30 protein-coding genes, 3 pseudogenes and 1 riboswitch are annotated in these 41,111 nt (G+C 71.5%); of the genes and pseudogenes, 24 read left to right on the forward strand and 9 right to left on the reverse strand.

Going from position 1 to position 41,111, the window contains the following annotated elements; genetic code table 11:
* Positions 1-248: 248 nt before the first annotated feature.
* Entirely contained in the window at positions 249-521 is a 273-nt protein-coding gene (locus HCN08_RS33215; RefSeq protein WP_167987053.1) for a hypothetical protein, read from the reverse strand.
* A 205-nt stretch (positions 522-726) separates the two neighbouring features.
* Here HCN08_RS33215 and HCN08_RS33220 point away from each other — a divergent pair, with 205 nt between their 5' ends.
* The 3 genes from HCN08_RS33220 (at position 727) to HCN08_RS33230 (ending at position 3,690) form a co-directional block, all read left to right on the forward strand.
* Positions 727-2,259, forward strand: a complete 1,533-nt coding sequence (locus tag HCN08_RS33220) for a vanadium-dependent haloperoxidase (RefSeq protein WP_206319551.1) — start codon at positions 727-729, stop codon at positions 2,257-2,259.
* A 406-nt stretch (positions 2,260-2,665) separates the two neighbouring features.
* Positions 2,666-2,836 carry a hypothetical protein gene (locus HCN08_RS33225; protein ID WP_240970697.1) on the forward strand — a complete coding sequence of 57 codons (171 nt, stop codon included), beginning with the start codon at positions 2,666-2,668 and terminating at the stop codon, positions 2,834-2,836.
* Entirely contained in the window at positions 2,833-3,690 is an 858-nt protein-coding gene (locus HCN08_RS33230; protein ID WP_167987055.1) for an aldo/keto reductase, read from the forward strand. Before HCN08_RS33225 ends, HCN08_RS33230 begins: the two co-directional genes overlap by 4 nt.
* A gap of 86 nt (positions 3,691-3,776) precedes the next feature.
* On the opposite strand, the gene HCN08_RS33235 is transcribed toward HCN08_RS33230, so the two are convergent.
* Both HCN08_RS33235 and HCN08_RS33240 read right to left on the reverse strand, forming a co-directional pair.
* Complete coding sequence (locus tag HCN08_RS33235; RefSeq protein ID WP_167987056.1) at positions 3,777-4,490, reverse strand: ricin-type beta-trefoil lectin domain protein; 714 nt, start codon at positions 4,488-4,490, stop codon at positions 3,777-3,779.
* Positions 4,491-4,707: 217 nt separating this feature from the next.
* On the reverse strand, positions 4,708-5,451 hold the full coding sequence (locus HCN08_RS33240) for a DUF2637 domain-containing protein (protein ID WP_167987057.1): 744 nt from the start codon (positions 5,449-5,451) through the stop codon (positions 4,708-4,710).
* A gap of 322 nt (positions 5,452-5,773) precedes the next feature.
* Here HCN08_RS33240 and HCN08_RS37085 point away from each other — a divergent pair.
* From HCN08_RS37085 to HCN08_RS33265, 4 genes are all read left to right on the forward strand, one after another.
* Positions 5,774-6,837, forward strand: a protein-coding gene (locus tag HCN08_RS37085; RefSeq protein ID WP_456319016.1) for an IS630 family transposase whose coding sequence is annotated in 2 segments (ribosomal slippage) — positions 5,774-6,217 and positions 6,220-6,837 — 1,062 coding nt in all. Because the reading frame shifts where the segments join, the coding sequence is not laid out codon by codon here.
* A gap of 161 nt (positions 6,838-6,998) precedes the next feature.
* The gene (locus tag HCN08_RS33255; protein WP_167987060.1) at positions 6,999-7,583 is read left to right on the forward strand and encodes a hypothetical protein; all 585 of its coding nucleotides are present in this window, start codon (positions 6,999-7,001) and stop codon (positions 7,581-7,583) included.
* Between the two features lie 188 nt (positions 7,584-7,771).
* Complete coding sequence (locus HCN08_RS33260; protein ID WP_167987061.1) at positions 7,772-8,062, forward strand: type II toxin-antitoxin system Phd/YefM family antitoxin; 291 nt, start codon at positions 7,772-7,774, stop codon at positions 8,060-8,062.
* Entirely contained in the window at positions 8,059-8,322 is a 264-nt protein-coding gene (locus HCN08_RS33265; RefSeq protein ID WP_167987062.1) for a Txe/YoeB family addiction module toxin, read from the forward strand. Before HCN08_RS33260 ends, HCN08_RS33265 begins: the two co-directional genes overlap by 4 nt.
* A 972-nt stretch (positions 8,323-9,294) precedes the next feature.
* Here HCN08_RS33265 and HCN08_RS33270 read toward each other — a convergent pair.
* A complete protein-coding gene (locus HCN08_RS33270) occupies positions 9,295-9,834 on the reverse strand; it encodes a Chromate resistance protein ChrB (protein ID WP_206319552.1) in 540 nt (179 codons plus the stop codon).
* Positions 9,835-10,238: 404 nt separating this feature from the next.
* Here HCN08_RS33270 and HCN08_RS33275 point away from each other — a divergent pair, with 404 nt between their 5' ends.
* Together HCN08_RS33275 and HCN08_RS33280 are read left to right on the forward strand one after the other, a co-directional pair.
* Entirely contained in the window at positions 10,239-10,463 is a 225-nt protein-coding gene (locus tag HCN08_RS33275) for a hypothetical protein (protein WP_167987064.1), read from the forward strand.
* Positions 10,460-11,701 carry an MFS transporter gene (locus HCN08_RS33280; RefSeq protein ID WP_322974831.1) on the forward strand — a complete coding sequence of 414 codons (1,242 nt, stop codon included), beginning with the start codon at positions 10,460-10,462 and terminating at the stop codon, positions 11,699-11,701. Before HCN08_RS33275 ends, HCN08_RS33280 begins: the two co-directional genes overlap by 4 nt.
* A gap of 337 nt (positions 11,702-12,038) precedes the next feature.
* Here HCN08_RS33280 and HCN08_RS33285 read toward each other — a convergent pair whose 3' ends face one another.
* Entirely contained in the window at positions 12,039-13,364 is a 1,326-nt protein-coding gene (locus tag HCN08_RS33285; protein ID WP_167987082.1) for a PP2C family protein-serine/threonine phosphatase, read from the reverse strand.
* A gap of 621 nt (positions 13,365-13,985) precedes the next feature.
* Positions 13,986-14,049, forward strand: a riboswitch (Fluoride riboswitch).
* A 23-nt stretch (positions 14,050-14,072) separates the two neighbouring features.
* Here HCN08_RS33285 and ettA point away from each other — a divergent pair.
* Positions 14,073-15,742, forward strand: a pseudogene (gene ettA, locus HCN08_RS33290) (energy-dependent translational throttle protein EttA).
* On the opposite strand, the pseudogene HCN08_RS33295 reads toward ettA, so the two are convergent.
* Together HCN08_RS33295 and HCN08_RS33300 are read right to left on the reverse strand one after the other, a co-directional pair.
* Positions 15,734-16,213: pseudogene (locus HCN08_RS33295) on the reverse strand (inorganic diphosphatase); the annotation flags it as partial. The pseudogenes ettA and HCN08_RS33295 overlap by 9 nt on opposite strands.
* Before the next feature lie 96 nt (positions 16,214-16,309).
* Positions 16,310-16,570: an adenine nucleotide alpha hydrolase family protein gene (locus HCN08_RS33300; RefSeq protein WP_167987065.1), complete on the reverse strand. Its 261-nt coding sequence runs from the start codon at positions 16,568-16,570 to the stop codon at positions 16,310-16,312.
* A gap of 733 nt (positions 16,571-17,303) precedes the next feature.
* Between HCN08_RS33300 and HCN08_RS33305 the strand changes: the two genes are divergently transcribed.
* Both HCN08_RS33305 and HCN08_RS36800 read left to right on the forward strand, forming a co-directional pair.
* Positions 17,304-18,146 carry a CHAP domain-containing protein gene (locus tag HCN08_RS33305; RefSeq protein ID WP_167987066.1) on the forward strand — a complete coding sequence of 281 codons (843 nt, stop codon included), beginning with the start codon at positions 17,304-17,306 and terminating at the stop codon, positions 18,144-18,146.
* A complete protein-coding gene (locus HCN08_RS36800; RefSeq protein WP_167987067.1) occupies positions 18,143-19,213 on the forward strand; it encodes a GH25 family lysozyme in 1,071 nt (356 codons plus the stop codon). The genes HCN08_RS33305 and HCN08_RS36800 overlap by 4 nt, the downstream gene beginning before the upstream one ends.
* 65 nt (positions 19,214-19,278) lie before the next feature.
* Here the strand turns inward: HCN08_RS36800 and HCN08_RS33315 are convergent, their stop codons facing one another.
* Positions 19,279-19,995, reverse strand: coding sequence for a TetR/AcrR family transcriptional regulator (locus tag HCN08_RS33315; RefSeq protein WP_167987068.1), 717 nt, complete (start codon positions 19,993-19,995; stop codon positions 19,279-19,281).
* 126 nt (positions 19,996-20,121) lie between these two features.
* Here HCN08_RS33315 and HCN08_RS33320 point away from each other — a divergent pair, with 126 nt between their 5' ends.
* The 12 genes and pseudogenes from HCN08_RS33320 (at position 20,122) to HCN08_RS33375 (ending at position 39,423) form a co-directional block, all read left to right on the forward strand.
* Positions 20,122-21,693 (forward strand): MFS transporter, encoded by a 1,572-nt coding sequence (locus tag HCN08_RS33320; RefSeq protein ID WP_167987069.1) that lies wholly within the window; start codon positions 20,122-20,124, stop codon positions 21,691-21,693.
* 207 nt (positions 21,694-21,900) lie between these two features.
* Complete coding sequence (locus HCN08_RS33325; protein ID WP_167987070.1) at positions 21,901-22,671, forward strand: hypothetical protein; 771 nt, start codon at positions 21,901-21,903, stop codon at positions 22,669-22,671.
* Between the two features lie 138 nt (positions 22,672-22,809).
* On the forward strand, positions 22,810-27,597 hold the full coding sequence (locus HCN08_RS33330) for a TIGR03773 family transporter-associated surface protein (protein WP_167987071.1): 4,788 nt from the start codon (positions 22,810-22,812) through the stop codon (positions 27,595-27,597).
* On the forward strand, positions 27,594-29,207 hold the full coding sequence (locus tag HCN08_RS33335; RefSeq protein WP_167987072.1) for an anchored repeat ABC transporter, substrate-binding protein: 1,614 nt from the start codon (positions 27,594-27,596) through the stop codon (positions 29,205-29,207). Before HCN08_RS33330 ends, HCN08_RS33335 begins: the two co-directional genes overlap by 4 nt.
* Positions 29,208-29,283: 76 nt before the next feature.
* Positions 29,284-30,345: a choice-of-anchor M domain-containing protein gene (locus HCN08_RS33340; protein WP_167987073.1), complete on the forward strand. Its 1,062-nt coding sequence runs from the start codon at positions 29,284-29,286 to the stop codon at positions 30,343-30,345.
* Entirely contained in the window at positions 30,342-31,115 is a 774-nt protein-coding gene (locus tag HCN08_RS33345) for an anchored repeat-type ABC transporter ATP-binding subunit (protein ID WP_322974832.1), read from the forward strand. The genes HCN08_RS33340 and HCN08_RS33345 overlap by 4 nt, the downstream gene beginning before the upstream one ends.
* Positions 31,112-31,972: an anchored repeat-type ABC transporter permease subunit gene (locus HCN08_RS33350; protein WP_167987074.1), complete on the forward strand. Its 861-nt coding sequence runs from the start codon at positions 31,112-31,114 to the stop codon at positions 31,970-31,972. The genes HCN08_RS33345 and HCN08_RS33350 overlap by 4 nt, the downstream gene beginning before the upstream one ends.
* A gap of 387 nt (positions 31,973-32,359) precedes the next feature.
* The gene (locus tag HCN08_RS33355) at positions 32,360-33,262 is read left to right on the forward strand and encodes a glycoside hydrolase family 5 protein (RefSeq protein WP_206319553.1); all 903 of its coding nucleotides are present in this window, start codon (positions 32,360-32,362) and stop codon (positions 33,260-33,262) included.
* A 146-nt stretch (positions 33,263-33,408) separates the two neighbouring features.
* Positions 33,409-34,446, forward strand: a pseudogene (locus tag HCN08_RS33360) (arabinofuranosidase catalytic domain-containing protein); the annotation flags it as partial.
* Positions 34,447-34,768: 322 nt separating this feature from the next.
* Positions 34,769-36,220: a dihydrolipoyl dehydrogenase family protein gene (locus HCN08_RS33365; protein WP_206319554.1), complete on the forward strand. Its 1,452-nt coding sequence runs from the start codon at positions 34,769-34,771 to the stop codon at positions 36,218-36,220.
* 153 nt (positions 36,221-36,373) lie between these two features.
* Positions 36,374-37,129, forward strand: coding sequence for a hypothetical protein (locus HCN08_RS33370; RefSeq protein ID WP_167987078.1), 756 nt, complete (start codon positions 36,374-36,376; stop codon positions 37,127-37,129).
* A 290-nt stretch (positions 37,130-37,419) separates the two neighbouring features.
* Positions 37,420-39,423: a tetratricopeptide repeat protein gene (locus tag HCN08_RS33375; RefSeq protein ID WP_167987079.1), complete on the forward strand. Its 2,004-nt coding sequence runs from the start codon at positions 37,420-37,422 to the stop codon at positions 39,421-39,423.
* Here HCN08_RS33375 and HCN08_RS33380 read toward each other — a convergent pair.
* A complete protein-coding gene (locus HCN08_RS33380) occupies positions 39,420-41,015 on the reverse strand; it encodes a translation initiation factor 2 (protein WP_206319555.1) in 1,596 nt (531 codons plus the stop codon). The genes HCN08_RS33375 and HCN08_RS33380 overlap by 4 nt on opposite strands.
* Positions 41,016-41,111: the final 96 nt, after the last annotated feature.

Raw genomic sequence — 41,111 nt, forward strand, 5'->3', positions numbered from 1 at the left:
CAGCACCGTCCGGCAGGCCACCGAGCGCCGCCGCGCCGAGATCGCCCGGATCGTCGCGGCCATGCCGCAGGGCCAGCGAGCCGGGCTGATCAGGGCGCTGCGGGCCTTCAGCGAAGCCGGCGGCGAACCTCCGGCCCACCGCAAGGCGGGAGCCGACGTCGGCTGGTGACATGCCGAGGGTGCGGCATGCGCGCCGTCGCGCGGGCCATGAAAGCGAGGCCGGACGGAATTCCCGACCGGATTTCTGGTCAGGATTCCAGAGAGATGATTTCCGGTCGGATCGTCCGCAGCCAGGGTGAAGGGAAAAACATGCACAAGCGGGTTGCGCTCTGCGCTTTTGCTAAATGATATACATCATTTGCTGTTTGTTTCCCAGGGTAATTGTATGCCATTTTCGCTACCTCCTTCATTGCGTGTTGAGCAATCCAAGAGAAGACATCTGTGTCCGCCGCCGAGGAGTATGTGACCGCCTCGTGGGCTGCTGGCTGCTCAGAAGCGGCAGGAGCGATCTTGTGCACCACTTGTCACATCCTCCACGTCGACCACGCGGATGCCCGGAGAATTCCGCTGCGGCGCGGCGGACGGGACGCTCCGGCAGGCCGCTTTGACCAAGTGAGGATGGATGGGAACAGCCTGCTCATCCGGCCGAAGGTCTCGGCCCGCGAGGTGCACTTTTTTCGGCCACGCCACATGAATCCGCATCACATGAAAGAAAGGGAACCTCTGGTGTTCGGAAATTTTGAGCAGGGAACCGCCGCGTCACGCCGTGCCGTGCTCCTGGGCCTGGCCGGGGGCGCCGGGCTGGCGCTCGCGGGCCCGTCGCTCGCGTACGCCACCGGCGGGACCGCATCGGGGCAGGGCGCCGGAACCGCCGCCGCGACGGACGACTTCGACTGGGACAACGGCAACGCCGCCTACTCCGTGGTCGCCGTCCAGGCCGACCCGGTCATGCTGAACTACTTCGCCGGCAGCGACGCCTCGCTCGTCATCCGGGTCACCACGATCCTGGAGAACGCCTGGTTCGACGCGATCGCGCCCTACCACCCCACCTGTATCGGCGTGTACTCCAACCTCGGCCGCCGGCCCGCAAGCGAGGGCGCCACCAACCGCAACAAGAACATCGCCCTCCTCTACGCCTCCTACCGCACCTTCCAGTTCCTGCTGCCCGAGGCGGACGCCCAGTGGCGCGCGATGGTCTCCAGCGTCGGCATGGACCCCGACGACGACCAGGAGAACACCACCACCCCGATCGGCATCGGCAACCTGGCGGCCAAGGGTGTGATCGCCGGCCGCTCCCACGACGGCGGCAACCAGCTGGGCGACGTGGACTGGGGCCCGTACAACCGGCAGCGCTACCGCGACTACACCGGCTTCGAGCCGGTCAACACCGCCTACGAACTGCGCGACGCCTCCAAGTGGCAGCCCAGGATCAAGACCAACGGGGCGGGCCTGTACACCGTTCAGCAGTTCGTCACCCCGCAGTTCAAGGACATGAAGCCGTACACGTACGACGACCCGTCGGTGTACCTGGTCAAGCCCCCCACCGACAGCGACCCGCACCGCAACCCCCGCGGTTACAAGCAACAGGCCGACGAGGTCCTCGCCCGGTCCGCGAACCTCGACGACCTGGTCAAGCTCAAGGCCGAGGTCTTCAACGACAAGTTCCTCGCCCTGGGCGAGTCCACCGGCATCGCGGCGGCCAACGCCGGCCTGAACCTGGACCAGTTCGTGCAGCTGCACATGGCGACCGCCATCGCGGGCTTCGACGCGACCATCGCGGTCTGGTACAACAAGTACCACTACAACGCCGTACGTCCCTTCAGTGCGATCAGGCACATCTACGGGGACCGGCATGTGACCGCGTGGGGTGGCCCGGGCAAGGGCACCGTCCACAACCTGAAGGCCAGCCAGTGGGCCGAATACATCAGCGTCGCCGACCACCCCGAATACCCGTCCGTGTCCACCACGCTGTGCGAGGCGCACGCGCAGGCCTGCCGGCGCTTCCTCGGCACCGACAACGTGGACCTCAACTTCACCTTCCCCAAGGGCTCCTCCGTGGTCGAGCCGGGCATCACACCCGCGCAGGACCTGACCGTCCACTTCGACACCTGGACGGACTTCGCCCATGCCTGCGGCCAGGCCCGCATCGACGGCGGCGTCCACTTCCCGGCCGCGGTCGAGATCGGCTACGAGATCGGCCCGCAGTTCGGTGACCTGGGCTACGACTTCGTGATGAAGCACGTCAACGGCAACGTGTAGGGGGGTTGAGGAACACCCGAACGAAGATCGGCGAGCGGTCGAGTCCTGACCGCTGAGCAGGCCGGGCCCGCCGCGCCGGCCTCGCTCCGCCGTGCCGGACAGCAGTGCCCGGCAGCCGGCGGCAGGCGGGCGTCATGGTCGGGGGTGCCGGGGGCGGCGCTGCCGGCGGTGAGGGCCGGGCCGGGCTGGGCCCATAGTTCATGGCGTCGAACTAAGCCGGACGGCGCAGACGTGGGGGTCCTGTCCGTACCTGTCGCAGCAGACCCTTCTCCGCGCTCTTGACCTGCGGTTTCTTCGATGTCGCAGACCGCTGGCGCCGTCGGCAGCCGACCGGAAGCGGGACACGGCGGCTGCCGTGGCGCCCGGCCCGGCATACCGTGGAACCAGCCGGGTGCATGATGCCTTTGTGCAGTACTTCATCGGCCAGGGCTACCTGGCTCCGCTTGCCTCGGGAAGCGTGCCCGTCAGTAACGTCTCCTCTGAGCCGGGCTGCCGCGAGGACGTCAGCAATGAATGGCTGGAGCCCGTCACCGAAGAGATGTACGGCAGGCTGCCGATGAACGGAGCGCACGCATGACCGTCCTGGACGAGACCTACACGCTGGCCGGCGGTGTCGAAATTCCCAAGCTGGGGCTGGGCACCTGGTTCATCGAGGACGACCAGGCGGCCGAGGCGGTCCGCGCGGCCGTGGAGATCGGGTACCGCAACATCGACACCGCGCAGGCGTACGGCAACGAGCGCGGCGTCGGCGAGGGCGTGCGCACCTCGGGAGTGCCCCGCGAGGAACTGTTCGTCTCGACCAAGCTTGCCGCGGAGGTCAAGGACTACGACCGGGCGGTCGCCGCGATCGACGGCTCCCTCACCACGCTGGGCCTGGACTGCGTCGACCTGATGCTGATCCACAGCCCGCAGCCGTGGGACGACTTCCGCGGCGGCGACTACACCGAAGGCAACCGCGAGGCGTGGCGCGCCCTGGAGGACGCCCACAAGGCCGGCAAGATCCGGGCCATCGGCGTGTCCAACTTCCAGCAGCACGACGTCGAGAACCTCCTCCAGGACGCGACCGTCGTCCCGCACGTGAACCAGCTGCTCGTTCACGCCGGCAACACCCCCTCCGAGCTGCTGGCCTACTGCGAGGACAAGCAGATCCTCGTCGAGGCGTACTCTCCGATCGCGCACGGGGCGATCATGGACAACGCCGAGGTCAAGGCGATGGCCGAGAAGTACGGCGTGTCCGTCCCGCAGCTGTGCATCCGCTACACCCTCCAGCTGGGCACGGTGTCGCTGCCCAAGACGGCCAACCCCGACCACATGCGCTCCAACGCCGCAGTCGACTTCGAGATCGCCGGTGACGACATGGACGTCCTGCGCGGCCTGCGGGACGTGGACTACGGCGAGCACAGCGCCTTCCCCGTCTACAGCGGCAGGTGACGCCGGGGAGCGGGCGGGCCCGTAGGCCGGGCGTTCCCGGCCTACGGGCGAAACGGCTTCTGCCGGACTTCCGGACGGGAGCGGGGTCAGGGAGTCAGTGCCCACTTCTGGTTGGCGTGACCGTTGCAGTCGTAGATCTGCAGCCACGTCTTGTTGGCGGTGCTGGAGTTGGGGTCGTCCAGGCACTTGCCGGTGAGTGTGTTCCGCAGGGAACCGTCGGACTGCTGGGTCCACTGTTCGCTCTGCCAGCCCTGGACACAGGTGTAGCTCTCGACGTGCGTGCCGTTCGCAGCGGACCCCTGCGCCACGTTCAGGCACATGCCCAGCGCGCGGACGGTCCCGTCGGTGGCCATGGTCCACCACTGGGCCGCGGTGCCGTTGCAGTCGTAGATCTGGACATGGGTCGCCGGCTTCGTGGACGCGCCCGCGACGTCGACGCACTTGCCGCCGTATCCCACCAGCCGCCCCTGGGGTCCGGCCACGGACAGCGTGTTGACCTGGACGTTGTTCGTCGCGTAGTCGCCCGCGTCGCAGTAGATGTTCGACGTGCCGTTCCCGGTCACCACGGTGCCGTAACGCCGGTAGTCGATCGGCTGGCCGTCGATCACATAGAAGCAGTAGTCGTTGGCCTGCCACGTCGTCCCGGCAGGCACGCCGGTACAGGTGGCCGAGGCCACGGGACCGCCGTAGCTCGTCGTGCACTGGCCGGGCGCCGCTGCCTGCGCCGCTGTCGGCACTGCGGCCATGGCGACGACGGAGAGGAAGACAGTGGCTAAAGCGGCGGTGATCCGTCGGATCATGTAGGCCCCCAGGGAGGAGTGTCGAAGTGGGCGGGCCGGCCAGGTGAGTCGCACCGTGGGCGGGCCCGCGCCAGGCTTCCCCAGGCAGCACAGACTGTCAACTGGGGTGAAGAAACACCCGCGTTGTATTTATCTCAGCTTGTGCGAGGCGGTCGGCGTGGCGAGCCGTACCTGCGGGCCACCCGCGTGGCAGATGGCCCTCACGTCCGGGCGGGGGTCAAGTGGGGAGGCGGCCGGTGCGGCGCCATTGGGCGAGGACTGCGCGGCCGTAGTTGTTGGTGCCTACGGCTCGGTCAAGTTCTGCGCCTGTCGGTATGCGACCCTTCGCGCGTTCTTGCTGGAAGTAGGTCCACATTGCGTCTTCTGCGTTCGCGCTGGTTCTCGGTCGGGGTGTCGCGGTGCGGCGAGACTCGTTCGGCTGTCGTGTCTCGCCAGGCTGCGAGACCTTGGAGGCTTGCTCTCGCTCGCTCTCGGGGCGCGGCGGGGCGCTTCTCGCGCGCGGCGCAGCACTTTCGGCGCGCTCTCGCGGCGCGGGGCCTGTCGCGAGGAGCTCGACCGCGAGGAGGAGTGCCACGGGGGGCCAGCCTGCGACGAGTATCGGTTGCCAGGCCGGGTGTGGGGCTGCCGCCACGTTTGCCGCGAGGGAGACCGCGATGCCTGCGGTGAAGGCCGAGCGGACTGCGTAGCGGGTGCGGCGGCGGGCGGGGACGTGGGGTTTTAGTAGCCCGATAGTCGCCAGGACCAGCAGGCCGTCGACTGACAGGGGCCACAGCGATGCCCCGGCCGGATCGGCGCCGCCGCGGAGCGCGAAGGTCCGCTGGTGCTCGTAGGAGGCGTAGGCGGCGACCGCCGCCACCACGATTGCACAGGCCCGTCGCAGCCACTGCTCCGAGGAGGGACCTGCCGGGCCGGCGGGCTGCTCGGTGATCTGGATGGCCGGCTGTGGCTTTGTCCCGCTCATTTCGGGTCGCTCTCCGAGCCGCGGGATGTCCGGCGCCGTCGAGGCAGGTCGACAGTCGCGGATAGGATCAGTTCACGGGATGACGGAGGTGCAGGGTTCTGCGGAATCCCGTTGGGGGCACCCAAGTATTGTCCTCTGACCTGCGGAAACGCGGCCAGGGGGTAATTTTTTGGTGCTGGCGTGTCAGCACGCCGGTGCCGACGGGTGGCGTCGAGTCCCTGGTCGCCGGACCCCTTCTTCCGTGCCGTTCCCGTGCTACTGACCTTCAAAGGATGGTGTCGTGGGGGCTGACGTCTCTTGATCCTCGCGGTATGCCGGTTGCATGAGGTATGCGCAGGGAGGCGGGCTGACCGATGAGCGGCGTGTCTTCCGGGAGAAGTTGAGGATGGGGGCGGCCGAGCGGTTCGCCCGGGGCGAGGAGAACGCGGTCATCGCGCGTGATCTGCGGGTCAGCGTCCGGTCGGTGCAGCGGTGGCGCAAGACGTGGTCGCAGGGCGGGCCGAGGGCACTGGCCTCGAAGGGGCCGGCGTCGTTGCCGCTGCTGAGCGACGAGCTGTTCGCCGTGCTGGAGCTGGAGCTGGTCAAAGGGCCGGTGGCGCACGGCTGGCCTGACCAGACGTGGACCTTGTCGCGGATCAAGACGCTGATCGGGCGCCGGTTCCACAAGAGTTACACCGTCCAGGGTGTTGCCGCGCTGCTGAATCGGCACGGCTGGAGCTGTCAGGTGCCCGCCCGCCGGGCGGTCGAGCGCGACGACGCGGCGGTAGCCGGGTGGGTGAAGGAGACCTGGCCGGACGTGGAATGACCGCGGCGGCGCTCGGGGCATGGCTGGTCTTCGAGGACGAGGCCGGCTTCTCGATGACGCCGCCGACCACCCGCACCTGGTCCCGCCGCGGCCGCACACCGATCGTGCGCGTACGAGGCCGTTCCCGTCGCTGGTTATCGGTGGCCGCCTTGGTCTGCTACAAGGCCGGTGAGCGCTCGCGGCTGATCTACCGGCCGTCCCCGGACGTGCGGCCCGACGGCCGCAAGAGCTTCTCCTGGAAGGACTACCGCGACCTGATCCAGACCGCCCACCAGCAGCTCGGCGGCCCGATAGTCCTGGTCTGGGACAACCTCAACACCCACCTGACGGCCGGGATGCGCCGCTACATCGCCGAACGGGACTGGCTCACCGTCTACCAGCTCCCGCCCTATGCACCCGACCTCAACCCCGTCGAGAGCATCTGGTCGGTGCTGCGACGCACCACCACCGCCAACCGCGCGTTCGCCGACCCCCACGACCTGATCACAGCCGTCCGACGGGGCTTACGCCAGCTCCAATACCGCCACGACGTCCTCGACGGCTGCCTCACCAGCACAGGGCTCACGACCGCCCCACCATGACGACATCACCCATTGAAAGTCAGTAACGGATCAGTCGCAGTGGAACCGGGCGAAGTTCCGCTGCGCCTTCAGGCCTGGTCACCGGGCCCCTACAGAGCCTCAGCCTCGTTGTGCCTGCCCGAATCCACGCGAATCCGACGAGTGTCCGTAGCGTGGTGGAGGTGAGCGAGTACCAGTACTACCAATTCCTCGCAGTCGAGCGGCCACTGAGCCAACGTCAGCAGAACGAGCTGCGAAAGATCTCAACACGCGCCCAGATCACAGCGAGCCGGATGATCAACCACTACGAGTGGGGCGACTTCCGGGGCAACCCGGTCACGCTGGTCGAACAGTACTTTGACGCCCATTTGTACTTCGCCAACTGGGGCAGCCGCAGACTGCTCCTCCGGGTCCCCACCGCCCATGTCCCCCTTGATGTGGTCCTCCCCTACTGCCGCGGGGACGCCCTGTCCGCGCACCGCCACGGCGAGCACACCGTCATCGAAATGGTCAGCGATGACGACGCGGACGATGAGGACTGGTGGGTACAAGAAGCCGACTGGGACGACGAGGAGGATGACGGCATCCTGGCCGAGCTGATCGGCGTACGCGAGGAGCTCTGTCGCGGCGATCTGCGCGCGCTCGCCCTCGCACGACGGGTCGGCGGGGCTCCGGAGCCGAAGCCGCGCGAGGGCGCAGACTGCTTCCCCGGCAGTCTGTCCGCTCCCCAGCAGGCACTGGCCGCGTTTCTCCGCGTCCCAGGGTGACCCCGCTCCGCGCGGGCCCGTCACCTGCGCCGGCCGCTGCCCAGCCGTCCACGGGACGCCGTGGACCGGCACCCGTGATCCCGAACCTGGGTGGCGTACGGGTCGACGCCTGCCCGACCGCGCTGGACGGCACCGGGGTCCTGCCGCAGTCCTCCGGCGAACCCTCCCCCGCTCCTCTGTACGCTATTATGTACGCTATGAAAACGATGAGCGTCACCGAACTGCGCGCCAGCATCGCCGACGCCCTCGACGCGGTGGAGAACGACGCCGAGGAGCTGGTCATCACCCGCGCAGGCCACGAGCCGATGGTCGTCGTCTCGCTCGCCGAGTACGAGGCCCTTAAGGAGACCGACTATCTGCTGCGGTCTCCCGCAATGGCCGAGCGTCTGCGCAGGTCCATCGAGCAGGACCGGGCGGGCCGAGGAACGGTCCACGAACTGGTGGACCCCGACGACGGGGCTGGGCAGGGGGCTGCGTGAAGGTCCTCTTCCTCGACGACGCCTGGAGCGACTACCTGTGGTGGCAGGCGAACGACCGCAAGCTGCTGAAACGCATCAACCAACTGATCACCGACATCGATCGAAACGGCCACGCGGGGATCGGCAAGCCCGAACCACTGCGGAACGACCTGTCCGGCTACTGGTCGCGGCGCATCAACTCCGAGCACCGGCTCGTGTACCGCGTCGACGAGGCCGACGTCATCCACATCGTGGCTTGCCGCTTCCACTACGAACGCTGACGCAGGCACCGCATCTGCTCCGTGACCTGCATCCGGACCGGCTGCCCAACGGCCTCGCGGGCGTCGCCCTCGATCTGGCGCGTGAACGAGGTACTGAGGGGAAGAGCCCACAGCCCGATCCGGGCAAGCCTTGAGTGGCGTACACACGCGAGGGGGCGGCAGACCGGGTTGCGCATTGCTTCCGCAGGGAAGTCGGGAGCCGTGCTGACACGTCAGCACGGGAGCCGGATCGAGGCGGACCGAGACGGGGCCAGGAGGATGGAACCCGTCCCCAGTGTCCGAACCTTCCACATTCTTGCAGGTCAACTAGGTAACGATGCCGGGTTCGAATCCCGTTGGGGGCACCACAAAACCCTGCACTAGCGGTGCCTGACGCGGGGGCGTCGGGTACGGTTGCGGGCATGGTCTCTCTGATCCTTTCGGCGGCTGCCGCCAGGTCCGGCAGGATGTGGGCGGGCAAGGTGACGCTGATGGTCGCTGCGTCCGGGTCCAGGTGGAGGTTGACCCGGAGCCTGATGGTCTCGAACAGTGGGCGGAGTAGGCGCTCGGGCGCCTTGGCCAGGTTCAGTGCGAGGTAGGGCACGGCGTCCAGAAGGTCCGCGTCGGCTTGGGTGGGCCCTCGCGTTGTGGCCACCTCGGTTGCGTCAAGAGCTTCGATGTCGGCCAGGAGCCGCAACTTGTCGGCTTCGAGCCGGTTGAAGCTCTCGCGCAGGCCGGCCGCGAAGGGGCCGGCGGCGTGCGCGGTCATCGAGGAGGCGCGTATGCGAGCTGGCGAGCAGTCACCGGGACCGCGTGCGTGCGTCTCAAAACCTGCGGTCTTGACTGGTCACGGCGCCGATGCCGCCAGCCGCAGTGCCGGGGTCTCGGACGGACGTGGCGATCACGCTGCCCGGCCGTGGCGCCGGTGCCACCGCCGCCGAGAACTGGTGCAGTTCGGCATGGCCGGCTGCAAAGCCGGGGCGTGGGAGTAGGTCAGGCCCCGTCGGTGTCGGCGGCGTATACGGCGTCGGCGAAGGCGTCGAGGGAGGTGGCGCAGTCGTCGAGGATCTTGGCGGCGGCCTCGCGGCCGGAGGCGTCGAGCCGGTCCCGAGTGGTGACTTTGTCGTACCAGCTGCGCAGCTTGGTCAGGTCCTCGTCGTTCTCCTCCAGCTCGCCATAGGTGAAGTGTCGTGCAGCGGTCTCCTTGTCGATCTCGGCGAGGAAGTCGTGGCAGCGGGAGACGATCTCGGCGTATTCCTCGTCGCGGGCCGTGTTGTAGGCGGCCACCAGGTCCGCGCCGCCGGCCAGGGCATCGGCGCGCAGGAGCTGTGCCGTGCCACCCATCGTGCCGATCTCGGCGCGCAGGGCGCGCAGGGCGCGTTCGGCCGCGGCGTCCTCCGGGAGGGCGGCCACCGAGTTCTGCACGTAGATCGCGCCGAGAGCCTTCAACCGACGCCATACAGTGGCGCGCAGGCGGCTCGGTTCGCTGGGGACGCGGTAGGCCAGCAGCAGCCAGGTCACGGAATCGGTCACCAGCACAGTCTGCCCTCCGACGCACTCTGGGCGGGAGGCGCGACCGACCGCGCGGTCAGCATGACCCGACCCCGACCCCGACCCGGACAGCGCCTGTACGCCTCCGGGACCGCTCATGCGCGCTTTGGACGCCTCTGACGCCGGCGCGGAGGGTACCCACCGGCCGGCACTCGCCGCCGGCACGGCTGATCACACCGTCTTTTCCGGACGCAGGCGGCAGTGGCGCGACAGCCGGACAGACGCTGCCACCGCCTGGTGAACACACCCTGATGCAAAGTCCGTCACGCCAAAAATCTAACGCCTATGACTTCGAAACCTAACCGCTGTTAGCTTCGTGCTGGAACGGCACGGGCCCCCGGTGCTCCGCAGGGCGGAGCACCACCGCCGGACAGAGGAGTGCTCGCATGCGGGTGATGAGCTACACCGCGCTCGACGGCGGTCGCGACGGCCGCAGCGACAAGCGGTGGCGCACGACGGTCGGGATGATCGTCGAGGCCGCGTTGGCCCAGGCCACCCTGGCAGTCGCCGGCTTCGGCAACCCGGTGAGCCTCGCCCGCACCGCGACTGCCGCGGACCACCTGCCCCTACGGGTGGACCTCGACCCCGACGCCCTCGGGGATCCCGCGTGAAGCCCCTCACGGATCCGCAGCCCGCGGCGGTCTCCCCGAGGCCGGGGTCTGGCATGCGGCCCTGGCGGTTCGTCATCGCCTTCGGCGCTGTCAGCATGCTGGTCGACTTCGTCTACGAGGGAGCCCGCTCGGTCACCGGCCCGTTGCTGGCCTCGCTCGGAGCATCTGCGCTGACCGTCGGCATCGTCACCGGCGTCGGCGAGGGCGCCGCCCTCGTGCTGCGCCTGGCCTCCGGCCCCTTGGCCGACCGCTCAGGCCGCTTCTGGACCTGGACCATCGCCGGATACGCCCTGACCATCGTCACCGTGCCCGTCCTCGGCCTGGCCGGCACCCTGTGGACGGCCGCCACCCTGGTGATCGCCGAACGCGTAGGCAAGGCTGTGCGTTCCCCGGCCAAGGACACCCTCCTGTCCCACGCCACCGCCACCACCGGCCGCGGCCGTGGCTTCGCCGTCCATGAGGCCATGGACCAAATCGGCGCCCTCGTCGGCCCGCTCACCGTCGCCGCGGTGCTCGCCACCACCGGTGACGACTACGCTCCCGCACTCGGCGTGCTCGCCCTGCCGGGCGCCGCCGCCCTGGCCCTGCTGGTGTGGCTGCGTGCCCGCGTCCCCGACCCAGCCGCCTACGAACCCGGCGAAGCCGTACCCGGGCCCGTCCCCCAGCCCGCTGGGGAGGCCCCAGTACGGCGGGAGCGGCTGCCCCGCGCCTTCTGGGCGTATGCCGCCTTCACCGGCGCCACCCTGCTCGGCTACGCCACTTTCGGAGTCCTGTCCTACCACGTGATCGAGCGCCATCTGCTGCCCGCCGCCGCGGTGCCGGTGCTGTATGCCGCCGCCATGGGCACCGACGCCCTCGCCGCACTGGCCACCGGCTGGGCCTACGACCGCTACGGCGCCCATGTCCTGACGGTGCTGCCGCTCCTGGCCGCCACCACCGCGCTGCTCGCCTTCACCGACACCGTCGACCTGGTCGTCCTCGGCACCCTGGCGTGGGGCGCAGCCATGGGCGTACAGGAATCCACCTTGCGCGCCACCGTCGCCGACCTCGTTCCCCCCACCCGGCGCGCCACCGCCTACGGCCTCTTCGCCGCCGTCATGGGCGTCGGCACCCTGGCCGGCGGCATCCTCGCCGGCGCCCTGTACGCCTACTCCATCCCCGCCATGGTCACCGTCACCCTCGCCATCCAGGCTGGGGCGCTTCTGCTGCTGGCCGCCGCCCGCACACGACGCATCTGAAACGCCCGGGCAACCGCAGTCGGCTTCCGGCCGCGCAGCCCGCCGCGCGGCGACGGGCAATGCCGAGCGCCGGCCTGTGGCGCGGCGCGAGCGGGGGCCGGGAGACCGTGGGTGAGCCCGCTTGCAGCGGCGGCCGGTCGTCAGGCCATCCGGTCGGCCCATCCGGTGGGCATCCCGTACGGCGCCCTTGTCCGCGCTGGTCGCCATCGCCGCGTACGCCCGCAGGGCAGGGGAGACCTCGCGTTCGCGGTCTTCCGCGGTGAACATCCCCGAACAGGAGCCGCAGGTCGGGCAGGCATTCTCCTCGATCGGGGACCGCATGGGACGCGCGGTCTTCTCAAATGGCCTCAGGTTTATGGCCGGTGCGGAAATCCTGGGGCACGCGCAGGGCGAGGATTGCGATGTCGTCGAAGTGCCCGCCGGTGACGCGTTCGAGCAATGCGTCGCAGAACCGCTGGATGGGCAGGCCGGCAAGGCCTGCGCCGTGCTGGCGCAGGCGGGCGAGCCCGCGGGTGATGTCTTCGCCCGGGCGTTCGATGAGCCCGTCGGTGTAGAGCAGGAGGGTCGATCCGGGCGGGAGGACGATGGTGGCGTCGTCGCGGGTGAAGGCGGGGTCGACGCCGAGCACGGGGGAGAGCCCGGCTTCCAGCAGGCGGCTTGCTTCGCCCGGGACGCAGAGGAGGGGAGGCGGGTGCCCGGCGTTGCTCCAGTGGGCGATCCACGGGCCAGTGGCGGGGGCGTACAGGCGGACGACCACAGCGGTGACGAGCTCGGTGGTACTGAGGCCCTGCATGGCGTGGTCCAGGCGTTGCATGACGCCGGCTGGGGAGTCCCCGCTGTCGTAGGCCAGCGCGCGCAGCATATTTCGCAACTGCCCCATCCTCACGGCGGCCGTGAGGTCGTGCCCGACGACGTCACCGATGGCGAGCGCGGTTGACCCGTCGACAAGCCGGAAGCCGTCGTACCAGTCGCCGCCGACTTCGGCTCCTTGCCGGGCCGGCACGTATCGTGCGGCCAGCTCCAGGTGCTGCAGCCCGCCGAGATCCGGCAGCAGGGATCGCTGGAGCTGCTCGGCCGTGTGTTGCTGGAGGGCGTAGAGGCGGGCGTTCTCCAGCGCGAGCCCGGCGCGGTGTCCCAGGTCGGCGGCCCAGGAGGTGTCCTCCTGGTCGAACGGGTCCGCAGCCGCAGGCCGGATCAGGGTGAGCGCGCCGAGGACGGTGTGCCTGGCCCGGAGCGGCACGATCAAGCCCCGTGCCGCTCCCAGCGTGCGGAAGAACGCATGTTGGGACGTCGAGGACAGTGCGATCTGGTGATCGGCGGTGATGTTCTCGACGGCCAGCGGACCGGCACCTCGCAGCACCTTCGCCAGGGGCGCCGCCGATTCGTCGGGCCAGGGTGCCGTCACATGCTCCTGTGCGGATTCCGAAAGGAGCGGATCTTGATGCACGAAGGCCACCCTGCGCACGGTGCCCTCGCCGAGAAGGTCCACCAGGCATACGCCGCCGATGGCGGGTACGAGCAGTCGCGCCATGCGTCGCATGGCCTCGTCGGCGTCGAGGACGCTCGCAAGGGCCCCACTGGCCTCGGACAGGATCCGCAGCCGGGTCCGTGCCCGCTCCAGGTCCTGCCGTGCTTCTGCCAGCTGACGGCTAAGGCGCTCCATGGCCACGCTCCGCATTCCGCCCCTCGGGGGCTGCTCTCATTTTTTCCTCTGAACGGCGAGGGCGATCCGAGAAAGCGAGCCTATGACCGCGGCAGTGAGTACGAATCCTTTGACGGACATGGGCACCATGAGCGTAAGGACGGTTGTCGTGACGACTCCGCCGAGGGCGCACAGCAGAGCGGACACCAGAAAGTACGGCAATGATTTGAGGCGCATGCAAGTGATCTCCGCTGAAGAGGTGCACAGGTGACAGCGCTCGAAATTTCCCCGTCGGACATGTGAGACGCAGCGACGGGTTGCCGAGACGGCTGAAGCGAGGCGGTCCGGGGCATGGCTCTCCTACCTGTGAAGGTAGGGACCGTTGGCGGCGAAATCACCGCGGACGACGGCGAGCCCCTCCGCCGTGAATCTTTTCCAGCCTAACGGCTGAGCGTGCCGAGTCGTCGGACCTTCGCAAAGGGAATTTCCGGCTATCGCCCGGTGGGAACTGGCGTGTACGACCGAGACGACCGAGCCGGTAGGTCAGTTCGCTCCTCTGCGCCCGGGCCGCCGCCGGCTCCCCCGGAGCAGGTCATCGGTGAACGCTCCGGCCGGTGGCAGGTCCGCCGGCCGCGGCGCACACTGGTGGTGGGCGATGAGGCTCGCCCTTGCCCGCACATTCCGTGCTGATGGCCTCTACGCAGGACGGCCGGCCGCGGAGGTGCGGGAATGTACGTCTACACGATGCGCAAGGCACAGATGGCCCGCGGTGGCAGGGTCGTCCTCGACGACGTGACGTTGGCCCTGCCGCCCGGCGCGAAGACCGGCGTGGTCGGGCCGAACGGCACGGGCAAGTCGACCGTGCTGCGGGTGATGGCCGGCGTCGAGCGCCCCGCCGGCGGCGACGCCTTCGCCGCCCCGGGCACGTCGGTGGGCCTCCTGGAGCAGGAGCCCCGGCTCGACGGCTCCGCGACCGTGAGCGGCAACGTCGAGCAGGCCGTCGCCCCGGTGCGGGCCGCCATGCGGCGCTACGACGAGGTCGGCGCCCTCCTCGAAGGCGCGGACGGCGAGCGGATGCAGGACCTCCTCGACGAACTCGGCGCGTTGCAGGAGACCCTCGACCAGGCCGGCGCCTGGGAGCTGGGCTCCCGGCTGGAGCAGGCCATGGACGCCCTGCGCTGCCCGCCGGCCGGCACACCGGTGGCGGACCTGTCCGGCGGCGAGCGCCGGCGCGTCGCGCTGTGCAGGACGCTGCTGGCGCAACCCGATCTGCTGCTGCTCGACGAGCCCACCAACCACCTGGACGCCGACTCGGCGGACTGGCTGGAGGAGCACCTGGCCGGCTACCCGGGAACCGTCGTCGCGGTCACCCACGACCGCTGGTTCCTCGACCACGTCGCCCGGCAGATCCTGGAGGTCGACCGCGGCCACGTCCATCCCTACGAAGGCAACTACACCACCTACCTGGAAGCCAAGGCCGCCCGGCTGACGGTCGAAGGCGCCAAGGACGCCAAGGACGCCGAGCGGCTGGCGGAGGAGCTGGCCTGGGCGCGCTCCGGCGCCGAAAGCCGCCGGGCCAGGTCGAAGGCCCGGTTGCGCCGCTACGAGGAACTGGCCGAGCAGGCCGGCCGGCGGCGCACGGTGGACGTCGAGGAGATCAGGATCCCGCCGGGGCCCCGGCTGGGCGGCCCGGTCCTGGAGGCCGACCACGTGGCCAAGAGCCTCGGCGGGCGGTCGCTGATCGACGACCTGACCTTCTCCCTGCCCCGCGGCGGCATATCGTGGGTGTGCTCGGGCCCAACGGAGTCGGCAAGACCACGCTCTTCCGGATGATCGCCGGCGAGGACGCACCGGACTCCGGCACGCTGCGGCTCGGCGAGACGGTGCGGATCTCCTACACCGACCAGGACCGCGCCGGGCTGGCCGACGACCGGACGGTGTGGGAGACGGTATCGGGCGGCGAGGACCACGTCCGGCTCGGAGCGGCCGACGTGCCCAGCCGCGGCTATGTCGCCCTCTTCGGCTTCAAGGGAGCCGACCAGCAAAAACGTGTCGGAGCCCTGTCCGGCGGCGAACGCAGCCGCCTCAACCTCGCGCTGACGCTGAAACAGGGCGGCAACCTGCTGCTGCTCGACGAGCCGACCAACGACCTGGACGTGCAGACCCTGGCCTCGCTGGAGAGGGCCCTGCTCGACTTCCCCGGCTGCGCCGTCGTCACCGCGCACGACCGGTGGTTCCTGGACCGTACCGCCACGCACATCCTGGCCTGGGAAGGCGACGCGTCCTGGCACTGGTTCGAGGGCGACTTCGCCGACTACGCATCCGACCGGCTCCACCGCCTCGGCCCGGACGCGCTGGGCCGCCACCGGGCCGCCCACCGCCGCCTCGTCCGCGACTGATTCCCGTCTGCGGGCGGCCCCGATCTCCTCGTAGGTCCGCTCCCGGCCCTCCCAGTGGGAGCCTTCGACGGACGTGCCGGGCTTCAGGTCCTTGTAGACCTCGAAGAAGTGGGTGATCTCCAGCCGCTGGTAGGCCGGGACGTCCGCGATGTTCCGCAGGTCCTCGTAGCGTGGGTCGTGCGCCGGCACACACAGCACCTTCTCGTCGGGGCCGTGCTCGTCGGCCATGCAGAACATGCCGACGGCCCGGCACTCGATCACGCAGCCGGGAAATGTCGGCTCGCCGGTAAGGACCAGGGCGTCCAGCGGGTCCCCGTCGCGGCCGAGCGTCCCGTCCACGTAGCCGTAGTCGGCCGGGTACTCCGTCGAGGTGAACAGCACGCGGTCGAGTCGGATCCGGTGCAGTGCGTGGTCCATCTCGTACTTGTTCCGCGACCCCTTCGGGATCTCCACGATCATGTCGAATTCCATGGAAACTCTCCTGAGTTGTGAGGTGAGGCGACCTGACGACGGCCCTCGCTGCCGAAAAGGGCGCAGGACGTACGGCGCCGGCGGCCGGACCGGCGTTCAGCGGTCGCATGCGGCGACCGGCTCAGCGGCCAGGGGGCCCACGAGGAGCACGGGCAGGTCGGCGTCGGGTGCCAGGGCGAGCGCGCGGGCGACCGGTCCGGGGCCGGCGGCGCGCAGCCCGCCGTCCTCGCCGTGCCGGCCGACGACGATCAGGTCGCAGCCGTGTCCGGTGGCGCACGCGCGCAGGTCGCCGGGGATGTCGGTGTGCTCGCCCCATTCCAGCCGGACCCGCGCGCCGCGCTCGCCCGCGGTGGCCACGGCCTCCCGGTAGCGGTCCGCGAGCCACTGCCGCTGTGCGCCGGTGTCGCGGCGGTGCTCCCCGGCGGTCCGCGCGCCGGGGCGCCCAGCCCGCGGCCGTGAGGCAGGCGGCGACCCCCACCGCGAAGGTGAGCAGCCAGAACAGCCCGGACAGCCGGTCCACCACCAAGCCGCTCCCGCCGAATCCCAGCCACCCCCCGAACCCCAAGGCGGGCACGGCGGCATCGGTGCGCAGCGCCGCGGCCCCGACCGCCGCGAGGCAGCCGCAACCGGCGGCCGACAGCAGATACGGCAGCCCGGCAAAGGCACGGCCGCGCAGCGCGGACGGCAGTGCCAGGTCCACCGCCGCCGCGGCGGCGAACAGCAGCAGCGCGGCGCCGATCAGCCCGCTCATGGCGCCGCCCCCCGACCAGGCGGTACGGGCAGCCTCCCGGCGGCCAGCAGCAGCACGTACAGCGTCTCGCCCTGCGGACCCTCCGCCCAGCCGGCCGCCTCGCCGGGGGCGAGCGGACCGCCACCTTCAACCGCCTCCTGGCCATCGCCGGCGCGTACCCCGGGCTCCCGTACGGTCTGCCCTGACCTCAGGTGATATCCACCCGGACGCCGATCCAGGCGATGGCCACGCTTCCGGCAATCGCACCGCCCCGCAGCCGCATCGCCGGTCTGGCGGAGCGTCAGCTGCCGTGCTAGCAAGGGGCGTTACCGGTTCTCCCCCCACCAGAAAGGGAAATCCGTGTCCGTCTCATCCACCACCCTCGGGAGACGTTTCCGCCGGATCGCCGCCCAACTGGCGGTCGTCGCGGCGGTTGTCGCGGGAATCGCCGTCGTGCCGGCGCTCTCGGCGTCGGCGTCGGTCGGCGCGTATGTCTGGGGTACCGACGGCGACAATCTCAACGTCCGGGCCTCGGCTTCCACCACCGCCGCGGTCGTGGCTTCGCTCGCGGCCGGTCAGTCGGTCACGATCGACTGCCAGACCACCGGGCCCACGGTCAACGGCACGAGTGTCTGGGACCACTTGCCCGCTTACGGCGGGTATGCCACCGACGCCTACCTCTACACCGGGTACGACGGCTTCGACCCCGGCCTTCCGCGCTGCGGGGGCAGTACACCGCCGAGCGGTACGGGCGCGGCGGTGGTCTCCACCGCGCAGGCGCAGGTGGGCAACGGCCCCGGTAAGTACACCGGCGCTGCGGGCGTCAGCTCCGACACCAACTGGTGCTCGCTGTTCGTGACATGGGTCTGGCGGCAGAACGGCGTACCCGCGCCCTACGACATCTACAGCGGCGACCTGTTCTACTGGAGCCTCAACCGCGGGCAGGCGCACTACGGCACCTCCGGGATGAAGCCGGGCGACGCGGTGTTCTTCGGCGACGGACCGCAGCCGCAGAGCGGCAGTTACGTGCCGAGCGTGCACGTCGGGATCGTCAAGTCCGTGAACGGCAACGGCACGATCAACACGGTCGAGGGCAACTACTGGCTCGGCGGCGTCAGCCAGGTCTACGCGCCCGCCGCCTTCGACCCGACGGTGCCCCGCTCGGACGTCGGTGTCGTCTACGGCTACGCCCACCCGGCGTGATCGCGGTGAAGCGCGCCCTGCTGGCGGCGGCGTCCGCCGTGTTCCTCGTCCTCCTCGCGCCGGCGGTCCCGGCGTCGGCGTCGGTCGGCGCGTATGTCTGGGGTACCGACGGCGACAATCTCAACGTCCGCGCCTCGGCCTCCACCACCGCCACCGTTGTGGCTTCGCTCGCGGCCGGTCAGTCGGTCACGATCGACTGCCAGACCACCGGGCCCACGGTCAACGGCACGAGTGTCTGGGACCACTTGCCCGCTTACGGCGGGTATGCGACCGACGCCTACCTCTACACCGGGTACGACGGCTTTGACCCCGACCTCCCGCGCTGCGGCGGCAGTACACCGCCCGGGGCCAGCGCGCCGGTGAACACCGACGGGTTCGACATGTCGGGGCTCAATCCCGGCACCGTCGACTTCACCGCCGCGGCGCAGCGTTACGGATTCGCCGACTTCAAGGCGAGCCAGGGCGATTACCTCACGGACAGCAGATTCGCCGAACGGGTCGCCGCGGCCAAGGGCAAGATGATCATCCAGGCGTACCACTTCTTCGACCCGCGCGACAACGGCGCCTCGCAGGCGAACTACCTGGCCGACGTGCTGGCCGGCGTCGGTTACCGGGTGCCGGACAAGCGGACCCTGCCGGTCATGGCGGACCTGGAGCCGAACTACTGCTCCGGTGACCTCCCGCCGAGCCAGCGGGAGAGCAACTGCGACTCCACCCGGCTGGCGCTGCCGTTCTGCTGGATCGCCGACAGCGCGTCGAGCACGCTGAACGCCCGGGTCGCGGACTTCGTGTCCACGGTGACGAGCCGGACCGGCGCGCCGCCGATGATCTACACCAACGCCGACATGACCGGCAGTTGCGGCCTGGACACCGGGCCGCTGCACAGCCTGAAACTGGTCGCGCCGTCATGGAACGGCCAGCCGCAGGCCGTTGCCGCCTCGCTCGGCTGGAGCACCTACACCTTCACCCAGACCGGCCCCTACACCACGGTGCCGGGCGGGGTGGGCGCACTGCCCGACTCCTACCACGGCACCACCGCCTCCCTCGCGTCCCTCGCCGACAACTGACCCCCGGCGAGCCGTCCGTGGCGGACCCGCGCGGGTCCGCCACGGCGGCGGAGCGCCCCCGAGGGCTATGCGCCGTCGTGGCCCTCGGCGAGGAGGCCGGACAGCAATACGTCGAGGACGCCGGGGAATTCGTCCCGGCGGCGTCCGCCCGGCGGCTGGGCCGCGGCCACGCGGGCCAGGGCGGGGAGCCGGTCCGGGGCGATGCGGGCGACCGCCTGCTGCCTCTGGGTGGGCTGCCGGGGCGACTGCAAGGGATGGCTGTCGAGCAGCTCGCCGATGGTCAGGTGCCAGCAGCCGTTGAAGGCGCGCATCGCCCGGGCCGGTGACAGCCCGGCGGCGAGGAAGTCGGCCAGGCAGGCGTCGGTGAACGCGAAGGCGGTCTCCGCGACCATCTCACCGCGGATGAGGATGTGCAGGACCCACACGTGGTCGGCCATATAGGCGTGCGCCGACAGCCAGCGGCGGCGCAGCCGCGCTCGGGGCGTGCGGCCGGGCACCTTGACGGGGAGGCCTTCGGCGATCTGCTCCAGGATCGCCAGGAGCAGCGCGTCCCGGTCGGCGACGTGCCGGTACAGCGAGGCCGGCGCGGTGTTCAGCTCCGCCGCGACCGCCCGCATCGTCAGCGCCTCCAGGCCCTCTTCCTCGATCAGCCGCCGGCCCGCGGTGGCGATCGCCGCCGGGGTCAGCCCCGGTCGCGGCCGGCGCCGCCCGTACCTGCCGGCGGCCGGCTCGTCGTGGGCATCGGCTGCGGGGCCGGCGCCGGCGGTCACAGCATGTCGCATCGTCCCATGGTGTCACCTGCCCGAGCTGCGCCTCTCGACACGCCCCGGAAGTAAGGTTTACCTTACGCGAACAACGTACGCATCGCGAGCGTGAGCGTGAGCGCGAGTGAGCCGAGTGGAGGTCCGATGAGCGACCAGCAGCCCGCGGAGAACCGGTCGAGGCCGGCAGAGCCCGACGGCCCCGGGGCGCCTCCGCCGGAACGTACGAAGGCGGGCGCCGAAACGGTGGGCACGGACGGCGCGGTGGCCGACGCGCCGCTCCCCGCCGGGACTCCCCGGCACGCCGGACTGGTCCTGGCCACGGTGTGCCTGTGCCAGGCGATGGTGGTCCTCGACATCAGCGTCGTGAACGTCGCCCTGCCGTCGATCGCCACCGATCTCGGCTTCTCGCAAGGGTCGTTGTCGTGGGTCGTGAACGCCTACACCCTCGTCTTCGGCGGGCTGCTCCTCTTCGGCGGGCGCATCGCGGACCTGGTCGGCCATCGCCGGGCGATGCTGGCCGGCCTCGGCCTGTTCGCTCTCGCCTCGGTCCTGGGCGGGCTGGCGCAAAGCCCGGGGGAGCTGATAGCGGCGCGCGCCGGACAGGGCCTGGCCGGCGCGGTACTGGCCCCGGTGAGCCTGACGGTGATCATGGTGACCTTTCCCGAGGGGCCGGTCCGCAACCGCGCGGTCGGCATCTGGGCGATGGTCGCCGCCGGCGGCAGCGCGCTCGGGGTGCTGCTCGGCGGGCTGCTCACCGACCTGCTGGACTGGCGCTGGGTGCTGTTCGTCAACGTGCCCATCGTGGCCGTCGCCGCGCCCCTCGCCCTGCGGAGCATCAGCGGGACCCGCTTGCTCGTACGGCGGCGGCTCGACGTGCCGGGGGCGCTGCTGGGCACGGGCGGCATCACGTTGCTGGTCTACGCCATGGTGCAGGCCGGCGAACACGGCTGGACCTCTCGCGGCACCCTCGCCGGGCTCGTATCCGCCGCCGCCCTCGTCGCCGCGTTCCTGGCGTGGGAGCGGTGGGGCACCCGGGAGCCGCTGGTCCGGCTGGGCATCTTCGCCGTGCGCACCGTCTGGGTCGCCAACGCGGTGGTCGTGTTCATCGGCGCCGCCACCGTGGCCGGGTTCTACTTCACCTCGCTGTTCCTCCAGGGCGTCCTGCACTACAGCCCCGTCAAAGCCGGTGCGGCGTTCCTCCCCTTCTGCTTCGGCATCGTCGTCGGCGCCCGGTTCAGCAGCGTCGCCGCCGCCCGCTTCGGCGGCCGTACCACCATCTCCTGCGGTCTCGTGCTCGGCGCGGTCGGCATGCTGCTGTTCAGCCGGTTGCACGCCGGCTCGACGTTCCTGTCCGGCTTCCTGCTGCCCTCCGTGCTGGCCTCGATCGGCATCGGCGCCAGCGTGGTGGCCAACACCACCATGGGCACCTCCGGTGTGGCGCACCACGAAGCCGGACTCGTGAGCGGCCTGCTCAACACCAGCCGCCAGTGCGGCGGAAGCATCGGCCTGGCGGTCCTGTCCACCGTCGCCGTCGCCACCTCCCACGGCTCGGGGCAGGGCGACACGCCGCAGGCGATCGTGCACGGCTACGACCGGGCGTTCCAGGTCACCGCGCTGCTCGTGCTCGCCGCCGCGGTCCTGGCCGCGCTGTTCACCCCCGGCGCTCGCCCGCGGGGCGCGGGCACGGCCGGCGGGCGCAGCACCACATCCATGTGAGCGACGGCGACGAGGCCACCCGCACCATCATCCACACCCTTGCTTAATGGAAATGAAAACGGTTATCGTATCGGAGGTCGCCGGGTCAGCGAGGCACACCCCGACCAGCGTGTCCGGCAGCGGTGACGGGCTGCCGGTTCCGGACGCGCCGCCAGGAGTCATCCGCCATCCGGACGTTCACGTCCTCAGGACCGAAAGGGACGACCCATGAAAACCGCTCTCGGCAGGACGCGCGGAGCACGCAGCCGCCGGCACGCGACGCTCCTCGGCGCGATCGCGGGCGGCAGCGTCCTGCTGCTCACCCTGGCCACCGGCCCCGCCCAGGCGGCGGGCACGGCCGGCACCATCGACATCGGCCACGTCGACGGCCTGCACGTCGCGCTGAACGAGGACGGCGACCAACTGGTCCTCGGGAGCAACGTGGACGAGGACGACTACCTGCCCGGGTCCGGCTTCGAGGCCGGCTACTACCCCGGCTCGGAGGTGGACGCCTCCCACGGCACCCCGGAGTACGACTTCACCGTGCCGGCGGCGAACTTCGACTACGAGCCGACCGCGTACCCGGACACCTGGGTGCTGCCCGCGGACGAGCCGCCGAGCTTCGGCACCGACCCGATCCTCTACCTCGGCATAGCCGGCACAGGCGAGGACCTGCCGGCGCACGGCACGTCGGGCCCGGACGTGGCGTACAGCCTGTTCAACGGCCTGAGCACGACGGACCACATCACGTTCGACATCTCGTTGGTGAGCGCCCCGGCCGGCGGGGCCTCGGACATCCCGAGCGCCGACGTGCTGGGCGCCGATGAGTGGGGGCTCACCTTCGACCTCGGCGGCAGCGCGACCGAGCCGATCCACCACCACTTCGACTGGACCTTCAGCCACGCCGGCGTCTACACGTTCGCCGTCACCGCGTCGAGCGACAACGCCGCGGTGGCCGACTCGGCGCCGGTGGTCTACCAGTTCACCGTCGAGAGCTGACAGCCGCGCGGTGGGGCCCGGTCCCGGATCCCGGCCCGGACCAGGACCGGGCCCCATCGCGCGCGGCGCATCCCGCCACGTACCGCCCCGCGCGTCCGATCCGTGTCCGGTCGGCCATCTCCCCCTGGGACGAAGCAGATGATCTCCCGCCTCCTCTCCCGCCTTCCCTCCCGCACCGGTCTCTCCGGTCTCTCCGGTCTCTCCTGCGCCGCGATCACCGCGCTTCTGGCCGCCGCCCTGGTGGCCACGGGGGCGCCGCCCGCGGCGGCTGCCGGCAGCCCGGCGGTGCTGTCCGCGGGGAACATCGCGCTGACCCCGAAGCTGTCGGGGATCAGCGCGGACGGCACGGACTTCGACTCCTTCGCGCTGGGGCTGCTGGACAAGACCGGCACGTACGCCGGTCAGACGTGGCACTCCGCCACCGACACGGTGCTGCACCTCGGGGCCGGTGAGTACGACGCCGGCACCGGGACCTGGTCCACGCCCGCGAAGGTCGACGACGTGGCCGCGTACACGACCGGAGAGCACGCGCGGGTCCTGTTCGGCCTGGACGTGGCCGGGGCCAAGGACGGCATGAACTACCCGGACAAGGGGGCGATCGCGGGCAGCCCGCAGCCGTCCTTCACGCTGAAGGGCGCCACCGTGCCCGACGGCGGCCGGTTCCGGCTGACGGGCCCGACCGGGACGACGGCGTGGGACACCGCGCTGCCGGCCGGCAGCGGGGCGCAGACCCCGCAGCCGGTGCCCTACCTGAACGGCGCGACCTACCGGGCGACCTCGTTCACGGCCCCCGGCACGTACTGCCTGACGGTGTCCGCGACGATGACCTCGAAGGGCAGCGCCCAGGCGCGGACGGCGTCGGCGGCCTTCACGGTGGTCGTCGGCGACCTGCCGGACAACGTCACCATGTGCGACCAGCCCAGCGGCGACGACGGCGGTGACGACGGGGGTGACGACGGCGGCCAGGGCGGTGACGGCGGCGGCGACCCCGGCCGCCCCATGGTGCTGGCCCAGGGCCACCTGGACACCCGCGCCTGGCTGAACGCCGAGGGCGACGGGCTCGACGTGGGGATCGTCCCCGGCATCGGCGATCCGTCCGTCGACGGGAAGTTCGTCGATTCCAGCGACTTCGTGCTGACGGGCCTGCTGCCGGGAACGGTGCCCGCGGCGACGGCCAACGCCGACTACGGCTTCCTCGGCGACCCCGGCACCCCCTACTGGTACTGGCCGGAGGCGCAGGCGTCCGGGTACCTGTGGCCGGGATTCAGCACGGAGAACTGGAACCGCGCCCAACTCGGCGGCAGCCGTACGGTCAACCTCACCTTGTCCGGCGTCGACGGACCCGGCGACGTCGTGGTCTACCGCAGCGGCGCCACACCGCTGGACATCCTCTACGACACCAAGTGGGGGACCCCGGCGTCGTATTCGTTCTTCGTGCCGGCCCACGTCCACGCCTACTGGGCCTTCAGCGCGCAGGGCCGCTACTGCCTCAACATGAACGCGTCGACCGAACTGGCCGACGGCTCCTGGGTCCGCGGCTCGGGGATGCTGACGGTGTGGGTCGGCGACACGGCCGAGGCGAAGAACGTGACCCCGTGCGACAGGGACACCTCCGTGACGCCGCCGGTGGACACCCTTCCCCCGGTCGCACCGGTACCGTCCCCCTCCGCGGTCCTCTTCGCCGGCGACAGCGGGGAGTTGGACCTCACCCCGGAGTTCACGGCGGACGGCACCGCCGACGTGCCCGCGTACGTGCACACCTCGCTGCCGGCCGCGGGGGAGTACCGCGACCTGGACGACATGGTCGTCTCGTACGACCACACCGTCCGCGACGACGTGTGGCAGCCCAACTCCTACCAGGTCGTCGACCTGTCCACCGACCGGCTCCCGTGGGGCAGCACCGACGGGCCGGTGACGGTGTCAATCGGCGACGTGAAAGGCCCCGGGAAAGCCGCCTTCCGGGTGTCCACCGGGGAGAACGTCCAGGCCAGCGACGTGAGTTCGCGGACGCAGCAGTCGAGCATGAAGCAGCCCCTCGCCCTGCTGGTGTCGAAGGCCGGCGTCTACTGCGTCCCGCTCACCTTCTCCATGACGCAGGCGGGCCGGAGTTCGCCGGTGAGCGTGACCAGGACGCTGACGGTCGTGGGCGGGAGCACCGATCCCGCCGACAGCTCCTACATCGACCGCTCGAAGATCACCACCTGCTCGCGCGGGCAGCAGCCGTTCGGCGTGGACGACTCCGCGGGCGGCGGGGACGAGCCGGAGTGGAACGTCCCCAACGGGTCGCTGACCGACTCGGGCGCGGTGATCCTCAACGACGGCCATGTCGACGTCGCGAGCAAGGTGGACGGCGGCACGCTGGAGACGTGGGTGAAGGACACGACCGAGTCCTCCGACGCCCGCTACCACCCGCTGACCGGGAGCAACTCCCTGTCCAGTGGTGAGCGCGACAGCACGAACAACGGGAACGGCGCGGTCTTCCAGCTCCTTCCGGGCTCGAAGACCACCGTTCCGGCGGCTTCGCAGTACGCCTTCCTGGGCGCCGCCGGCTCACCGCTCTGGCAGGTCTCGGAGACCCAGCAGGAGGGCCTGCTGTGGCCGGGCTGGTCGACCGAGGAGATCCCGCTCACGGCCACCAGGACCGGTGTGGACTGGACGCTGGACATGGTGGCGGGGCCGGGCGAGTTCGCGCTGTACACCTCCAGCCCCACCGAACTGAACGGCGTGGACGTCCTGTTCGACACGCGTGACGGCGTCACGGCGGCCGACTCGTACACGATCCCGCGGAACGCGCACGTACACGGGTCGTGGGCGTTCAGCGCCGAGGGCACCTACTGCCTCGCCTTCACCCGGTCCACGACCCTCGCGTCGGGTGCCAGGGCCACCGACGACTTCACGCTGGCGGTCGCCGTCGGAGAGGTCGACGTGCAGAAGGTCGACCCGGGCGCGTGCTTCACCGGCACGGGCGAGCCCGGTACGCAGGACGTCACCCCGGTGCCGGACTCCCAGCTGACCGACGCCACCTCGGGCGGTGTGCAGGTGCTGGGCGACCAGAACGGCTTCTCCCCCGGCCAACTGGTCACCGTGCAGGTGGGCAAGGAGTACCAGGGCCAGTGGGTGTCGGTGTGGCTCCACCCGGACCCCACCTGGCTCGGCTGGGCGCAGGTCGGCAGCTCCGGGGCGGTCCAGGTGCGGCTGCCCGCGGACGCGGCACCGGGCGGGCACAAGCTGGTGGTCAAGAACGGGACGGGACAACTGCTCGGGTGGGACGCGCTCTCGCTGGTCGCACCCCCGGACACCGGCGGCGGAGGGGACGGCGGCAGCCCGGGCGGCCCGCCGGACCCGGGACCGCCGGCCTGCAAGGCCACCGCGACGGTCATCGGCTCGGGGCACCTGGACTACTCGGCGCAGGTGATCGACGGGAAGCTGCAGTCGCTCATCGGCGACAGCTCGTCGGGCGCCGAGGTCTTCCGCGAGCCGTCCAAGACGGTGCTGTGGCTCAAACCGTCGAGCAAGGTGACGCTGCCGGCCGGATTCGAGCAGATCGGGACCGCCGGGTCGAGCGTGTACATGGTGCCGCAGACGCAGAACGCGGACCTGATCTGGCTGGGCTGGTCCACCGAGACGCTCAACGGCGGCAAGGTGTCCGGGCCGGTGACCTGGCAGCTCACCGACGTGGACGGCCCGGGCACGGCGAAGGTGTTCCTCAACGGCGAGTTCGGCGGGGTGCAGTCCCTGGTCTTCGACGGGGTGAGCACCTATCGCATCCCCCTGGGCGTCCACGCGCACGCCAACTGGGCCTTCAGCAAGCAGGGCGTCTACCGGCTGCACTTCACCCAGACCGCCACGCTCGCCGGCGGTGGCAGGTCCTCCGACAGCGAGGTGCTGACCATCGTGGTCGGCGACATCGACCCGGCCACCGCTGTGCCCGGCGGCAAGCAGTGCACCGGCGCGACCCCGCCCGCCGACACCGGGGGCACGTCCACGGGAGTGTCGGACGGCGGGGCGAAGGACCCCGGGGCGACCGGCACAGCGGCCCGGTGCACCCCGGCGAGGACGACCGTCATCTCGGCCGGGCACCTGGACTACGGCGCGCACATCGTCGGCGGGAAGCTGGAGTCGCTGATCGGCGACGACTCCTCGGGGACCCGGGTCTACCGGGAGCCCTCCCGGACCGTGCTGTGGCTCAAACCGGCCGCCAAGGTGACGCTGCCAGCCGGATTCGGGCAGGTCGGACCGGCCGGCTCGACGGTGTGGCAGGTGCCGCAGACGCAGGACATGGGCCTGATCTGGCTCGGCTGGTCCACCGAACTGCTCAACGCCGGTAACGCGGCGGGCCCCGTGACCTGGAAGCTGACGGCGATCGACGGCCCGGGCACGGTGAAGGTGTACACAACCGGCTCGTTCGGCGGCGTGCAGTCCCTGGTCCTCGACGGGGTGAGCAGCTATCGCATCCCCCTGGGCGTCCACGCGCACGCCAACTGGGCCTTCAGCAGGCAGGGCGTCTACCGGCTGCACTTCACCCAGAGCGTCACCCTGAAGAACGGGAAGACCTCCTCCGACAGCGAGGTGCTGACCCTCGCGGTCGGCGACGTCGACCCGGCAAAGGTGACCACCGGCACGTCCGGCTGCGGGGTGGTGTCCACCGCCGCCCGGACGGGCGACGACACGCTCGCCGACGCGCAGAAGGCCGCCGAGCAGTTGCAGGCACAGGCCGACCGCGCCGCCGCGGGCCGACTGCCGGGCCGCGGGACGCCGGCCCTCGGCACCGGCGGGACGTCCGCGGCATCGGGCCGCGGGCCGGTACCGCTGCTCCTGGGCATCCTGGGCGGGCTGCTGCTGCTCGGAGCCGCCGGCGGCGGGGCGCTGTGGCGGCGGCGCCGGAAGTGGGAGGGCGCCGCACGCCAGGCGCCAGCCGCGCCATGAGGCGCCGCGAGCGGGCGGCCCGCGGGAAGGTCCCCACGGGCCGCCGGGCCCGGCCCTTTCTCAAGGCACTGGCAGCGGTCACGGCGGCGGTCGCGCTGCTGGCGGGGTGCACGGCCCGGCCGCTGCTGGAGCCCGGTACCGGGCGCCTCCAGGTGATCACCACCACCGGCATCCTCGCCGACCTGGTCAGGAACGTCGGCGGGGACCGGGTGGACGTGGCCTCGATCGTGCCGGACGGCGCGGACCCGCACACGTACGAACCGACGCTGCGGGACGCCCGCAACGTGGTCTACGCCGATGTCGCGTTCTCCAACTACGCCCTGCTGGAGGAGCACAACGTCATCAAGACCCTCGACGCCAACCTGTCGAAGGACGCGGCGGACGTGTCGCTGGTGGAGGAGTCGGCGAAATACGCGGCCGAGCTGATCCCCCTGGTGGAGAACGTCCACCTGGACACCGTCTGGCTGGGCCTGCGCGCCGAGGGAAGCGGTGCGCAGTACGGTGCCGACCGCGGCTCGGACGTCCTCATCCAGGCCACCGGCGCCACCGGGCCGGGGAACGTCTACGCCTACCTCACCGGCACGTTCGGCGACACCGACGTCTACTTCGACTCCTCCGACGGCTTCGACGCCGGCAGCGGGTACCGCGACGACACCGCCACCCTGCCGGCCGAGGCGCACACCCACCTGTCCTGGGCGTTCACCGAGCCGGGCGTCTACACGCTCACCCTGCGGGCCCGGCTGAAGGTCGACGACACCGCGCCCCCGGTCGACCTCGGACAGGCCACGTACACCTTCGCGGTCGGGGTGAACCCCCATGAGGCCGGCATCCCCGGTGCGACCGTCCTCGACGAGGGGCACGCGGACCTCACCGCGGACCTGGACGGCGGCGGCATGGACGTGCGGTACGACCCGGGCGGCGGCGGTGAGTTCACCCAGAAGCGCTACCGGGCCGACCAGGTCGTCATCGACGTGCCGAACAAGGCCGTCGAGGAGATACCCGGCGACTCCCAGTACCGCTTCCTGGGCCGTCCGGGCCACCAGGTCTACCAGCTCGCCCAGGCGGTGCTCGGCAAGCACGTGCACGGCGAGATCGACCCCCACCTGTGGCAGAACGTCCGCAACGTCGAGGCGTACGTGAAACTCATCCGCGACACCCTGATCGCCAAGGACCCCTCAGGCGCCGCCGGCTACCGGGCCCGCACCGCCGCCTACCTCGACCGGCTCGACGGGCTGGACCGGTATGTGCGCGGCACGGTGGCGAAGATCCCGCCGGCCGACCGGAACCTCGTCACCACCCACGACGCCTTCGCGTACCTCGCTCAGGCGTACGGCGTGACCGTGGCCGGTTTCGTCACTCCCAACCCGGCCGCCGAGCCGTCCCTGGCCGACCGCCGCCGGCTGGCCGACACCATCCGCAACCTCCACGTCAAGGCCGTCTTCCTGGAGCCGAACCTCAGGTCGCGCTCCTCCGAGCTGACCCAGGTCGCGGCCGAGGCGCACATCAGGGTCTGCCCGATCTACGGCGACACGTTCGACTCCCGGGCGCCCAGCTATGTGCAGATGATGCGCTTCAACGCGGACTCCCTGCTCGCATGCCTCGGCACCTGACCCGACCCGCACCGACGCCCACGCCTGCACCCGCGCCCGCGCCGGGCACCTCCGACCACCACCGAAAGGCACCGTGATGCGCGCCGCCGCCACCGCCGCCCCGCACCGCAGCCGCCCGCGCCTGCCGGCCCTCGCCGCGGCTGCGCTGCTCGCCCTCGCCGCGGCCCTGACCCCCGCCGTCGCCCGGGCGGACGGCCCGGGCGGCGACCCCGGCCTCGACCAGACGATCGACGCGGGCGAGCCCATCACCCACGGGAACCACGTGATCGGCACCGGACACGTGGACATGGGCCCCAAGTTCGACGGCGGAGCCTGGAAGTTCCTCATCCACGACGACGCCCACAAGGCCGACGCCGACGCCGCCAGCGTGTGGCGCTACCCCGACGAGACCGTGCTGCGCGTCGTCGACGCCGCGAAGCTGAAGGTCCCGGACAGCTCCGCCTATTCCTTCGTCGGAGCGGCACCCGGCAGCACGGTGTGGGTCGTCCCCGAGACCCAGAACCCCGGCGTGGTCTGGGCCGGCTGGAACACCCAGGACCCCGCGGTCATGAGCAGGCTCGACCGGGGCGCCACCTTCTCCGTCACCGGCGTCCAGGGCCCGGGCGTCCTCACGGTGTACCTGCAGTCCGGCGACTTCGGCGCCCCGCAGGTGCTGTGGGACTCCCGAAAGAAGGGAGCTCAGCCGATCTGGGTGGACACCAACACCCACACCCACGCCAACTGGGTCTTCACCGAGCCCGGCGTCTACCTCGTCCGTATGGCCGCGTCGGCGACGCTGAAGGACGGCACCAAGGTCTCCGACACCGAGCTGGTGCGGTTCGCCGTCGGCACCGGCACGTCCACCGGCGCGGCGCTGGCCGCGACCTGGAAGGGCCCGGCCCCGACCGCGCCCGCCGCCACCTCCCCGGCGCCGGCCGGCACCCCGGTGACCGCGCCGGCGACGGCGCCCCGGCCCGCGGCCACCACCGGCACGGGCCGGGACGACACCCTGGTCCGGCTCCTGGTCGGCGCGATCGTGGTGGTCGCGCTCGCCCTCGTCGCGGGCTTCACCCTCGTTGCGGTACGCGGCAACCGCGCCAAGCGGCGTGCCCTGGCCGCCCGCACCGCGGCCGGGGCGGACGGCGGTGCCGAGCAGTGACCGGTTCGCCCGCCACCCCGGCCCTCGCTGTGGACGGCGTGTCCGTGGACCTCGCGGGCGCCACCGTGCTCACGGGCGTCGACCTGCGCGTCGACCGCGGTGAGCTGGTCGGCCTCATCGGCCCCAACGGCGCCGGCAAGACCACCCTGATCCGTACCGTCCTCGGCCTGCTGCGCCCGGTGTCCGGGCAGGTCCGCATCGACGGCCGGCGCACCCGCCCCGGACGTACCCCGATCGGATACGTGCCCCAGCGCCACGACTTCGCCTGGGATTTCCCGCTGTCGGTGGCGCACACGGTCATGACCGGCCTGACCGGCAGTCTCGGCCTGTTCCGCCGGCCGGGAGCGGCCCACTGGGAGGCGGTGGCCGAGGCCCTGGACCGGGTACGGATGACGCCGCTGGCCGACCGGCCCGTCGGGCAGCTGTCCGGCGGGCAGCGCCAACGCGTGCTCGTCGCCAGGGCGCTCGCCCTGCGGCCGGGGCTGCTGCTCCTCGACGAGCCGTTCACCGGGCTCGACATGCCCACCCAGGAGCTGCTGGCGGAGCTGTTCACCGGCCTTGCCCACGAGGGCCGGGCCGTCCTCATGACCACGCACGACATCCTCTCCGCTCTCGACGGATGCGACCGGCTCGCCCTGCTCAACCGCACCGTGGTCGCCACCGGGCCGCCGGCCCGGCTCGCGGCGGATCCGGCCGCGTGGACATCGACGTTCGGGGCGAGCGAGAACTCCGCCCTGCTGCGCATCCTGAAAGCCGCCACCCTGACATGACCCCCGTGGAATTCCTCACCGACCTGTTCAACCCGGACCTCGCCTTCCTCCCCAAGGCACTGGCCGTCGCCGTCATGTCGTCGATCGTGTGCGGCGTCGTCGGCACCTATGTCGTGCTGCGCGGGATGGCCTTCATCGGCGACGCCGTCTCCCACGCCGTCTTCCCCGGGCTGGCGTTCGCCTTCGTCCTGGAGGGCGACCTGGTGCTCGGCGGCACCCTGGCCGGGGTGGCGACCGCCGTCCTCGTCGCGGTGTTCTCGCAGAACCGGCGCCTCAACGAGAGCTCAGTCATCGGGGTGTTCTTCGTGGCCGCCTTCGCCCTGGGCGTGGTCGTCATCTCGCAGGCACCCGGATACGCCGGCAGCCTCGAACAGTTCCTGTTCGGCTCCATCACCGGCATCCCGACGTCCGACCTCGTCACCGACGGCGTCACCGGAGTCGTCATCCTGGCGGTGCTCTTCGCCCTGCACAAAGAGCTCGTCACCATCTCCCTGGACCGCGAGTCGGCCCGCGCCATGGGAGTTGCGGTCTTCTGGCTCGACCTCGTCCTGTACGTCCTGGTCACCCTCGCGGTCGTCATCAGCGTGCAGACCATCGGCAACATCCTCGTGCTGGCCCTGCTGGTCACGCCGGCGGCCACCGCGCGTCTGCTCACCGACAGGATCGGCGTCATGATGGCGCTCTCCCCGGCCATCGGCACGCTGGGCGCCCTGGCCGGCCTGTACATCTCGTGGGGCTGGGACCTGCCCACCGGCGGCACCATCGTTCTCGTCCTGACCGCCGGTTTCCTCGCGGCCTGGTTCCTCGCCCCCCGGCAGGGCCTGATCGTGAAGGCATGGCGGCGGCTTGACCGCTGACGCCGACGGGCGCCCCGGCAATGTTCGGCTTTGTCTTTATGCGACTGAAGCGGTGCGGGTGGTGGCTCCGATTCACCACGGATTTCTACAGTGTTGCCGCAGTGTTCCGGCGCAGTGCACACACCACCTTGGCGGGTCCGTCCATTCAGGCTGGCGCGGCCTGGTTCCGCGCCACCGGCAACTGACCCCCGTGAGAAGGGAAGAGTCGTGAACGGACAAGGAACCGAATCCCCCCGTAAAAGTACCCGAAGTGATAGGGCGTCGGCACCCCGCCGGCGATCGATCCGCCGCACCATTGTCAGCGCCCTGGCCGCGCTGACGCTGATTCCGGCCGCCGCCGTCAGTTTCGCCTCACCGGCCAGCGCGTCCACCAGCGGGTTCAAGGGCATGAACTGGGCCGTGCTGGGCGACAACTTCAGCACCAGCCCGCTCGTGCTGCGGGGCCTGAGCTCGTCCGACAGCTACGCCACCGTGAAGGCCAAGGCCACCTCGCTGTACAACGCCATGGGCTCCATGGGCGTCAACACCGTGCGGCTGCCGGTCAACGCGTCCACGGTCGGGGGATCGTGGTGGAGCAGCTACCGGGGCGCCATAGACGCGGCTACGGACAAGGGATGGAAAGTCATCCTCGGCTACTGGGAGGACCAGAACGCCTCCGGCGGCAAGATCACGAACGTGAGCGCGTGGAACTCGATGTGGACCACCGTGATCAACGCCTACGGCGGCAACAGCAACGTCTACCTTGAACCGATGAACGAGCCGCACGGTTACTCGTCGGCGGACTGGCGGAATCTCGCGGCGAGTTGGCTCACCACGCACACCGGCGCCAACAAGAGCCGGGTACTCATCAGCGGTACCGGCTACAGCCAGGACCTGCGTGATCTGTGCGGTGACAGCCGCTTCAACTCCACGCTGTTCTCGTTCCACACCTACGCGTTCTTTTACAGCGCGATGACGGAATCCGCGTGGGAGAGCAACATCAATACCCGGCTCGGGAGTTGTGCGAACCGCGCGGTCATGACGGAATACGGCGCGGTGATGGACAGCGGCCTCAACTACGGGGACGCGAACAGCACCGACAACTTCGTGCGGTACATGGTCGCCGTCTCGCACGTCCAGCGCAACAACAGCATGGGCGGCGTGTACTGGCCGGCCCTGGGTGGGAAGCCGGGCCCCAACGGCTACGACCCCTACTCGATGTTCTCCATGGGCGGCAGCGGCACGGCGCTCACCCTGACCGTCCGCAACACCTCCGGCCGGGACCGCGTCCGGTACGGCTGGGGCTTCTGATCGGACGGCACGGACACACGAAGGCGCGGGTGCACCCCTCGCGAGGGGGGTGTGCCGGCGGCCAGAGGCAGGATTGTTAGCGCTAACACTCCTGCCCGCCAAGGAACCGGCCCAGTCGACCACCACGAGACCAGGAGTGGATCACCATGCACAAGCTTCCCGCCCGGCGCGCACGCGCCGTAGCCCTCGCGCTGAGCACCGCAGCCGCCCTGATCAGCGTCACCAACACGGCGGCGCACGCCGCGGGCCAGGGCCCGTGCGACATCTTCGCTTCCAACGGCACCCCCTGCGTCGCCGCGCACAGCACCACCCGGGCGCTCTACGGGGCGTACAACGGGCCGCTGTACCAGGTCAGGCGCTCCTCGGACAACACCACGACCAGCATCTACCCGGTCAGCGCCGGCAGTTACGCGAACTCGGCCGCACAGGACTCCTTCTGCTCGGGCACGTCCTGCGTGATCACCAAGATCTACGACCAGTCCAGCAAGCACAACGACCTCACGCAGGCGCCGGCGGGCGGCGCGGCGGGCGGTCCCGACACCCTGGCGACCGCGAACAAGGCGCCGGTCCACCTCAACGGCCACAAGGTCTACGGGCTGTACATCGCGCCCGGCATGGGCTACCGCGACAACAGCACGTCGGGTATCGCGACCGGCGACGCGGCCGAGGGCGAATACGCGGTCCTGGACGGCTGGCACACCAACAACGGCTGCTGCTTCGACTACGGCAACGCCGAGACCAACAACAAGGACAACGGCGCCGGCCACATGGAGGCCATCTACTTCGGCTCCAACAAGTCCTGGGGCTGGGGCGCCGGGAACGGCCCGTGGGTCATGGCCGACATGGAGAACGGCCTGTTCTCCGGGCCCAACAAGGGCTACAACTCCGCCGACCCCACCATCGCCGACCAGTTCACCACCGCCATGCTCTTCGGCCAGGCGAACCACTGGAAGATCCTCACCGGCAACGCGCAGTCCGGCGGCCTGTCGACGGCGGGGATCTGGGCGCGCCCCTCGGGCTACAACCCGATGCACAAGGAGGGGGCGATCATCCTCGGCATCGGCGGTGACAACAGCAAGAGCGGTGACGGCACCTTCTACGAAGGCGTGATGACGGCCGGCTACCCGACCGACGCGGCCCAGGACGCCGTGCAGGCCGACATCGTCGCCGCGAAGTACACGAGCTAGCCCTTCCGGCGGGTCCGTTCACCACCGGGGTGGCTGTCCTGCTCCGGTGGTGGACGGCTCGTCGTCCGGCCGCGGCTTCCGGGGGCCGTCGTGCTCGCGGCTCCGCCTGTGCGGCGCGGGCGGCCATAAGGGTGAGTTATGGCGGCTCTTCGGGCTGCGCCCGGGTCCGGGGCGCCGGGCGGGCGGGGACGGTGGTTTCGTGGGGGTGCTCCGCCGGCGCCGCGCCCGTGCGGGGGTGGCATGGCGTGGCGGCCCGCCGGCCTCGGGGCGCCGTACCGCGGGAGCCGACCGAACAGCGCCTACCGTCATGCGAGGACCTATGAGCGACACACACGCGGACCGGGAGAACGGCTCCTACGACGTCATCGTGCTGGGGGCCGGCCCGGTCGGGCAGAACGTCGCCGACCGGGCCCGTGCGGCGGGGCTCGGCGTCGCCGTGGTGGAGCGGGAACTCGTCGGCGGCGAATGCTCCTACTGGGCCTGCGTCCCCAGCAAGGCGCTGCTCCGGCCGGTCATCGCCGTCGCCGACGCGCGCCGCGTGGACGGGGCGCGGGAGGCCGTCACCGGCCGCCTCGGCACCGGCGGCGTCTTCGGCCGTCGCAACCGCTACGTCACCGACTGGGACGACAGCGGGCAGGCCGCGTTCGTGACGTCCCTCGGGGCCGACCTCTTCCGCGGCCTGGGCCGGCTCGACGGCCCCCGCCGGGTCACGGTCACCGGGGACGACGGCACGACCCACCACCTCACCGCCCGGCACGCGGTGGCCCTCGCCACCGGCAGCCGGCCGGTGCTGCCCGACATCCCCGGCATGGCGGAGGCCCGCCCCTGGACGAACCGGCAGGGGACCGACTCCAGCACCGTGCCCGCCCGGCTGGCCGTCGTCGGCGGCGGCGGGGTGGGCGTCGAGATGGCCACGCTCTGGCAGGGCCTCGGCTCCCAGGTGTCGCTGCTCGCCCGCCGCCCGCTGCTGCCGCGGATGGAGCCCTTCGCGGGCGAACTCGTCGCGGACGGCCTCGCCAAGGCGGGCGCGGACGTACGGATCGGCGCGGAGGTGGCAGCGCTGCACCGCCCGGACCCGCGCGGACCGGTCACCCTCACCCTCGCCGACGGCAGCCGACTGGAGGCGGACGAGGTCATGTTCGCCACCGGCCGCGCCCCGCGCACCGACGACATCGGCCTGGAGACCGTCGGCCTCACCCCGGGCTCCTGGCTGGACGTCGACACCACCTGCCTGGTCGCGGGGGTCGAGGGGGCATGGCTGTACGCGGTGGGCGACGTCAACCACCGGGCGCTGCTCACCCACCAGGGCAAGTACCAGGGCCGCACCGCGGGCGACGCGATGGCCGCCCGGGCGGCCGGCCGGCCGCTGGACGACGCCCCCTGGGGCGACCACGCCACCACCGCCGACCAGCACGCCGTGCCGCAGGTCTTCTTCACCGACCCCGAGGCCGCCGCCGTGGGCCTGAGCGCGGAGCAGGCGGTACGCGCCGGCCACCGGACCAAGAGCGTCGACGTCGACTTCACCGCCGCGCAGGGCGCCAACCTCTACGCCGACGGCTACCGCGGCAAGGCGCGCATGGTGGTGGACCTCGACCGCGAGGTGCTGCTCGGAGTGACCTTCGTCGGCCCGGGCGTCAGCGAGCTCCTGCACTCCGCGACGGTGGCGGTCGCCGCGGAGGTCCCCCTCAAGCGGCTCCGGCACGCGATCGCCTGCTTCCCGACCGTCAGCGAGATCTGGCTCTTCCTGCTCGCCGCTTACGAGCGCGGCTGAGCTCCGCGCGCCATCGGGCTGCGGCTGCGGGCGGCGGTTGCTGCGGCTGCGGGTGCGGGGTTGCGGGCGGCGGGTGCGGGCACGGGCGCGGGCGTGTCGGGCGTGCGGGCAGCCGGCTGCGGGGCGCCTCGCGCCGGGAGGTAGCCTGCGCGGGTGAGTATGCGTGCCGGCGACGCGGCGCTGAGCGGGCCGGAGCCGCCGCAGCGGCTCGTGGCCGGGGCCGGCCGGCCCTCGGTGCCGCTGCCGCGGCGGTTCGCGGTATCCCGCCTCGACGTGGCCGACGGTCTGGTGCGGCTGACGGCGCGTGACTCCCGGGTGATCACCGCGACGCCCGGCCAGCTCACGGTGTGGAGCCAGCTGCTCCAGGAACCGGCCAACCCGGACTACGAAGCCCAGTTCGAGGCGGAGTTCCTCGACCGGCCGGCCCGCCCGGCGGACGACACGACCGACCCGGAGCTGCTACTTCCCGCCGTCGACGCCGTGTTCGGCCCGATCGTGCCGCACGCGCCCTCGGCGTTCGGCACGACCGCCGAGATCGCCGACATCCGGCCCGCGGTCTCCGCGGTGCCCTGCGTGCCGTGCGAGGTCACGCTGGAGTTCGACTCGATGAGCCGCCGGCGAATCCTCGAACTGCTGCCTGCCGTCCACGCGTTGCTGGCCGACCTGCCCTTGCTGTGGGATCGCGCGCTGACGTACCTGTGGGAGCAGGGCACCGACGACGATCGCGCGGCCACCGGCCCCGCCGACTTCCGCGCCGCGTTCCGCCTCATGGGCGTGGTGGTCTACCACTCCGGCGATTTCGGCCTCGATCTCGACGACGCCGGCAAGGAGTTCGTCGAGGACGGCTACTGGGCCCGCATCAACTTCCGCGCCGACGGGTCACCGGCCGAACTCGTCATGATGGCCTGAGCGTTCCCGCGATCCCGTTGGGCGTGGCCCGGCGCGACAAGCATCGCGCAGCAGCTCCGACCGGCCGCGGCGGATCACCACCGCCGGGTGATCGCCAACCGCTGCCGTCACCGGCCGTACACTGAACGTAGCGGCCGTGCGCGGGAGTTCATATGCGCGCGGTCCGCTCCCGGCGCCTGCGGTGCCGCCAACGGGCCACGCGTGTATACGCGTTCCTACGCGTTGTGCGCAAGTGAGCGTCTAGAGTGAAGATCTCGGCGGCTGAGTACGGTTCAGGGGGTGGGAATCCGGTGACGGTCGAGTTGCCTGCGAGCCCGAAGCCGTTCGTGAACCGCGAGGAGGAGCAGGCGCGGGCCGGCGCCGCGGTGCGGGAGGGCGTGCAGCGCGGCGAGCTGGTCGTGCTGTCGCTGAGCGGCCCGCCCGGCGTGGGCAAGAGCGAGCTGGCGTACCGCATCGGGCGCAACCTCCACGCCGAGGGGGACTTTCCCCATGTGCTGTGCGTCGACCTCGACGACTACCGGGGCCCTGACGGCTGGCTGGACACCGGCGACGTGCTGACGCAGCTGCTGGAGTCGCTGGGCGTCGAACCCGCAAGCGTCAAGGGGGCGTTCGGGGCGCGGCGCCGGCAGTACCGGGCGGTGACGTCGCAGAGCCGGGTCGTCGTCGTGCTGGACAACGCCCGGTACGGCTCCGAGGTGGCCGACCTGCTGCCCTCGTCCGCGGGCGCGGTGATCGTGACGAGCGGCCGTCCGCTGCACGACCTCGACGGCGGCGCGCGGGAGGACCTGCCGGTCCGGCCGCTGGCGGCGGGCGCGGCACGGGAGCTGCTGGAGGGCATCGTCACCGACGGGCGCTTCGCCGCCGACCCCGAGGCGACCGAGGCGCTGCTGCAGCTGTGCGAGGGCTCGCCCTCCGCGCTGCGGATCGCCGCGTGCACGGTGAGCCGGCACGGGCTGCGCCCGTTGGCGCGGCTGCTGGACGAGGTGCAGGGCGTCCTGGACGAGAAGATCGCCCCGGTCGTCGAGCAGGTCCTGGACGTCGGCTACGCCGAGCTGTCGCCGCAGGGCGCCGAGCTCTACCGGCTGTTGTCCGTCCACCCGGGCCCGACGTTCACCCGGGACTCCGCGGCGGCGCTGCTGGCCCAGGGCGTGGACGCCTGCGAGGCGGGCCTGGAGGAGCTGCACGCCGAGGGGTTAGCGGATCTCCGCCCGGCGTTCATGGAGCCCGGCGCGCGGCTGCGGCTCTCGCAGGCCCAACGCGCCCACGCCCGCCGCAAGTCGGAGGCGGCCGAGGGCGAACGGGCGCGTGCGCAAAGGCGGTTCCTTGACTGGGAGGTACGCCAGTGGCAGCGCAGCGACCTGCTGATCGCCGGCGACCGGCTCCGCGTCCAGCCGCTCGCCGGCGAGACCCCGGGCGGGCCGGACGTCGCGTTCGCCGACCCCGGGACCGCGGGGAGCGACCAGGAGCGGGCCGCGCGCCTGCGCCGGCTCGTGCGCTGGCAGTACGAGGACCGGCACGTCATGTTCGCGTCCGTGCGGCTGGCGCACGCCCTCGGCGCGGACGCCGCGAGCGTCGCCCTGTGCGAGTGCGCGTGGACGTACGCGCAGGACCACCCGCCCAAGGCGGACCTGCTCGACGTCTTCGGGCTGGGGCGGGAGTCCGCGACCCGGGCCGGCGACGTCCGCGGGATCGTCCGGATGACCTGCCAACTGGCCCGCTGGCTCTGGGAGTCGGACATCCCCGCCGCCGAGGCCGAGATGCACGCGGCGTTCGCCGCCGCCCGCGGCCTCGGGCACGAGGAGCTGGACACCAAACTGCGGGCCTCCGCACTGGAGTTCCTCGGGATGCTGGAGGCGAAGAAGGGCGACCGGGCCTCGGCCGCCGACCTCTACACCGAGTCCCGCGCCCTGCACGAGTCGATCGGCAACGCGTACGGCGTACTGCTCCAGAACTACCGGCTGGGCCAGACGATGAGCCAGGCCCGGAAGTTCGACGAGGCCGAGGACCTGCTGGCGCGGGCGCACGCGTCGGCCGCGGCCCTGAAGCGGGAGCGGATGACGGCGCGGACCGGTTTCGCGCTCGGGCAGGTGCTGTCCGAGCTGGGCCGTACGGACGAGGCGCGGCGGCTGTTCCAGGAGTCGCTGGACAGCGCCCGCCGCCGCGAGTCCGAGTTCGACCAGGCCCGGGTCCATGACGCCTTCGCCGGGCTTGAGGAGCGGGCCGGGGACGGCGCGGAAGCCACCCGGCAACGTGCCTCGGCGGCGGCGCTCCGGCAGCGCAACGGGCTGCTCTAGACCGGGCGTTCGGCCTCGGCGGGCTCAGCAGGCGCCAGCGTGGCCCGGAAGGAGTCGTTGCCGAGCCGGCAGGTGACGGTGCCGGCCTTGAGGGGCTTGCGCAGGTCGCCGGAGGCCGCGTGGACGGCCGACAGCAGCGCGGCCGGGTCGGTGCGGACGATCCGGCCGTCCCGCAGCCGGGGAGCGGGGCGCAGCGCCCAGAGGGTGTCGTCGCCGCGGCGGCGCAGGAGGCACGCGCCGTCCGGGAGTATCACGGCGGCGGTGGCGCACCCGGCGTACTCGGCCAGGGCGAACGCGGTCCACGCCCCGGCGGTCCAGCCCTCCTGGTACGGGCCCGGCGCCGGCGGGTCGGCCCGCCGGTAGAGCAGGCCCGCGGTGCGGACGAAGTGCTCGGCGGTGGCGCCGTGTTGGACGGCCAGGTGGTGCCCGGCGGGTCCGAGGCCGGCGGGTATCCGCTGCACGCGGACGGCCGACGGCTCGGACCGGACGTGGACGTCGAAGGCGGCCGGGACCCGGGCGGGCGGCGCCGGGCGCGGCAGCAGCCTCGGGCGTACCGGGTCCGGAAGCGGCGCGAGGCCGAGCAGCGCGTACAGCTCCTCCCGGAGCCGGGCCAGGGAGCGGCCCTGCTCGGCGAAGGCGGCGCGTACCGCGCGGCGGGCGGTGTGCCGGTCGTAGCCGGCGGCTTCGGACAGGTCGGTGGCCCGGCTCAGCCGGGGCGCGGCGGAGAGGAGGACGTCGATGGGGCTGCCGGGGATCAACTCACGGCCCCCGGCGTAGGCGTTGACGACCGGGCGGTCGCCGAGGGCGGCGAAGTACAGGGCGGCGGAGCCGTGGTCGGTGACCAGCACATCCGCGGCGACGAGCACGGACGCCCACTCCTCGTGGCCGGCCGGGAGCATCATGCCGGCGGAAATCGCGGGGGCGAGCCGTTCGGCGAGCTCGAACTCGCCCAGCAGGCTGCGTTCGTTGGGGTGCACGATCAGGGCGAGCTGGTGGGTGTCGACCGGCAGCTGCGCGGCCAGCTCGGCGGGAAGACCCGGGCGCCGGCGCAGCAGTGACTCCGGCCCCCACGTGGAGGCGAGCACCACCAACTGCCGGGAGCCCGTGCCCATCGCGCGGCGGTAGTCGTCACGGAGCGGGCGGGAGGCCAGCAGGCGGTCCAGCGTCGGGTCGCCGACGACCGTGGCCCGGGGGCTCGCGCCGGGCAACGCCGCGCGCAACTGGTCGACTTGGGCGGGGTGGGCGAGCGCGTGCAGGACGAGGCGTTCGTCAGCCGGGCACAGATACGCCGGGTCGAGCCCCGAGGCCCAGTTGGCGGTGCCCTCCGCCGGGATCGCCTTGCCGTAGCCGGCGCCGTGCGGGAGCAACACGCGGTCGCCGCACAGGAGTTGCAGCTCGCCCTTGGGGCTGGCGGTGAGGATCAGGTCGTACCGGCGCTCGCAGGCCTCCTGCCACGGCACCGTCCGCCCGCCGGCCGTGGTGACCGCGGCGAGCGCGTCGGTACCGAATTCCGAGCCGGGCACGAGGGTGAACCGGCGGGAGATGCGTGCGTCGCCCTCGAACACCGGCAGGACGTCCAGCAAGCGGTACATGGCCACGTCCGACCGCGCGGCAAGCAGGACAGTCCTGTCCGCCCGTCGCCCGTCGCCCGTCGCCCGTCGCCCGTCGCCCGTCGCCCGTCGCCCGTC

The organism is Actinacidiphila epipremni (assembly GCF_012034175.1).
GTDB lineage: Bacteria > Actinomycetota > Actinomycetes > Streptomycetales > Streptomycetaceae > Actinacidiphila > Actinacidiphila epipremni.

Bases quoted from the DNA above. Each gene is read 5' to 3' on its own strand.
- HCN08_RS33330 (WP_167987071.1), top strand. From the start codon at position 22,810: ATGATCTCCCGCCTCCTCTCCCGCCTTCCCTCCCGCACCGGTCTCTCC.
- HCN08_RS33230 (WP_167987055.1), top strand. From the start codon at position 2,833: ATGACCGTCCTGGACGAGACCTACACGCTGGCCGGCGGTGTCGAAATT.
- HCN08_RS33325 (WP_167987070.1), top strand. From the start codon at position 21,901: ATGAAAACCGCTCTCGGCAGGACGCGCGGAGCACGCAGCCGCCGGCAC.
- HCN08_RS33240 (WP_167987057.1), bottom strand. From the start codon at position 5,451: ATGAGCGGGACAAAGCCACAGCCGGCCATCCAGATCACCGAGCAGCCC.
- HCN08_RS33275 (WP_167987064.1), top strand. From the start codon at position 10,239: ATGCGGGTGATGAGCTACACCGCGCTCGACGGCGGTCGCGACGGCCGC.
- HCN08_RS33355 (WP_206319553.1), top strand. From the start codon at position 32,360: ATGAACTGGGCCGTGCTGGGCGACAACTTCAGCACCAGCCCGCTCGTG.
- HCN08_RS33335 (WP_167987072.1), top strand. From the start codon at position 27,594: ATGAGGCGCCGCGAGCGGGCGGCCCGCGGGAAGGTCCCCACGGGCCGC.
- HCN08_RS33285 (WP_167987082.1), bottom strand. From the start codon at position 13,364: ATGGAGCGCCTTAGCCGTCAGCTGGCAGAAGCACGGCAGGACCTGGAG.
- HCN08_RS33340 (WP_167987073.1), top strand. From the start codon at position 29,284: ATGCGCGCCGCCGCCACCGCCGCCCCGCACCGCAGCCGCCCGCGCCTG.
- HCN08_RS33320 (WP_167987069.1), top strand. From the start codon at position 20,122: ATGAGCGACCAGCAGCCCGCGGAGAACCGGTCGAGGCCGGCAGAGCCC.
- HCN08_RS33365 (WP_206319554.1), top strand. From the start codon at position 34,769: ATGAGCGACACACACGCGGACCGGGAGAACGGCTCCTACGACGTCATC.
- HCN08_RS33260 (WP_167987061.1), top strand. From the start codon at position 7,772: ATGTACGCTATGAAAACGATGAGCGTCACCGAACTGCGCGCCAGCATC.
- HCN08_RS33235 (WP_167987056.1), bottom strand. From the start codon at position 4,490: ATGATCCGACGGATCACCGCCGCTTTAGCCACTGTCTTCCTCTCCGTC.
- HCN08_RS33380 (WP_206319555.1), bottom strand. From the start codon at position 41,015: ATGTACCGCTTGCTGGACGTCCTGCCGGTGTTCGAGGGCGACGCACGC.
- HCN08_RS33315 (WP_167987068.1), bottom strand. From the start codon at position 19,995: ATGCGACATGCTGTGACCGCCGGCGCCGGCCCCGCAGCCGATGCCCAC.
- HCN08_RS33350 (WP_167987074.1), top strand. From the start codon at position 31,112: ATGACCCCCGTGGAATTCCTCACCGACCTGTTCAACCCGGACCTCGCC.